Origin of the sequence: Streptomyces sp. NPDC058872 (genome assembly GCF_042743065.1) — a bacterium.
Lineage (GTDB): Bacteria > Actinomycetota > Actinomycetes > Streptomycetales > Streptomycetaceae > Streptomyces.
Genome location: NZ_JBHYMK010000006.1, coordinates 1 through 57,671, shown reverse-complemented (window position 1 = coordinate 57,671; position 57,671 = coordinate 1). Strand labels below are relative to the sequence as shown.

The following is a 57,671-nucleotide window of genomic DNA, read 5'->3' as shown; positions in this document are numbered from 1 at the left end:
GCCCGTGCCCCTCGGGCACCTGCAGCCGCCCGCGTCCCGGGAGCTCCTCGCCAGCGTGCTCGGCGCGGAGCGGGTCGCCGCCGAACCCGCCGCAGCCGGGCGTCTCGCCCGGCTCTGCGACGGGCTGCCGCTCGCCCTGCGGGTGACGGCGGCCCGCCTCGCCGAACGGCCGCAGTGGACGCTCGACGCGATGGTCAGCGAACTCGAGGACGAGCAGAACAGGTTGTTGCTGCTCGACGTGGAGGACCGCGGGGTGTCGGCCGCGCTGCACCTCACCGTGCAGCAACTCCCGGACTCCGCGGTCCGGCTGTTCCGCGCGCTCGGCCTGCACACCGGCTCCGACCTGGACCGCTTCGCGGCCAGTGCCCTCGCCGGCACGACGCCCGGGCAGACCTCCGTCGACCTGGACCGGCTCGTCGCCGCCCACCTGCTCACCGAAGCCGTACCCGGCCGCTGGACACCGCACGACCTGGTGCGCCTGTACGCCCGCCACCTCGCTCCACAGGCGGACCCCGAGGGCCTGCCCCGGCTCCTGGACCACTACCTCTACACGGGCCTGGCCGCCGACGCCGCGGCCGAACCGGGCTCGCAGCCCTGTTACGCGCTGCCGGCCGATGCCCGCCGGCCCGCTGCGACCAGGGAGTTCGAGGACCGCACGGCGGCCCTCGACTGGTATGCGGCCGAGCGCCCCGCCCTGGAGGGGGCCGTGGCCGTCGCAGCCGCCCTGGGCATGCACGACCGGGCCTGGCGCCTCGCGCTCGTGCAGTGGCCGCTGATGCTCATGCGCATCGGGGACGGCTGGACGCCGCTCCTGGAGGCCGGGCTGGCCTCCGCCGAGGCCGTCGGCGACCTCGACGCGCAGTCGCGCACGCGCGCCCTGCTCGGTTGGATCCTGCACGAGGAGGGCCGTGACGCCGAGGCGCTCGTCCACCTGGAGAAGGCGCCGGACCTGGCCGCCCGGGCCGGGGACGCCATCAGCGAGGCGATCGCGCACGTCAACCACGCGGCCGTGCTGGACGCGACCGGGGAGTCCGAGCGGGCCGGCCTGCTGATGCTGCACGCCGCCGCGCTGGCCGACCGCACCGGCCACCCCTCCACCCAGGTGCTCACCCTCCAGCACCTGGCCGACCACTGTCTGAAGACGGAGGAGTACGGGGCGGCGCTCGCGCACACCCTGCGCGCGGGGGAGTTGGCCCCTCCCGACGCGGTGGTCGTCCGGGCCCAGCTGCAGATCGTGCGGGGGGAGGCACTGGCCGGCACGGGGCGCCTGGAAGAGGCCGCCGACCAGCTGGAACGGGCGATGGCCGCGTCCGAAGCCGCCGGATACGCCGAGGGGACGGCCCGGGCGGCGGCACACCTCTCCCGGCTGTCAGCGGATCGTTAGCGGCGCGCAAGCAGGACGGCAGCGCGGGTCGTGAAGCTGTATGCAGCACCGAGTTCGGGTGCTGCGGCGCGCCGGACCGACGCGCGCCGACCGACCGCGTCAACGGGGGAGTACCACCATGCGCAACCACCGTAGGAACACCGTCCTGGCCGCCGCCGCCATCGCCGCCCTCTCGCTGGGCCTGACCGCTTGTGGGGGCGAGGACGGGGCCACGGGCGCGAAGGACGCCGGGAGCGCGAACGCCTCCTCGACCGTCGCCGCTCCGGGCGGCAGCAGCACGGCGGCGAGCAGCGGCACGGGCGACGGGGCCGCTGCCGAGGGCGGTTCGACCGCGTCCGGCGGCTCCACCGCCGGTGGCTCCGCGTCCACCGGCTCCACCGCAGGGGGAGTCACCGTCCCGACCGGCTCCAAGGGCGGGAAGTCCCCGGCTGCCGCCCCCGCCTGCGCCTACGGCGACATCAAGGTGACGGCGGCGAAGGAGGACGAGGTGCCGACCGAGCACATCGTCCTCACCGCCACCAACACCTCCGGCCGCTCGTGCACCCTCCTGGAGTACCCGCTGATCGCCTTCGGCCCGATCCAGACGGCCAAGGACGTCCCGGCCGTCGCCAAGAGCAAGCCGGCCGCCCCGATCGTCCTGAAGGCCGGCGAGCCCGCCTACGCCCACGTGCGGATCGCTCTCGGCGGGGTGCACGAGGACGCCCGGGTGGTCAAGGAGTTCAACGTGAACCTCTTCGCCCCCGACGGCCCGGCCGAGGGCAGCATCGTGGTCAAGGCTCCCGCCGGCGGCCTGGCGGTCGACGAAGCGGTCGCGAAGACGGGCTACTGGACGTACGAGCTGCGCAACGGCGCCGACGAGTTCTGATCCGTCACGGCACGAGCCCCGTCTTGGCCCCCGCCCCGCACAGCGGCACCACCGTGAGGCCGGGGCGGGGCGGGGTCGCGGACGTCGCCGCCCAGCAGGCCGCGCCGGTCGCCTCGACGAAGAGGCCACGGCGGGCCAGGTCCCGCTGGGCGGTGCGGATCTGCTCCTCGGTCACGGTCAGGAACGTGCCGCCGGTCGCGCGCACCGCCCGCAGGATCTGCCGGGCGCGGGGCGGCGCCGGGATGGCGATGCCCTCGGCGAGGGTGGGCCGCGCGACGGTCGTGCCGGTGAGGTCCTCCGCGCCCGCGCGGAAGGCCCGGGCCAACGGGGACACGGCTTCCGCCTGGACGGCGACGAGTGCGGGCCGGGTGTCGACGAGCCCGTGACGGTGGAGCTCCTCCACGGCGAGGAAGGCACCGAGGAGCAGGGTGCCGTTGCCGACGGGGACCACGACGGTGTCCGGGAGCCGCCCGCCCAGCTCCTCCCACAGCTCGTAGACGTAGGTCTTGGTGCCGTGCAGGAAGTACGGGTTGTAGACGTGCGAGGCGTAGAAGACACCGGGCTCTCCGGCGGCTTCGCGGGCCGCCCGTGCGGTCGCCTCGCGGTCCCCGGGCACTTCGACGACCCGGGCCCCGTGGGCCCGGATCTGCTCCAGTTTCTTGGGGGAGGTGCCCGCGGGCACGTAGACGACGCAATCGAGTCCGGCCCGCGCGCCGTAGGCGGCGATCGCGGTGCCCGCGTTGCCGCTGCTGTCGGCGAGGACCGTACGGGGCCGGAGGCCGCGGGCGAGCGCGGCGAGCATCACGGCGCCCCGGTCCTTGAAGGAGAGGCTCGGCATGAGGAAGTCGAGCTTGGCCGAAACCGCGTCGGTGAGGGGGACGAGCGGGGTGCGTCCCTCGCCGAGGGTGACCTCGGGGCCGCAGGGAAGCGGCGGCAGTGCCTCCGCATAACGCCACAAGGAATTCACACGTGACGCGAGTGACGCAAGGGGAACCGGTGTGCTCGCGAAGACGAGGTCCCAAGGGCCGCGGCACTTCGGGCAACACCAGGTGAGGGCGTCGACGGTGGACCTGATGTGGCAGCGGGGGCACGCGTAGGCATCCATGAGGAGGAGCATGTCAGCCTCCCGGCAAGGGTGTTGTGCGCCTGCCGGGGCCCTTGTGGGATTCCTATGGATCGGTCAATCTTTCGCTCGACAGCCGGACGTTCAAGACGGCGCGGACCCTCCGCGCTGTATTGACATGCCCTTGTCATATCCCTGTCGTGTTCCTGCCTTACCCCACGAGGAGGACCCCCCACATGTCAGTGATGCGCACACCGCGTCGCCGGATGGCCACCGCGGCGGCCGTCGCCGTCACCGCCCTCACCCTCGGCTCGCTCTCCGCCCTCCCGGCCGCCGCCGCGGCGCCCGCTCCCGAAGGCGTCATCGAGAACGCCGGGGCCGAGGGCACCGTCCCGGGCAGCTACATCGTCACCCTCGACGAGTCCGCCCAGGCGGAGACCGCCAAGGGCCGGGCCGTCGCCGCCAAGTTCGGCGCGAAGATCAAGCGGACCTACACCTCCGCGATCAACGGCTACTCCGTCGAGCTCTCCGAGGCGCAGGCGAAGAGGCTCGCGGCCGACCCGGCCGTGACGTCCGTCGTCCAGAACCGCGTCTTCCACGTCGACGGCACCCAGCCCTCCCCGCCCTCCTGGGGCCTGGACCGGATCGACCAGCGGGCGCTCCCGCTGGACCGGAGCTACACCTACCCGGACAGTGCGGGCCAGGGCGTCACCGCGTACATCATCGACACCGGAGTCCGGATCACCCACCAGGACTTCGGCGGTCGCGCCTCCTACGGCTACGACGCCATCGACAACGACAACACCGCCCAGGACGGCCACGGCCACGGCACCCACGTCGCCGGCACCGTCGCGGGCTCCTCCTACGGCGTCGCCAAGAAGGCGAAGATCGTCGGCGTCCGGGTCCTCAACAACTCGGGCTCCGGGACGACCGCGCAGGTCGTCGCGGGCATCGACTGGGTGACGCAGAACGCCGTCAAGCCGGCCGTGGCCAACATGAGCCTCGGCGGCGGCGTCGACAGCGTCCTCGACCAGGCCGTCCGCAACTCGATCGCCTCCGGCGTCACCTACGCGGTCGCGGCCGGCAACGAGAGCGACAACGCCGCCAACCACTCGCCCGCCCGCGTGGCCGAAGCCATCACCGTCGGCGCCACCACGTCGAGCGACTCCAGGGCCAGCTACTCCAACTACGGAAGCGGCCTGGACCTGTTCGCCCCCGGCTCTTCCATCACCTCCTCCTGGAACAGCAGCGACTCCGCCACCAACACCATCTCCGGCACTTCGATGGCGACCCCGCACGTCGCCGGCGCCGCCGCGCTCTACCTGGCGGACAACCCCACGGCGACCCCGTCCCAGGTCTCCACGGCCCTCGTGAACGCCGCGACCCCGAACGTGGTCGGAAGCCCGGGATCCGGCTCCCCCAACCGCCTGCTGTACGTGGGCGGCGGCACCACCCCGCCGCCCAGCGGCTCGAAGTTCGAGAACACCACGGACTACGCGATCAATGACAATGCGACCGTCGAGTCCCCGATCACCGTCAGCGGCGTCTCCGGCAACGCCCCCGCCACCCTCCAGGTGCCGGTGAACATCGTCCACACCTACATCGGTGACCTCCAGATCCAGCTGATCGCCCCCGACGGCTCGGCGTACACGCTGAAGTCCTTCGGTTCCGGCGGCAGCTCGGACGACATCAACACCACCTACACGGTCAACGCCTCCTCGGAGGTGGCGAACGGCACCTGGAAGCTCCGGGTCACCGACAACGCCTACTGGGACACGGGCAAGATCGACTCCTGGGCCCTGCAGTTCTGATCCGGTCCGGGTCGTCAGGGGCGGTCGCCTTCGGGCGTCCGCCCCTTCCGCGTCCGCACCCCGCCCCGGCTGCCCGCGGGCGCACCCGGGCCGCGTACGATGCGCGACCGATCGTTTGTTCGCGCCGCCCGTCCGCAACAGGAGCACGTACCCGTGGAGCCCACCCAGCCGCCCCAGCCGCCCCCGCCGCCGCCGGGCGGCCCCCAGCCGGGGGGATGGCCCGCGCCCGGCCCGTACACCTCCCCGGGCATGCCGCAGGCGGCCGGCCCCTACGGCAGCCCGTACGGGATGCCGCCCCGGCGCACCACCAACGGCCTCGCCATCGGTTCCCTCGTCTCCGGCGTCGTCTGCTGCCTGCCGCCCCTCGGGCTGGTCCTCGGCCTCGTCGCCCTCCCGCAGATCAAGAAGAAGGGCCAGGCGGGCAAGGGGCTCGCGATCGCGGGCATCGTGCTCTCCGCCCTCAGCTGCCTGCTGCTCGTGATCGGCCTCGTGACCGGCGGCATCGGCTCGGTCTGGGGGGACTTCAAGGCGGGTGTGGACGAGGCGTCCCGCTCCCGCTCGGCCTTCGACCTGCGCACCGGACAGTGCTTCAAGGCGAGCGGCAAGCTGGAGAAGGAGGCGACGCGCCTCACGGTCGTCGACTGCGCCCGTCCGCACGACGGCGAGGTCACCGGAGACTTCGAGGTCACCGGCTTCGGGGCGTGGCCGGGCGAGGACCCGATCGACGGGATGGCGCAGAGCCGCTGCGAGACGATCAACGAGGCGTACGCGATGGACACCTGGGCGGTTCCGCAGGGCGTCTGGCTGTACTACTACATGCCGTCCCAGCAGAGCTGGCGCCTCGGCGACCGGAAGGTGACCTGTGTGTTCGCCAGCGAGGAGAAGCCCCTCTCGGGCTCGCTGCGCGCCGACGGCACCACCCTGACCGCCGACCAGAAGTACTTCCTGCTCGCCATGAACCCGATCGAGACGGTCAGCTACCAGGAGCCGGAGGAGGACCCGGACGAGGACTTCGCCGCCAACAAGAAGTGGGCCGGGGAGCTCCTCGCGGCGATCGACGGGGCCCGCGGCGGTCTGGAGCACCACTCCTGGACCGGCGACGCCGCGGCCCCCGTCGCGGCGCTCCGCAAGGAGCTCGACACCGCCTCCAAGAGCTGGGGCGAGCTGGCCTCGGCGAGCAGCGCGGACGCCTACTGGGAGGCCTACGAATCGGCCTGGGACGATCTGCCCGAGGACCTGGGCGCGGCAGCGCGGACCGCGCTCGGCCTGACCGACACCTTGCCGGTGGCGGAGGGCTCGGCGGCCTGAACCCACGAGGGCGCGTGCGGTCGGGGCCGGACCTCCCGGGTGGGGAGGTCCGGCCCCGGCGCGTGCGGACCGGTGACGGCGCTCCGGGGACGGCGGCCCGTGACCGACCGCCGTTCCGGAGCGCCGTGAGCGGCGGGCACCGGTCCGCGGCTTTCGGGCCCGGCCGGTGAAGGCCGGGGCGGGGGTCAGCGGCGGGTCAGCCCCCGGTCGACGGCGGTGATCAGCTCGCCGTCCGGGGTGTCCCCGTCGAGGGACCAGACCATCGCTCCGCCGAGTCCGTGCTGTCGGACGTAGGACGCCTTGGTGCGCAGCACGGTCGGGTCGTCGTAGGTCCACAGGGTGGTGCCGTCGAAGAGCCAGGCGTGGCCGTTCCGGTGGCCCCGGTGGAGCGTGTACGTTCCCGAACCCGCCAGTTCCTTCAGAAACTTGTAGTCCTCGGTGCCGGCCGTCCAGGTCGCCGGGGCCGGCCCGGTGGCGGGCTGCCCGAGGCCGTTGCCGCCGCCGGTCACACCGGTCCAGCCCTGACCGTAGAAGGGCATGCCGACGACGAGCTTGCGGGCGGGCGCGCCGCGCCGCAGCCAGGCTCTGACGGTCTGGTCGACGCTGAAGTCGTCCTTGGCGTAGAGCGCGGACTGTTGGGCGGTGGTCTTCTCGCCGGAGACGTGGAAGTCGTAGCCCTGCAGGTTCACGAAGTCGAAGTCCCTCATGATCTTCGAGACTTCGAAGCCCGCGTCGATCTTGGCGGGAGCGGTGGGCACGTAGGCGCTGAGGTCGTAGTGCCGGCGTTGCGGGAGCGAGCGGCCGTAGGCGTCGAGCTGGGTGCGGAACTCCCTTACGAGCTTGGTGAAGTGGGGCTTGTCCTCGGGGCGGATCACGTTCCCGGGCGCGCCGTCCGAGCCCGGCCACTCCCAGTCCAGGTCGATGCCGTCGAAGATCCCCGCGGCTGCCCCGGCGCCGCCCCGGGAGCCGTCGACCGGCAGGTCGCCCTTGATGTACGTGTCGATGCAGGAGGCGACGAGGGCCTTGCGCCCGGCGTCGGTGCGCACCGCGTCGGAGAAGTGTGCGGACCCGCTCCAACCGCCCAGCGAAATCATGACCTTGAGGCCGGGGTGCTTCGCCTTCAGTTCGCGCAGTTCGTTGAAGTTGCCGGCCAGGCGCTGGTCGGGGGCGTCGCCGATGCCGTCCACGGAGTTCGCGGCGTCGACGGGGCGGACGTAGTCGGCCCAGGGGTCCGAGCCGGGGAGGTTGCCGATGCGACAGGTGCCCTCGGGGCCGACCACGCCGAAGGCGTAGTTGATGTGGGTGAGCTTGGCGGCCGTGCCGCTCGTGTCCAGGTTCTTGACCTGGAAGTTCCTTCCGTAGATGCCCCATTGGGTGAAGTAGCCGACGCGCTTGAGCGCGGTGGCGTGCCCGGGTGCGGGCCGCTGGTGGGCGTCGGCGGCGGGGGCCAGGGTGGCGAGGAGGCCGAGGGCGGCGGTCGCCGCGCCGAACGTCAGCTTGGTCATGGCTCTGGGACGCATGGGCTCGTTCCTGTGCGAGGCGGGAGGGACCGTGCGGAGTGAGCGTGCGGGCCGAACTTATTGGTCTGGACCAATAGGGTCAAGGGGGTCGGTGACATCCCCCGGGGGTGACCGCTGGTGGCGAGGACTTTCATCACTTCGGGTGAAACTCTGGCCCACACTTGCGGATCGCGACCCTCGGTTGTCAGTCTGTAGCTGTCAGTCAACCTGAGGGGAGTGTCCAGTGACATTCGGTGAGCAGCCCGCCTATCTGCGCGTGGCGAGCGATCTGCGGGAGAAGATCGCCAACGGCTCGCTCCCCCCGCACACCCGCCTCCCCTCGCAGGCGCGCATCCGCGAGGAGTACGGGGTGTCGGACACCGTCGCGCTGGAGGCTCGCAAGGTGCTCATGGCCGAGGGGCTGGTGGAGGGGCGCTCGGGTTCGGGGACCTATGTGCGCGAGCGCCCGGTGCCCCGCATGATCCACCGCACCGGCTACCGGCCCGCATCCGGTGCCAGCCCCTTCCGGCAGGAACAGGCCGCCGACGGGGCCCGCGGCACCTGGGAGGCGCGCAGCGAGCAGGAGCCGGCGAGCGTCGAGGTCGCCGGGCGGCTCGACATCGAGCCGGGGGAGCGGGTGATGCGCACCCGCTACGTGTACCGGGACGGGGGCGAGCCCATGATGGTCTCCACCTCCTGGGAGCCCCTCGTGGTCACCGGCCGGACGCCGGTCATGTTGCCCGAGGAGGGCCCCCTGGGGGGTTGCGGCGTGGTCGAGCGGATGGCCGCCATCGACGTGGTCGTGGACAACGTGGTGGAGGAGGTGGGGGCCCGCCCCGGTCTCGCCGAGGAGCTCCTGGCGCTGGGCGGGGTCCCCGGACACGTCGTCATGGTGGTGGAGCGCACCTACTACGCATCGGGTCGTGCCGTCGAAACCGCGGACCTCGTCGTCCCGGCCGACCGCTACCGCATTTCCTACCACCTGCCGGTTCGCTGACCGGGGACGGCCGTCCGGGGGGCGTGACGACGAGTTAACGGACCGTCAGCCCGTGTAACCGCCCCGCAATCGTGCGCCGTCGGCGGTCGTCATGCACGGCTCCTACCTTCCTCGTCCGTACCCGCGAGCCGGTCGGACGACAGGAATTCCCATGACGGACACGGTCACCACGCCCACCCCGGAGCCGGGGGCCGCCGCACCCCCGCCCAGCGGGCCCCGCCGCAGCTACGCCAAACTGGCCGCGGACGAGAGCCGCGAGGACTACTCCCTCCGCTACGCGCCGCATTCCTTCCGCCGCTGGTCGCCCGCGACCGTCGCCGGCACCGCACTCGGCGGGATCGCCTATCTCGCCGACTTCGCGATCGGTGCCTCGATCGTCTTCACCTACGGCTTCACCAGCGGCCTCGCCTCGATCCTCACCGCCGCCGCCGTCATCTTCCTCACCGGCATCCCCATTGCCCGGGCCTGCGCGAAGTACGGGCTGGACATGGACCTCGTCACGCGCGGTGCCGGCTTCGGTTACTTCGGATCCACCCTCACCTCGCTGATCTACGCCTCCTTCACCTTCATCTTCTTCGCCCTCGAAGGCTCGATCATGGCCCAGGCCATGCACCAGGCCGTCGGTCTGCCGGTCGAGATCGGCTACCTCGTGACGACCCTGATCGTCATTCCGATCGTCTTCCGCGGCATGGGGGCCCTCGCCAAGGTCCAGGCCTGGACCCAGCCGATCTGGCTCGTCGGTCTGGTGCTGCCCTTCCTCGTCCTCGCCTTCGAAGCGCCGGACGCCTGGGGGGCCTTCGCGTCCTTCGGCGGTACGGAGGGCGCCGGTGCGGGCTTCTCCTGGATCGGCTTCGGGCTCGGTACGGGCGTCGCGCTCTCCCTCATCGCCCAGATCGGCGAACAGGCCGACTACCTCCGCTTCATGCCGGCGAAGACCGAGCAGAACAAGCGCCGGTGGAACCTCGCCGTGCTCGCCGCGGGCCCCGGCTGGGTCGTCATCGGCGCGGCCAAGCAGATCGGCGGTGCCTTCCTCGCCTTCGTCGCCCTGGAGGCCGTGGGGAAGACCCATGCACTGGAGCCGATCGCTCCGCAGATCGAGGCGCTGCGACCCTGGCTCGGTTCGGTCGCGCTGCCGGTCGCCGCGGTCTTCGTGATCGTCTCCCAGGTCAAGATCAACGTCACCAACGCCTACAGCGGTTCGCTGTCCTGGTCGAACTTCTTCTCCCGCGTCACCCACCGGCACCCCGGGCGGGTCTGGTACATCTTCCTCAACCTCGCCATCGCGCTGACGCTGATGGAGATGAACATGTTCGCGGCCCTCAACAAGCTGCTGGGGTTCTACTCCAACGTCGGCATCGCCTGGATCGTGTCCGTCGCCGCCGACCTCGTCATCAACAAGCGGGCCGGCTGGAGCCCCCCGTACATCGAGTTCAAGCGGGCCTATCTGCACGCGGTGAACCCGGCCGGCTTCGGTGCCATGGCCCTCGCCTCCGTCGTCTCGATCCTGGCCTTCTTCGGGCTCTTCGGCGCCCGTGCCCAGGCCTTCTCCACCTTCATCGCCGCCGGTCTCGCCCTCCTCCTCTGCCCGCTCATCGCCTGGGCGACGAAGGGCCGCTACTACCTGGCCCGCCCCAACGGGGTGAACGGCCCGGGGGTCGAGGTCGCCGACGAGCGGGCCACCCATGCCTGCGCCGAGTGCGAGACGGCCTACGAGTTGCCGGACATCGCCGACTGTCCGGTGCGCTCGGGGCCGGTCTGTTCCCTCTGCTGCTCGCTCGACGCCACCTGCGGGGACGTCTGCCGCAAGGACCCCGAGGGTGCGGGCGGTCCCGTGCTCATGCCGGTGCCGACCGTCCCCGTGGCGCCGCCCGGGGCGTGACCTTCGGCCTCCCTCCGTCACTTCCCGGCCGATCCGTGCCTCTTTGTGAAAACACATATCCGCTGTGTGAAGGTCAGGCGTAAGCTCCGGCATATGCGGATTGCGGTTTCCCGGAGATCCTTATCGGCACCCGTGCCCGGACCGGCGGAGGGAGAAGCCTGATGACCGACAGCGGCCCCGTCCTTCCCTGGCTTGTCATACGGCAGGACGACAACGGCAACCGCTATCGGGTGGGACGGTACGCCACCAGGGACGAAGCCCAGAAGATCGCGGACAGTCTCGACGACCGCGGTCACAAGCAGCTCTACTGGGTCGAGCGCATCGGCAGCTCGACCCTCTGAGCACGGCGGGCACCGTCCGGCCCGGGCTACGCTCGCGCCCATGACGGAACGCACCACCGACCCTGCCGCGCCCCGTGCCCGCCCCCACGACGTCGACCCCGACCAGGGGGTCGGCGTCGTGGTCGTTGCGGGCGCCCTCCACGACCGGGGGAGGCTGCTCGCCGCGCGCCGCAGCGCCCCCGCCGAACTCGCCGGCCGTTGGGAGTTGCCGGGCGGCAAACTCGAACCGGGCGAGAGCCCCGAAGCCGCCCTGGTGCGCGAGCTGCGGGAAGAGCTCGGCGTGGAGGTCGAGCTCGATGAGCGCGTTCCCGGCGAGTGGCCCTTGAAGCCCGGATACGTGCTGCGCGTGTGGACCGCCCGACTGCTCTCCGGCGAACCGCGCCCCCTGGAGGACCACGACGAGCTCCGCTGGCTCTCCCTCCACGAGCTGGATGCGGTCGACTGGCTCGACCAGGACCGCCCTGCCGTCGCCGCGGTGGCCCTGAGGCTGTCGGCGGACCGGTCGGCACCTCCGTCGTTCCGGGAGGAGTGAGCAGGAGCACGGGGGGTGAGTCCCCTACGCCGTTCGTGCCACCGTGCGCCCGTGGACGCGCCCTGCGGGATATCACGCCCGCAATAGCGGGTATGTGAAAAATGTCTCTCTTGGGGGATGTGGGCCTTCCTGCTGACGCACGGCTGGGGAAGTGATCGGGTGTGATCGACACCGACGGCGACCGCGCGGAGTGGAACTTCCCGGCGGAGGCGAACGCCGTGCGCACGGCTCGGCACGCGGTGCGCGAGACCCTGCGCGCCTGGGAACTCGACGCGACCCTCGGCGACGTGACCGTGTTGCTGGTCAGCGAGTTGGTGACCAACTCGCTGCGGTACGCCTCGGGCCCGATCGGGGTCCGTCTCGTCCGACCCGCCGTGAACGGCGGTGACCCGGCCCACCCGCCGGCGCTCCTGGTGGAGGTTTCCGATCCGCTTCCGGATCCGCCGACCGAGAAGGTCCCCGGACCCGAGGACGAGGGGGGTCGGGGCCTCGGGCTGGTGGCCTGCACCGCCCGTCGCTGGGGGACCCGTAGAGGGAGGGCGGGCAAAACCGTATGGTTCGAGCTGGCCCTCCCTGGTGAGTAAACAGAGAGGGACGACGATCACCGGTACTCGGCACGACATGACCGAGACCACCCTGTGATCGTGAACGTCGTGCCGTCGGGGCCTGCCGTATTGAATACTGCGGGCATGGCCGGTCCGGTGCGGTGAGCTGGAGGGGACGGTCGCGTGAGCGAGATACCTGAGACGGCGAGCGGCGGCGTCGTGTGGCAGAGCAGCCCGCCCGGCTCCATCTACGACTACATCCGGGTGGCCTCCTTCTCGATCGGGCCCGACGGCCTCGTCGAGCAGTGGAGCCGGCGGGCCGTCGATCTCTTCGGGGTCCCCGTGGAGGAAGCCGTGGGCAAGGACCCCGTCGAGGTCTTCATGCCCGCCGACCTGCGCGAGCGCGGTCACCGGAGGGTCAAGGAGATCCTCGACGGCAAGGAGTGGACGGGCCTCGTCCCGTTCCGCCTCCCCGGGGAGGAGCGCTCCCACGGCATTGCCGAGATGTACGTCATGCCGAGCGAGACTCCGACCGGGGAACGGGCCGCACTGTGCATCGTCGTCGATGTGCGCGCCCTCCGACGCATAGAGACCGACCTCGCTGCTTCCCAGGCGATATTCGGTCAATCTCCCTTCGGGTTCCTCCTCTTCGGCACCGACCTCACCGTGAAGCGCGCCAACCGGCGCTTCGCCACCGTCTTCGGCGGCCATGCCGAGGACCACCGGGGCCGCACCGTCCACGACTACCTCAACCGGGCCGAAGCCGACCGGATGACCGCTGCCCTCCAGCGGGTCCTGGAGACCGGCGAGTCCGTCACCGACTTCCAGATCGTCGGCTCCGCCCCCGGCGCCAGGGACCGGCGGCACTGGTCCGTCAACCTCTACCGCGTGCACAGCGGCTCCGGCCGCCCGGTCGGCGTCGCCGGCCTCGGGATCGACGTCACCCGCCGCCACAACGCGGCCAGGGAGGCCGCCAGCGCCCGCCGCAACCTCGCCCTGCTCAACGAGGCGGGAGCCCGCATCGGCAACTCCCTCGACCTGGAGGCCACGGCGCGCGAACTCCTCGACGTGGCCGTCCCCGGCTTCTGCGACCTCGCCTCCGTCGACCTCTACCAGGGCCTGCTGACCGGTGACGAGGCGCCGCCCGGCCGCTGGGGCAGCTCCCACGACGTCGGATACGGGGCGGGCAGTGCGGAACTCCGCAGGGTCGCCTTCGCCAGCGCCGTTTCCGACGCCCCGCTCCGGACCGACGGGGGCCACGGCTCCGACGGCGGCTGCAGTCCGGTGCCCATCGAGGTCGGTGCCGTCCACCGCTACCCCTTCAACTCGCCCTGTGCCGGAGCCCTGCGCACCGGACGCGTCCATGCGGTCGCGGGCTCCGACGGGGACCTCGTCCAGTCCACCCTGGTCGTGCCGATGGTCGCCCACGACACCGTCGTCGGCCTCGTCCGGTTCTCCCGTGCGAAGGCCAGCGAACCCTTCGGGGAACGCGACCGGGCCCTCGCCGTCGAGCTCGCCGCCCGCGCCGCCGTCTGCATCGACAACGCCCGCCTCTACCGCCGCGAGCACGAGCGGGCCCTCATACTCCAGCGCAGCCTGCTCCCGCCCGGCGACCCCGAGGCGGCCGGACTCGACATCGCCTGCCGCTACCTCCCCGGCACCGACGCCACCGAGGTCGGCGGCGACTGGTTCGACGTCATCGAGCTCCCCGGCCACCGCACCGCCCTGGTCGTCGGTGACGTCATGGGCCGGGGGCTGCGCGCGGCCGTCGCCATGGGCGAACTGCGCACCGCCGTCCGCACCCTCGCCCAGCTAGACCTGGAGCCCGCCGAGGTCCTCTCCCACCTCGACGAGATCGCCCGCGGCCTGGGCGCGCCGATCGGCACGCAACAGTCCCGGGCCCACAAGAACCGGGGCCCCGAACTCTCCGAGGTCTACCTCGCCACCTGCGTCTACGCCGTCTACGACCCGGTCACCCGGCGCTGCACCTTCGCCAACGCCGGACACCTGCCCCCGGTCCTCGTCGAACCCGGCGAAGAGGCCCTGCTGCTCGACGTACCCCCCGGGATGCCGCTCGGCGTCGGCGGGGAGCCCTTCGAGGAGGTCGAGGTCGAACTGCCCGAGGGCGCTCTGCTCGCCCTCTACACCGACGGACTCGTCGAGTCCCGTGACCACCCCCTGGACGAGGGCCTCCAGGCCTTCCGGCGCGCCCTCACGGACCCGGCCCGGCCCTTGGAGGACGTCTGCGACCGGGTCCTGAACAGCCTGAACACCGGACACGGAGAGGACGACATCGCCCTTCTGATGGCCCGTATCCAAGGGCTGCCCGCCGAAGCGGTCGGCGACTGGCTGCTGCCCAGGGAGCCCCGCTCGGTCGGCCGGGCCCGTGAACTCGCCCGCACCCAGCTCGCGGCCTGGGGCCTCGAACCGCTGGTCGACACCGTCGAGCTCCTCGTCAGCGAGCTCGTCACCAACGCCCTGCGCTACGGCGAGGGGGAGATACGGCTGCGCCTGCTCCTCGACCGCACGCTGGTCTGCGAAGTCTGGGACGCCGGCCTGGTCCAGCCGCGGCGCCGCAGGGCCCGGGACACCGACGAGGGCGGGCGGGGGCTCCAACTGGTCGGACTGCTCTCCGCCTCCTGGGGCTCGCGCCGCACCCCGCGCGGCAAGACCGTCTGGTTCGAACTGGAGCTGCCGGACGGCGAGGACGCGGCGGAGCCCACCGTGGAACAGCTCCTCAGCATGTTCTGAGCCACCGCTCCGGCGGGCGGTCACGCCTTGAGGGCCGCCCACCTGGCCTCGATCTCCGCGCTGTCGCCGAGCGCGTCCAACTGCTCGAACTGGGCGTCGAGGGAGGAGGCGGCGAGCTCCTGCCCGCCCAGTGCCTTGGCCTCCTCCCGGCGCACCTTGTCCTCGAAGCGGCTCAGTTCGCTGGTCGGGTCGAGCACGTCGACGCTCTTCACGGCGTCCATCATGCGGTTCTGCGCCTCGGCCGACTTCGAGCGGGCGACCAGCTCGTCGCGCTTGGCCTTCAACTCGCCGAGCTTGGCCCTCATCCGGTCCAGGCCGGCCCTGAGCTTGTCGACCACCTCGGTCTGCGCGGCGATCGTCGGCTCCGCCGTCCGGGCCTCCTTCTCCGCCTGGAGCTGGCGACCCAACGCCACCTTCGCCAGGTTGTCGAAGCGGTCCGCCTCCGCGCCCTGTCCGCCGGCCCGCAGCTGGTCCGCCTTCCGACTGGCGGCGAGCGCCTTGTCACCCCACTCCTTCGCCGCCGCCACGTCCTCCTGGTGGTCCTGCTCCATCAGCCGGAGGTTGCCGATGGTCGCGGCCACCGCCTCCTCTGCCTCCGCGATGTTGTTCGAGTAGTCCCGGATCAGCTGGTCCAGCATCTTCTGGGGGTCCTCCGCCTGGTCGAGGAGGGCATGGATGTTGGCCTTGGCGAGTTGGGTGACCCGGCCGAGGACCGTCTGCTTGCTGCTCATGCTCGTTCTCCTTGGATGCGAGGGGGAAAGGGATCCTGCGGGGGGATCGGGAGCGCGGGGCGCGGAGCGGCACCTCCCGGGGGGCGGACGCCCGGGACCGGCCGTCCCGGGGAGGCGCCCTTCCCGGACACGGGCCGTCTCGGGAAGGGCGGTGGGGCAACGGACGCGGGGCATCGGGAGCCGGCGTCCTCAGAAACGTCCGCCGCCGCCCCGCCGGCCGCGTGTGCCGCTGCCGCCGAAGCTGCCGGGACCGCCCCCGAAGCCGCCGCCCCCTCCGAAGCCGCCGCCCCCGCCCCTTCCGCCGGCCCCTCCGAAGCCGCCGCTCCCCCCGCCGAACAGGCCGCCGAGGAGGATGCCGCCGAGCACCGCGCCGCCCAGACCGCCACCACCACCACTGCTGCCGGCCGCGCCGCCGAGCCCGTTCGGATTCCCGTACGTGCGGACGTCCTGCTCGGCGAGGTCCTGCGCCCGCCGGGCCAGCGCCTCCGCCTGCTGTGCCTCCGCCAGGGCCGCCTGTGGGTCCTGGCCGTCCGCCAGGGCCTGTGCCTTCTCCCCACGCCGCCGTGCCTCGGCGAGCCGGGTGCGGGCCTCGCTGCCCACCGCGCCCCGATGGGTGGTGACGTAGTCGGAGGCCGCGCCGATCGCCGAACGGGCCGTCAGCATCACCTGGTCCAGGAGCGCCCGGGCCCGCCGCGCACCCGATTCGCGCTCCCGCGCACCGGCCAGCGCCTCGTCGAGCACCGCATCGACCTCCTCCACCCGGCGCAGCGCGTCGATCGGGTCGTACCGTCCGGCGTCCATCCCGCGCCGCACCTCGGTGATCACCGACTCCGCGCGGGCGATCCGGCCCTGGAGGTCGGCCGTGGACACGTCCCCGGCGGTTCCCCGCAACAGGCCGTGCGCCTCCGCGAGGTCCGCGTCCGTCTCCGCGAGTGCGCCGGGCAGCCGCCCGACGGCCTCGGCCAGCTCCTGCGCGCGCCGGTCCACCGCCTCGATCAGTCGGGTCGCCTGGTCCACGGCCCCCTCGGCGGCCCGGACGTGCACGGCGGCAGCGCCGTTGTCCCCCGCGTCGATCCGCCGGCGGGCCTGCTCGACGTGGGTCGTCGCGAACGCGAGCCGGTCCTTCGCCTGCTCGACGTCGCCGGCGACGGGCGAGGACGCCGACTCGGCGTACCGCGCGCGCATGGCGGCCAGTGCGGCCTCCGCCGTGTCCATCCGCGCGGTCTGCTCGCGGAAGGCGGCCTCCACCGCGTCCAGTGCCTCCGGGGCGGTGCGCTCCAGGGCCCGGAGCCGGTCGAAGTCCTCGCTCTCGGCGTCGAGGCGCGCGTTCGCCCCGGCGCAACGGCGAAGGATCTCGTCCAGCATGTTCCGCCGGGTCGGTTCGTCCTCGGGAAAGGCGTCGTCCAGCTTCTGCCGCAGCCGGAACGAGGCCGTCAGCTGCTCCTCGGCGAAGTCGACGGCCTCGGTGAAGGGACGTACCGCCTCCTCGCCGAACTGGGCGGAGGCGAAGCCGAGTTCCTCCCGGCTGGTGCGGACGGCGTCATCGGTGGCGACCAGCGTCCGACGGACCTCCGCGTCGAGCTCCTCCGGGGTCGGCGGCGCGGGTTCCTCCGGCGGCCCCCAGCCCTGACCGCCCCGCGGCGTGGTGCGGGTCTCCGTCCTGCGCCGCCGCTTGGCGTAGGCGTACGCCGCCACGGCGCCCGCGCCGCCGACCAGGACCACCGGCAGGACCAGGTCGGTCGTCGAGGTGCCCGTGTCGGCCGGGCCGCCGGGGTCGGCCGGCCCGGGGGTGACGGCCGGGGCGGGGACGGGCCGCCCGGCCAGGACGGCGTCGTAGCCGTTCGCCGCCCCGATGGCGGCGCCGGCCCAGTCGTTCTGCCGCAGGGCCGGCTCGATCGCGGTCCGGGCGACCTCGTCGAGCTGGTCCTGGGTGAGTCGTGAGTCGGGGGCCGCGGAGTAGCCGTACTGCCGGTCATGGGTGGCGACGGCGAGCAGGAGGTCGTCGAGGCCGAGCCGGTTGCGCTCCGCGGTGGCGTCGGCCCAGCTCTGGCCCGAGCTCCCCGAGAAGTCCCGTACGTAGACGACGAAGAGTTGGACGCGCTGGTCGTCGTAGAGGCCGTCGAGGGCCTGCTCCACGGAGGCGCGGCGGTCGCCGAGCGCGCCGACCCGGTCGGTGATCTGCCCGTCGCGGGACAACACGACGGGGTCGTCGGCACGGGCACCGTGTGCGGCGGGCACGAAGAGCCACCACGCCGCCACCAGCACCGCGAGGAGGGCCCGGGTGGCTGTTCGCGTCACAAGAGGGAGGTTATGTCCGCACATGTTCACCCGCGACCGGACCGGGGGCGGGACCGAGGACACCGGGGTCGCGGTCCCGGCGGACGCCGTCACTAAGGTGGCGCCCCGGCAGTGCGACGACTCCGGGAGGCTCGAATGGACGGACGGTGGGGGCGGGCGTGGAGGCGGGGGCGCTGGTGGGTCCTCGGACTGGTGCTGGTGATCGCCGTCCCTCCGCTCTTCGGAGCCCTGGCCCTCCGCGTCAGCTACACCGGAGACCTCCGGGACGACGCCCGGACGCGCGGCAGGGACGCCTTCTGGATCGGACACGCCTGGGTCGACGGGCGGAAGCAGGACGCCGACCTCGCGGAGCTCTCCGCCCGGCTCAAGGGCACCGGGATACGGGACCTGTACGTGCACGCCGGGCCGCTCTCGCACGACGGGACCCTGCCCGCGGCGAAGTACCCCCGGGCGAAGTGGCTGGTCGACGGGGTGCACCGCACCATGCCGGGAATCAGGGTCCAGGCCTGGCTCGGGGACGTCCTCGCCACCGAGGGCCCCGTCGGACTGCGCCTGGAGGACGCCGGGTCCCGCCGTGCCGTGGTGGGCTCGGCCCGGCAGGTCCTCGACGCCGGCTTCGAAGGGGTCCACTTCGACCTGGAGCCGCTCCACTCGGACGACCGGAACTACCTCTCCCTCCTCGGCGACCTCGGCGAACTGACGCGGGCCCGCAAGGTCCCGCTCTCGGTCGCCGCCCACCAGATCGATCCGTTGCCGGGCGCGCACACGGCCCTGGGCGCGGTCAGCGGGAGCGAGAAGTGGTGGTCGCAGGAGTTCTTCGGCGAGGTCGCCCGGCGCGTCGACCAGATCGCCGTCATGTCCTATGACACCTGGATGCCGCTGGAGAGCCTGTACGGCGGCTACGTCGCCCAGCAGACCAGCCTCGCCCTCGACGTGACTCCGGAGACCACGGACCTGCTCGTGGGCCTGCCCTTCTTCCACGAGGACGACCTCGGCCACCACGAGGGTGCGGAGACGGTCGAGGCGGCAGTGAAGGGCGCGCGGCTCGGTCTCGGCCGCACGGACCCCGACCGGAAGGGGTTCGGCCTCGCGCTGTACGTCGACTTCGCGGCGGAGGAGGGCGACTGGGCGGCCTACCGCGCGGGCTGGCTCTGAGCCGGGCGCACGGGGCCCGGGCGACCGGGGCCGGGCCCGGACGGAGGAAGAGGGCGGCGGGGCGGCCCGGGCGGGCCGCCGACGAGGGGGAGGGCACGACATGACCAGCCGTCTACTGATGCCGGTGCGCGTCCGTGCCACGGGGACGCCCGGGGAAGGGGTCGCCGGGTCCCGTCGTCCCACCGCGATCCTCGACCACGGGCACCCGCGGGTGGCGGCGCTGGTGTCCCGGGTGCGGCACGAGTCGGAGGCGCGCGGAGCGGTCACGGACCGCGCCCGGCTCCAGGTGGCGCACGGCGTCCTCGTCACCGCGGTGCGGCCGGTGTACTCGGTCGAGGACCTCCGCCGGGTGTCGCGCACGCTGCGGCTCGGCCGCGGCTCGTGCAGCCAACGGATGGCGGCCCTGGAAGCCGTGGCCCGCTCGCTCGGCGTGCCGACCCGGGTGCGCGGTCTGGTCGTCGACGGCGCCTTCTGGTACCCGAGGTTCCCGAGGCTGCGGGCGCTCGTCCCGGAAGAGGTCCTGCTGGCCTGGCCGGAGTTCGGGCTCGACGGTGCCTGGGTGCCGATCGCGGAGCTGTTCGCCGACCCCGGCCCGGCCGGGCACGGCGGCGGGTTCGCCAACTCCGGTGCCGAGACCCTCTTCGAGGCCGTCGCGCGGACCACGGTGGACTGGGACGCGCCGGCCGCGTGCGCCGGCCCGACCCCGTGCGACCCGTCCGCCCACCTCCGGGTCGACCTCGGCCGCTTCGCCTCCCGCGACGAACTGTTCGCCCTCCACGGCCAGACCCTGTGCCGCCCCGCCCGGATCCTCGCCGAGCCGGTCCTCGGACGCTGGAGCGCGGGGGCGGGCGCGACGGGCCGGACCCCCTCCGCCGCCTGACCGTCTTCCCGGGCCGGCGGACCGTCCGTCCGGTCCACGCCCCGCTCCTCCGGCGGGAGCGGCGGTCGACGCGCAGACGGCGGACCGGCAAGGGCGGTGCGGCCGGGGAGCGCAGCTTCGTCGCGCACCCGGAGGCCTCCCGTCCGCGCTCAGCAGGGCCTCCGCGGCACCACGGCCGCGGAACCTCCGGGCCGAGGCTTGCGGGGCCGCGGCCCGTGGCTTCCGGGGCGGCCCTCAGGGAGCGTGCCGGTCGCGTGCTCCCAGTCCCTCGTCGTCGGTGTCCGTCCAGAGCCCGGAGTCGTACGGGGCGTCGGAGATGGTCACCAGGCTCTCGGCACGTCCGGCGGTGGGCGCGGGAGGCGCGCCCCGCTCCGCCTCGACGCGGCGTTCCAGCTCTTCCACGGTGTGTTCCAGGTCCTGGAGGCGGCGTTTGACGGCGGCCAGGTCGTCCTGAACGGACATGGGGACCTCACTTCTGCGCGCGGCTTCGGCGGGAGCGTCGCGTGCCGCGCCCGCGCGGGATTCCGGTCGTCCGGAGCGTCCGGCCTCCGACGGGTTGGGCCGCACGAGTGGGGTTTTCCGGGCGTGCCGCCGTGTCGCCGTGGCCGAATTCCCCTCGTCCTTTTCAGTGTATGAGCAATAGGTCTGATCATCTCCAAATGGAATAAATCTGGACGAAGGGGTACACGTCATGTCCCAGATCGGCGCCCCTCGCGGGGGGACATGCTCCGGGAGCCCCCGCTCCCGGACCCCCGGCTCCGTCGCCGCCTTCACCAGTGCCGTGCTCGCCCTCGCCGTCCTCACCGGATGCAGTTCGAGCGACGGGGCCGACGACACCCCGGCCGCCGCACAGGACAACGCACCCACCGCACGGGACCGGGTCGCCGACGGGGGGACCCTCCGTTGGGCCGTCGATGCGATGCCCACCACCTTCAACGTCTTCCAGGCCGACACCAACGGCGCCACCTCGCGCATCGCCGGCGCCGTGCTCCCGACCCTCTACACGCTCGACGAGCGAGGCCGGCCGCGGCTGAACCCCGACTACCTGGAGTCCGCCCGGGTCATCGAGACCGAGCCCAAGCAGGTGGTCCTCTACAAGCTCAACCAGCAGGCGGTGTGGAGCGACGGCCGGGAGATCGGCGCACCGGACTTCGTGGCCCAGTGGCGCGCCCTGAGCGGTCGTGACACCGCGTACTGGACGGCCCGCAACGCCGGCTACGAGCGGATCGAGAAGATCGAGCGCGGCAAGAACGACCTGGAGGTGCGGGTCACCTTCGCCAAGCCCTACGCCGACTGGCAATCCCTGTTCTCCCCGCTCTACCCCAAGCAGGTGATGGGCTCCCCGAACTCCTTCAACGACGGTGCGCGGACCACCCTCAAGGCCACTGCAGGACCGTTCCTGCTGAAGGCGGTCGACCAGAAGGGCGGCCAGGTCACGCTGGCCCGCAACCCCCGCTGGTGGGGTCAGCAGGCCAAGCTCGACGGCCTCGTCCTCAAAGCCGTGCCCCGGGCCGACCGGGTGGCCGCCCTCGCCGCCGGCAACCTCGATCTGGCCGAGATTGATCGGTCTGCGGTCGAGCGGATCGCCCTGGCCCTCCGGGACGCCGGCGCCGGTCGGAGCGGTGCCCAGGCCGCCCTCCTGCACGGCCCCGGCTCTTCGATCACCCCGTCCAAGGCCCTGAAGTCCTGGGCCCTGGCCCACGGCTCCGACGAGGAGAAGGCGGACGAGGTCACGGCCGCCCGCAAGAAGAACCAGGAAGCCGTCGACCGCTACGCGAGCACCCAGGACGGCCTGGCCAAGTACGTGGTCCGCAAGTCCCTGGAACCCGCCTACACCCAGCTCTCGCTGAACGGCGAGTCCGGTCCGCTCGCCGACGAGCGGGTGCGGCGTGCGGTGGCACGGGCCATCAACCGCCAGGAGCTGGCCGAGACCGTACTGAAGCCGCTGGGCCTGCCGGCCAAGCCCCCCGGCAGCCACCTCGCCCTCGCCGGCCAGGCGGCGTACGCGGACAGCAGCGACGCGCTCGGCAGTCAGGACACCCAAGAGGCGCGGGCGCTCCTCGCCGATGCGGGCTGGGTCCCCGGAGGCGCGGCCCGGAAGCCCGAGGGCACCGAGGCGGGCAGCGAGTCGGAGAAGAAGGAGGGCGAGAAGAAGGAAGGCGAAGAGAAGAAGGAGAAGAAGGAGGGCGAAGAGAAGAAGGAGGCGGAGAAGAAGGACGAGGGGGCCACCGACGCCAAGAAGAAGGCCGCCGACACCGCCTCGGACGAGGGGCTCTACATCGTCGGCGACGACAAGCCCGGTGCCCGCCGGGCCCTGCCCGCCCCCGTCATCGGCGCGAGCGGCCCGGAGAACGGCACCCACGTCCTCGCTCCCGCCGCTGCCGCCGCCCGGCAGAGCGCGGCCCTCCTCGCCCGGGCCGAGGCCCTCGACACCGGCTCCGGCTCCCGTGCCGCCCAGTCGGCCGCCAAGCCGGACCAGGGGGTGGCGGGCGCCTATGCACCGCGCGGCAGCGCCGCCCCCGTGACGGTTCCCGAGGCGGCGCAGGCCCTGGGCAAGGACGGAAAGGCGCTCAGCCTCCGCTTCGTCCTGCCGTCCGGGCCCGGCTCCGAGTCCCTGCGGACGGTCGGCGACCGCATCGTCCGGATGCTCGACGCGGTCGGCATCCGGACCGAGGTCACCAAGGTCTCCGACGAGAGCTTCTTCAAGGACCACATCGCCTCCGGCGACTACGACCTCGCCCTCTACTCCTGGCCCGCCTCCGCCTTCCCCGCCACCGACGCCCGGCCGATCTTCGCCAAGCCCGAGCCGGCCGCGGACGGCTCGCTCCTGGTGGAGCAGAACTACTCCCGGGTCGGCACCGACCGGATCGACCAACTGTTCGACCAGGCGGTGGGGACGCTCGACGAGGAGGAGGCCCGCGACCTCGTGCGCCAGGCCGATGCCCGGATCTGGGCCGTGGCCGGATCCATTCCCCTCTACCAGCGCCCGCAGCTCGTCGCCGCCAGGGCCGACCTGGTGAACGCCGGGGCCTGGGGGCTCGCCGCCCCCCGCTACCAGGACATCGGGTTCAAGAAGCCCGAAACGACCAAGGGTACCGACCGCAAGAGCTGAAAGCACGGGCCGCAAGCTCAGAAGCAGCTCAAGTTCCTTGCCCGCCGGGGGCTCCGGCGGGCAGGATCGCGGCGGCCCCTTGACCCGGACCGCATGACGTTCCCCACACCCTGAAACCTTCCAGTAGACCCTCTCGGATCCAGCCGGGGAAGCCCCTTGCACGGCAGCCCCGTACCATGGGACGTAGCCGTGGCGCGTCCGCCCGGCGGGCGTAAGAGGAACTGACGCCGCATCCCACGATCCGAGAGAAGCGCAAGCCACCCATGCCCACGCGCCACGACATCCGCAACGTCGCCATCGTCGCCCACGTCGACCACGGCAAGACGACCATCGTCGACGCCATGCTCAAGCAGGCCGGTGCCTTCGCCGCCCACCAGCAGGTCGACGACCGAGTCATGGACTCGAACGACCTGGAGCGTGAGAAGGGCATCACGATCCTCGCCAAGAACACGGCGGTGAAGTACCACCCCAAGGACGGTGGGGCCCCGATCACGATCAACATCATCGACACCCCCGGCCACGCCGACTTCGGTGGCGAGGTCGAGCGCGGTCTGTCGATGGTCGACGCCGTCGTCCTGCTGGTGGACGCCTCCGAGGGTCCGCTGCCGCAGACCCGCTTCGTGCTGCGCAAGGCCCTCCAGCAGCGCAAGCCCGTCATCCTCTGCATCAACAAGACGGACCGCCCGGACTCCCGGATCGACGAGGTCGTCAACGAGACCTACGACCTCTTCCTGGACCTGGACGCGGACGAGGACCAGATCGAGTTCCCGATCGTCTACGCCTGCGGCCGTGACGGCATCGCCTCGCTGACCAAGCCGGAGGACGGCACCGTCCCGCAGGACTCCACCAGCCTGGAGCCCTTCTTCTCCACGATCCTGGAGCACGTCCCCGCGCCGACGTACGAGGAGGACGCGCCGCTCCAGGCCCACGTCACCAACCTCGACGCCGACAACTTCCTCGGCCGCATCGCGCTCCTCCGCGTCGAGCAGGGCGAGCTGCGCAAGGGTCAGACGGTCGCGTGGATCAAGCGTGACGGCACGATCTCCAACGTCCGCATCACCGAGCTGATGATGACCGAGGCGCTCACCCGCAAGCCGGCCGAGGTCGCCGGCCCCGGTGACATCTGCGCCGTCGCCGGCATCCCGGACATCATGATCGGCGAGACGCTGGCCGACCCGGAGAACCCGGTCGCGCTGCCGCTGATCACGGTCGACCAGCCGGCCATCTCCATGACCATCGGCACCAACACCTCGCCGCTCGTCGGCCGTGGCGGCACCGGCAAGGGCGCGGACGCCAAGGCCGCGGTCAAGGACCGGAAGGTCACCGCCCGTCAGGTGAAGGACCGTCTGGACCGCGAGCTGATCGGCAACGTCTCGCTCCGCGTCCTCGACACCGAGCGTCCGGACGCCTGGGAGGTCCAGGGCCGTGGTGAGCTCGCGCTCGCCATCCTGGTCGAGCAGATGCGCCGCGAGGGCTTCGAGCTCACCATCGGCAAGCCGCAGGTCGTCACCAAGGAGGTCGACGGCAAGCTCCACGAGCCGGTCGAGCGCCTCACGGTCGACGTCCCCGAGGAGCACATGGGTGCGGTCACGCAGCTCATGGGCGTCCGCAAGGGCCGCATGGACAACATGTCGAACCACGGTTCCGGCTGGGTCCGCATGGAGTTCGTCGTCCCGTCGCGCGGACTCATCGGCTTCCGCACGGAGTTCCTCACCAACACCCGCGGCACGGGCATCGCCCACTCGATCCACGAGGGCCACGAGCCGTGGTTCGGCCAGCTGGTCACCCGCAACAACGGTTCGCTGGTCGCCGACCGCGCGGGTTCGGTCACCGGCTTCGCGATGACCAACCTCCAGGAGCGCGGCGTCCTCTTCGTGGACCCGGGCACCGAGGTGTACGAGGGCATGATCGTCGGCGAGAACTCCCGCTCCGACGACATGGACGTGAACATCACCAAGGAGAAGAAGCTCACCAACATGCGCTCCGCCTCCGCCGACTCCTTCGAGGCGATCGTTCCGCCGCGCAAGCTCTCCCTGGAGCAGTCCCTGGAGTTCTGCCGCGACGACGAGTGCGTCGAGGTCACCCCGGAGGCCGTGCGCATCCGCAAGGTCGTCCTGGACCAGAAGGAGCGCGGTCGTTCCGCTTCCCGCGCCAAGAACGGCTGAGTAAGGTCGCATGCGGTCGAGGGATGCCGGGTAGATCGTGACCCTGTGATCTTCGCCGCTCACGACTGACATGCAGTCAGAAACGGAGCCCGGACCCCCACAGACGCTGTGGGGGTCCGGGCTTTTCGTCAAGTTCCGTCAACCACATTTCACGGCCAGGGTGTCCGCATATCGGTGATCGCTCTCCGGTACGCGTGTTAACAGTCCGTTTCGGGTGTGTCTGTCTGTGCTCATTTTGTCCGGATTTCGGTCTCCCGAACCCTGGCGATGTTGTCAAACCGAGACCACTTAAGTGTGGTTTACGGCCCGGACGTACTTAATAGTTGGCTGCATTGAGCTCGGGTCAATGGGTCACGCACTGTGGGGAGTGCCGACTCACGAGCACACTCGGGGCACTTGAGTCCAGGCCGTCAGGGGTGTCGGCAAAACTCGAAGTGCCTCTCTTGTAGTGACAAAGTGGACTCATGAGGAGGAACCCATGCGCGGTGCCAAGAGCGCCAAGTGGGTAACGGGCGCGATCATCGTCGCCCTTGCTGCGACCGCCTGTGGCGGGGGTAAGAGCGATGGCGGCTCCGACGCCAAGGGCACGGTGGACCCGAACGGGATCTACTCCGTCGAGCTCGGTGAGCCGGAGAAGCTCCTGCACACCGGTGACACCATGGAGTCCAACGGCTCCCTGGTCATGTCTGGCCTGTTCTCGACCCTGGTCGACTACAAGGCCGACGGCTCTCTCGAGATGATCAACGCCGAGTCGCTCACCACGAGCGACTCGAAGATGTGGACCGTCAAGCTCAAGCCGGGCTGGACCTTCCACGACGGCACCCCGGTCACCTCCAAGTCCTTCGTGGACGCCTGGAACTGGAACGCCAACATCAACAACGCCATGGGCCTCGCGTCCTGGTTCGCGGACATCAAGGGCTACGAGGCGCTCCACCCGGAGGCCGAGGGTGCCAAGCCGACGAGCGACAAGCTCGAGGGCCTGAAGATCGTCGACGACAACACCTTCACCATCGAGCTGAAGTCGTCCGTCCCGGCCTTCGGTCACAAGCTCGCGTACATCCCCTTCGCGCCGCTGCCCGCGTCCTTCTACGCGGACCCGAAGGCCGCCGGTGAGAAGCCGGTCGGCAACGGTCCGTACAAGTTCCAGTCGTGGGACCACAAGAAGCAGATCAAGATCGTCCGTTACGACGACTACAAGGGCCCGAACAAGGCGAAGAACGGCGGTGTGGTCTTCAAGAACTACACCGGCCTCGAGGCCGCGTACGAGGACCTGAAGTCCGGCAACCTGGACGTCCTGCGTCAGGTCGGCCCGAAGGACCTCCCGGTCTACCACCAGGACCTCGGCGACCGCGCCGTGGACGCCGACCACTCCGCGATCCAGTCGATCGCCGTCGCGTTCTACGCCGACCAGTGGACGAAGCCGAAGCCGGTCGACGTCAAGGTCCTCCAGGGCCTCTCGATGGCCATCGACCGCGACACCATCACCAAGACCGTGCTCCAGGGCACGCGTGAGCCGGCGACCGGCTGGGTGGCCAAGGGCGTCCTGGGCTACCAGGAGAACGCCGCGGGCGACGTCACCAAGTTCGACCCGGCCAAGGCCAAGGAGCTCATCAAGGCCGGTGGCGGTGTCCCCGGCAACAAGATCTCCATCCAGTACAACGCGGACGGCGGCCACAAGGAGTGGGTCGAGGCGGTCTGCAACAGCATCGCCCAGTCCACCGGCGTCCAGTGCACCGGTGACAGCAAGCCGGACTTCCAGGCCGACCTCGCGGCTCGCAAGAGCAAGCAGGTCAAGTCGATGTACCGTTCGGCCTGGTCGCTCGACTACCCGATCAACGGCAACTTCCTGAGCGACCTGTACCGCACGGGTGCCGCGGGTAACCAGGGTGGCTTCTCCAACAAGGAGCTGGACGCCAAGCTCGCCGCCGCCGAGAGCGCCAAGACGCTCGACGAGTCGGTGAAGCTGTTCCAGGAGGCCGAGAAGGACCTGGTCAACTACATGCCGGCGATCCCGCTCTGGTACTACAAGGTCAACGCGGGTTACTCCGAGAAGGTTTCGGGCGTCAAGTACGACCAGGCCGGCGACCCGATCCTGAACCTCATCGAGGTCAAGAAGTAATTACCCCAGCGTAGTCCGCACGCCGACGTGGGGACTGACGGATCGTCAGTCCCCGCCCGGCATCCTACGCAGTGGCCGGGGGGCCCTTCGGGAGAACAACCGTGCATCCATCGGGATCACGGTTCCCGAGGGTGCCCGCCCGGCTTCCGCTGTGACATTTCAACGGAGGCATGATGGGGCGCTATGTCGCACGACGACTGCTCCAGATGATCCCGGTTTTCCTCGGGACAACCTTTCTCATCTTCTTCATGGTCTACAGCCTGCCCGGCGACCCCGTTCTCGGGCTGTTCGGCGACAAGGGCGCAGACCCGGCGACGCTGGCCGCGAAGAGACATGAGCTGGGACTGGATCTGCCGATCTGGCAGCAGTACTGGAACTACATGACCGATATCGTCCTGCACTTCGACTTCGGCAGCCAGATCCGCAATGGTCGCCCGGTCACCGAAGTGTTGGGTGACGCGTTCCCCATCACGCTGCAACTCGCGGCTCTGGCCTTCGCGTTCGAGCTGACCTTCGGCATCGGTCTCGGCATCATCGGCGGTCTCAAGGCCGGCCGACTCGCGGACAACGCCATCCTGATCTTCACCCTCCTGATCATGTCGATCCCGGTCTTCGTGCTGGGCTTCATCATCAAGATGGTCTTCGCCTTCCAGCTCGACTGGATCGCCCCCAACGTCAGCACCGAACAGAAGTGGTCGGAGCTGATCGCGCCGGCGATCGTGCTCGGTGGACTCTCCCTGGCCTACGTCGCGCGACTGACCCGGACCTCGATGGCCGAGAACCTGCGCGCCGACTACATGCGCACGGCCATCGCCAAGGGCTTGCCGAAGCGCCGCGTCGTCGGCGTCCACCTGATGCGCAACTCGATGATCCCGGTCGTCACCTTCCTCGGCACCGACATCGGTGCGCTGATGGGCGGAGCTGTCGTCACCGAGGGCATCTTCAACATCAAGGGCGTCGGTGGCGTCATCTACGAGTCGATCACCCGCCGCGAAGGCACCACGATCGTTGGCCTCGTCACCATCCTGGTGATCATCTACCTCGTCACCAGCCTGCTCATCGACCTGCTGTACGCGGTCCTGGACCCGAGGATCCGTTATGCCTGACGTGACCAAGACCGCCGCTCCGGCAGACGGCTCCGTCGACACCCCCTCCGTCGCCGAGGACGCCGCCTCCGCACCGAAGCAGGAGAAGGCCCGTTCCCTCTGGGGAGACGCCTGGCGTGACCTGCGGCGCAACCCGTACTTCATCGTGTCGTCGGTGCTGATCTTCTTCCTGCTGCTGATCGCCGCCTTCCCGGGGTTGTTCACGAGCGCCTCGCCGACCGCGGGTGACCTCGTCCACCACTACGTGGGCAAGCCCGAGCTGAGCAAGATCGGCTCCGAGGGGTGGCTCGGCTACGACATCCAGGGCCGTTCCGTCTACTCCCGCCTGGTCCACGGCACCCGTGCCTCGATCATGGTCGGCATCGCCGTTACCGCGATCGTCACCATCATCGGCAGCATCATGGGCATGATCGCCGGTTACTTCGGTGGCGTCGTCGACGCGCTGCTCTCCCGCATCACCGACATCTTCTTCGGCATCCCCTTCCTGCTCGGCGCCATGGTCGTCCTGCAGTCCTTCACCGAGCGCACCATCTGGGTCGTCGTCTTCGCCCTGGCGTTCCTCGGTTGGACCCAGATCACCCGCGTCATGCGCGGTGCCGTGATCACGGTCAAGCAGGCCGACTACGTCCACGCCGCCAAGGCGCTGGGCGCCGGAACCACCCGGATCCTGTTCAAGCACATCCTGCCCAACGCCATGGCTCCGGTGATCGTCGTCGCCACCATCGCGCTCGGCGGTTACATCTCGGCCGAGGCCACCCTGTCGTACCTCGGTCTGGGCCTTGCCGCTCCCACGGTCTCGTGGGGCGTCGACATCTCCGCCGGTGTCCAGGCGATCCGCACGTCGCAGCACATCCTGCTGTACCCGTCGATCATGGTGAGCATCACCGTCCTGGCGTTCATCATGCTCGGCGAAGCGGTCCGCAACGCCCTCGACCCGAAGCTGCGCTGAGGAGGGCGTAAATGACCACCATCGACAAGACCGCGACGGTCCCCGCGCCGCGCGACGGCGACCACCACGACGGTCCGCTGCTCGAAGTCCGCGACCTGCACGTGGAGTTCCACACCCGTGACGGGGTGGCCAAGGCAGTCAACGGCGTCAACTACTCGGTCGACGCCGGCGAGACGCTGGCCGTGCTCGGCGAGTCCGGTTCCGGCAAGTCCGTGACCGCGCAGGCCATCATGGGCATCCTCGACATGCCGCCCGGCAAGATCCCGCAGGGCGAGATCTTCTTCCGCGGCCAGGACATGCTCAAGATGTCCTACGAGGAGCGCCGGAAGATCCGCGGTCGCAAGATCGCGATGATCTTCCAGGACGCGCTGTCCTCCCTGAACCCGGTGCTGTCCGTCGGCTACCAGCTCGGCGAGATGTTCCGCGTCCACCACGGCCTGTCCAAGAAGGACTCCAAGGCCAAGGCCATCGAGCTGATGGACAAGGTCAAGATCCCCGCCGCCAAGGCGCGGGTCTCCGACTACCCGCACCAGTTCTCCGGCGGCATGCGCCAGCGCATCATGATCGCCATGGCGCTCGCCCTGGAGCCGGACCTGATCATCGCCGACGAGCCCACCACGGCTCTCGACGTGACGGTCCAGGCCCAGGTCATGGACCTCCTCGCGGAGCTCCAGCAGGAATACAACATGGGCCTGATCCTGATCACCCACGACCTCGGCGTCGTCGCCGACGTCGCGGACAAGATCGCCGTGATGTACGCCGGCCGGATCGTCGAGCAGGCGCCGGTGCACGAGCTGTACAAGCGCCCGGCCCACCCGTACACCCGGGGGCTGCTGGACTCGATCCCGCGCCTGGACCAGAAGGGCCAGGAGCTCTTCGCGATCAAGGGCCTGCCCCCCAACCTGCTGAACGTGCCGACCGGTTGCGCCTTCAACCCGCGCTGCGTCATGGCCGACGACATCTGCCGCACGGAGATCCCGGCGCTGGTGCCCGTCACCGAGCAGGACGGTGCGGACCTCCCGGGCCGCAAGAGCGCCTGTCACTTCTGGAAGGAGACGATCCATGGCTGACCTCAGCACGAACGGCGAGGCCTCCGTGGGCCGCGGCGAGCCGATCCTCCAGGTGCGCAACCTGAAGAAGCACTTCCCGCTGACCCAGGGCATCCTCTTCAAGAAGCAGGTCGGCGCCGTCAAGGCCGTCGACGGGGTCTCCTTCGACCTCTACAAGGGCGAGACCCTCGGCATCGTCGGCGAGTCCGGCTGTGGCAAGTCCACGGTCGCCAAGCTCCTGATGAACCTGGAGCGGGCCACCGCCGGCGAGGTCTTCTACAAGGGCCAGGACATCACCAAGCTGTCCGGGCGCGCGCTGAAGGCCGTCCGGCGCAACATCCAGATGGTGTTCCAGGACCCGTACACCTCGCTGAACCCGCGGATGACGGTCGGCGACATCATCGGCGAGCCCTTCGACATCCACCCCGAGGTGGCCCCCAAGGGCGACCGGCGCCGCAAGGTGCAGGAGCTGCTGGACGTCGTCGGCCTCAACCCGGAGTACATCAACCGGTACCCGCACCAGTTCTCCGGCGGCCAGCGCCAGCGCATCGGCATCGCCCGCGGCCTCGCGCTCAACCCGGAGATCATCATCTGCGACGAGCCGGTCTCGGCGCTGGACGTCTCCGTCCAGGCGCAGGTCATCAACCTGATGGGGAAGCTGCAGGAGGAGTTCAACCTCTCCTACCTCTTCATCGCGCACGACCTGTCGATCGTCCGGCACATCTCCGACCGCGTCGGCGTCATGTACCTCGGCAAGATGGCCGAGATCGGTACGGACGAGGAGATCTACGACCACCCGACGCACCCGTACACCCAGGCGCTGCTCTCCGCGGTGCCGGTGCCGGACCCGGACGCCCGCGCGCACCGCGACCGGATCATCCTCACCGGTGACGTCCCCTCGCCGGCCAACCCGCCGTCGGGCTGCAGCTTCCGCACCCGTTGCTGGAAGGCGCAGGAGCGGTGCTCGCAGGAGGTGCCGGTGCTGGCGATCCCGAGCAGCTTCCAGGGCCTGGACACCCCGGTCGCGCACGCCTCGGCCTGCCACTTCGCCGAAGAGCGGCACGTCGTTCCCGCGTCCTGACGCGGGGTCGGACGACCAACGGCCGGTCCCGGTGCCCTTCGGCACCGGGACCGGCCGTTTTCCCGTGCGGGACCGCTCAGAACCGGTTCTGGTTCAAGGCGTTCTGCAGGGCCCGGACGGTGGCGGGACCCCATGCGCCGTCGACGGTCAGGCCGGCACCGGTCATCGTGTTGAGGTGGGTCTGCAGGGCCCGGTAGGTGGCCGGCCCGGTGTCGCCGTCCTCGACGAGGCCGGCACCGGACCACACGTTGAGGTGGTGCTGCAGCGCCTTCTTCGACGCCGGCCCCCACTCGCCGTCCACCGGGGTGCCGATCGCCGCCTGGGTGGCGCGGACGGTCGCGGGTCCGAAGTCCCCGTCCACCACGAGCCAGGCGCCGTCGTCGGCGTAGGCCTTGTACGCGGCTTCGGTGGCGGGGCCCCACAGCCCGTCGGCCGGGGTACCGACCTTCGTCTGGAGCCAGCGCACCCCCGCGTCCGTCAACGGGCCCCAGACCCCGTCCTGATCGAGGGCGGGGGAGTGGCCGAGCTCGTTGACGGCGTACTGCTGCATGAGCACCGAGCGGACCGAACTCATGCCTCCGGAGCCGCCCGAGTCGCCGCCCACACGGGCCCGGTACGCGGCTTCGGTGGCGGGGCCCCACAGCCCGTCGGCCGGGGTGCCGACCTTCGTCTGCAGCCAGCGCACCCCCGCGTCCGTCAGCGGACCGAAGACGCCGTCGACGCCGAGGGCGGGGCTGTAGCCGAGCCCGTTGACCGCCTGCTGCTGCGCCGAGACGGAACGGACCTGGGTCATGCCGCCGCCCGTGGCGCCGCTGGAGTCCCCGACGGGGCCGTCGTAGGCGTCCCCCGTCCCGTACTCGATGGTGACGTCCCAGGCCGGCATGCCCTTCTGCACCCAGGTGCGCAGCTGCGAGCCGGGGCAGCTGGTGGCGTTGCCGGGCAGGCCGCCGTGGTACGTCATCGTCAGGGTGCGGCCGGCCAGTCGGTTGGCCTGGTCGTAGAGGGCGCGTATGGAGGAGTAGGCGCGCTCGGTCGCGTCGCCGTCCTCGCCGATGAAGCAGACGCCGATGTGGCTGACGTTGTGGCCGTAGGCGTGTGCGCCCTGCACGTACCAGCCGCGGCCCTCGAAGATCCGGCCGTCGGCGTCGACCAGGAAGTTGTAGCCGATGTCGGACCAGCCGTGGGAGTCCATGTGGTAGTTCTGGATCTGACGGACGGTCTGGTTCGTGGGTCCGTCCGAGTAGTGCACGGTGAAGCCGGTGCGCGAACCCGTGCCCACCGGTGTGACCTCCCGGGGCGGGCGGGCCCCCCACTCGGCGCGGCGGTAGAGGAAGGTCATGGGGGGCGCGGCGGGCACGGACAGCGGATAGAGCTCGTGGAGCAGCGGGTAGAGGTTCCCGGGGCACTCGGTCTGGTAGACGTCCCGGTGGCCCTTGAGCCCCGGTCCCGCCCCGTACCCCTCCAGGTACGTGATGATCTGCCGGTACGCCGTGATCATCTCGGTGGTGACCTGGTCGTCCGTGCCGATCAGGCCCATCACGGCGTAGTAGTCCTTGTTGGCGCCCTTGACCCGCGCCTTGTCGCCGGAGCCGTTGGCGGCGGAACGCCGGGTCGCCCCGCGGCCCTCGTAGATGTAGCCGTGCTTGCAGATGACGAAGTTGTAGGCGATGTCGTCGATGGGCGGCTCCTTCCACCCGAGCTTGACCTCGATGGTGTCCGCGAGGGAGTGGTACATCTGGCTCCGCTGGACCTCCCGGATGGTGGCGGCGCACTTGTCGCCGTGCGGATCCGAGGCCACGTTGCCGTTGCCCTCGTGATGGACGACCACCCCGCCGAGCCAGGGCTCGAAGCTGTCCGGGTCGATCTTCTTCGGGGGCAGGGCGCCCCACTGGTCCCGCCTGATGATGGAAACCATGTCGTTCTTCCTCCTGGTCGTTCCGCGGCGGGCCGATCCGCCGCTTCGTGCTCTCCCCGGGCCCGCTCCGCCGCGGGCCGTGTCCGTGTGGTCCGCGGCCTCATGCCGCGCCGATCACGCCCCCGTCCCTGCGGCGGACGACGACGGTGGCCGAGCGGGGGCGTCCCGACGGGTCGTGGTCCGGCCAGGAGCCGACGGCGCACGGCTTCTCCGGCGTGGGGGTGCCCCAGGCGGCCGTCTGCCCACCGGGGTGCTGGACGTTGACGAACAGGGCGCGCCGGTCGGGGGTGGCGGTGACACCGGTGATCTCGGCACCGCGCGGGCCGGTCAGGAACCGGCGCAGCTCGCCGGTGGCCGGGTCGCCGACGAGCACCGCGTTGTTGCCGAGGTTCTCGTGCCCGGAGCCCGCGCGGTTCTGCTCCCACTGCGAGATGCCGGTCTGGACCCACAGCCGTCCGTCGCCGTCGAACCACAGCCCCTTGGGCGAGCCGAACATGCTCGTCCCGTCCAGGTCCACCCGCTCGTCGTGCGCGGGGTCCCCGGCGAGCACGAACACCTCCCAGCGGAACGCCTCCGCCGTCTCCTCGCGCCACCGCACGATGTGCCCGTACGGGTTGCCGTCGCGGGGACTGGCCGCACGGCTGCGCCCGGCCGCACCGCAGTGGTCCCCGCCCGGGCTGTTGGCCAGCGCGCAGTAGACCGTGCCGTCGGCCGGGTCGACCGTGGTCTGCTGCGGCCGGTCCAAGGGCGTGGCGCCGAGCGCGTCGGCCGCCTCACGGGCGCGCAGCAGGACGTCGGCCCCGTCGGACCAGCCGTTCTTCGGGGACAGCGGGCCCGTTCCGTGGACGAGCGGTAGCCAGCGGCCGGTGCCGTCCTCCGCGAAGCGGGCGACGTACAGGGTGCCGTGGTCGAGCGGGCTGAGCCCGCGGGCGCGCAGGGACCGCCAGTCGTCCGAGCCCACGAACTTGTAGAGGTAGCCGCCGTTCTCGTCGTCCCCGCTGTACACGACGGCCCGGCCGGCGGAGTCGGTGACGGTCGCGCCGACGTGCTGGAAGCGGCCGAGCGCGGTGCGCTTGACCGGAGCCCCGGAGGGTGCGGCGGGGTCGAGCTCCACGACCCATCCGAAGCGGTTGGCCTCGTTGCCGTTGGCCGCGAGGTCGAAGCGCGGGTCGGTGCGGTGCCAGCGGTGGCCGTGGCCGGCCGCGCTCAATCCGTACCGCCGCTGCGTGCGGGTGGGGCGCCAGCTCCGGTCGTCGGTGCCGAAGTAGCCGGCGGCGTTCTCCTCGCAGCTCAGGTACGTGCCCCAGGGGGTCACCCCGTGGAAGCTGTTGCCGAGGGTGCCGACGGGCGCGGAACCGGTGCGCAGCGCCGGGTGGTCCGTGCCCACGGGCCCGGAGAAGACCAGGGGGGTGGTGCCCGTGACCCTCCGGTTGCGGGGCGAGTCGACGATCCGCCAGGTGTCACCGAGCTCCCGCACCTCCACCACGCTGACCCCCTGCGCGGCGAGGGCCTTGGCGACCCGTTCGTCCTGCGGCGCGGGGTCGACGGGGTCCATGGCCTCGTGGTTGATCACGAGGGTGCCGCGGCGGTTGCCCTCGGGGCCGCTGCCGGACGGGAAGTAGTGCAGGCCGCTGTGGTGCGAACCGATCTGCTGCGCCTGCTCGGCGGCGCTGCCGCTGCCGTCGGGGCGCCAGGCCGGCCCCGCGGCCCGCAGCGGCGCTCCCCAGGGGGCGAGGGTCTGGACGAGGTACCCGTCGGGCACGACCACCGTGTCCGCGTCCGAGGGGGAGACCGCCGAGAAGCCGAGCAGTTCCCGCTCGGCTTCCCCGTCCGGCCGGTGCGGGACGGCGGCTGCGGCGGGTGTGCCCGTGGCGGTGGAGAGGCCGAGGAACGCGGCGAACGCGGCAGTGCCGCCGGCCACCACCTGACGCCGTGACACGGCGGCGGCCACGACCTCCCGGAACGGCCGCTGGAGCTCTTGATCAGACATGTGCGCCCACCAGAGAGAAGGGTCGGACAGAAGAAGGCGAGCCCTGTCTCCGCCTCGGCGGAACGGGCTCGCCCTCCCGAACCTAAGTGCCCCGGAGCCGCGTTCACGCCCATGGGCGTCCCGGGATGGTCCCGACCGTCCCGTGGGACGGTGCACGGGACGACCGGCGTCCCGCGGGGCGGTCCCGCAGCCGTCCCGCGTCTCGTGACCGTCCCGGGGACGCCGTGCGTCCCCGGCGCCGCTCCACCGCCCCCGGCCTTCGCCGCAGCGGTCCGCGGGGGAGGCCCCGCCACGGGCCGGGACGGGTCCCGTGCGGCGGGACGACCGGGACGGGGCCACGGGACTGGCAGCGTGTGCGGCGGCACGGCACCACGGGATGCCCGCCTCCCACCGCACCGACGAACCGATACGTAGGGGTCCTCAGTTGAAGACGTACGCCCGCAAGCTCGCCACGGCCGGCTCGACGCTGGTCCTGGCCGCGTCCAGCCTGTTGCTCGCCTCCTCGCCGGCCTCGGCGGCGACCTCGTGCTACGCGAAGTCCTGCGAGGGCCTGGATCCGAGCAGGACCGTCTGCCAGAACGACGCCCGCACCGTGGGCACCACCGGCGCCGGGGTGGAGCTGCGCTACAGCCCCACCTGTCGGGCCGCGTGGGCCCGCAAGAAGAACGGCACCGACAACGCCTTCGAGACCAGGATCCAGGTGACGAACTCCAACGGATCCGGCTACTCCCTGCCGTACGTGAGCGGAACCCTGTTCACGCGGATGGTGAACGACGCGGGCATCGTGTCCTGGGCGTGCGAGACCCGCTACTACTTCGAGGGCGGCCACTACAACAGCTGGGAGGAGTGCACCGGCAAGTACTGACGAGAGCCCGACTCCGAACCGCCGGTTCCCGAGGACTGACACATGACGACACCGCTCAACGGATCGAATCCCGACCGCCGTTCCCTGCTCGTGGGCGCGCTCGCACTCGGCGCGTCCAGCGTGCTGCCCCTCTGGGCGGCCGGTACGGCCAGGGCGGCCGGAGGGCCCGTGATCGCGGACTGCGCGACCTGGGGCGCCCGTCCCCCGAGCAGCCCGGTCAGGGTCCTTCCGGCCCCACCGCACAAGATCATCGTGCACCACACGGCGACGCCCAACACCACCGACTACGCGCAGGCCCAGGCGTTCCGGCTCGCCCGCTCCATGCAGAACTGGGCGATGGACGACCGCCATTGGATCGACACGGGCCAGCACTTCACCATCAGCCGCGGCGCCTTCGTCACGGAGGGGCGCCACAACAGCCTGACCGCGCTCCAGGGCGGCACCCAAACCGTCGAGGCGGCGCACTGCACCGGCCAGAACACCGTGGCCATCGGCATCGAGAACGAGGGCACCTACACCTCCCTCGACCCGCGTGGCGAGCAGTACGCCCGGCTGGTCGAGCTGTGCGCGCACATCTGCCGCCAGTACGGGCTACGGGCCTACCAGATCTACGGGCACCGGGACTTCAACGCCACCCTCTGCCCCGGCGACCGCCTGTACGCACTGCTGCCGAAGCTGCGCAAGGACGTCGCCGCCCGCATCGGCGGCGACCCGACGGCACCGGTGTGGCCGCTGCTGCACAACGGCGACGCGGGCGACCGGGTCCGGGCGCTCCAGCACCTGCTCGTCACGCGGGGCGCCGCGATCACCGTCGACGGGGCGTTCGGCCCGGCCACCGAACAGGCCGTGCGGAACTTCCAGAGCCTCGTGCACGCGACCTCCGACGGCTATGCCGGCAACCAGACCTGGCACCAGCTGGTGGCGCCCGTACGCCGCGGCGACACCGGGGAGGCCGTGAAGGCGGTCCAACTCCTGCTCACCGCACGCGCCCTGCCCACCACGGTCGACGGCGCCTTCGGCCCCGGCATGCAGAACTCGGTCACCACCTTCCAGACGGGCGCGGGACTGCCCGCCGACGGCGTCGTCGACGCCCGCACCTTCGCCCGCCTGCTCGGCTGACCTCCCCCGACCACTCCGACGTGAGGACTTCCCCTCCATGCACTCGACCACCCTGCCCCTCACGCGCTGGGCGATGTTGTTCGCCGTCGTCGCCGCGCTGATCGTCGGCCTCGGCACGCCCGCGCGGGCGCTGTCCGGCGCCTTCGTCCCGACCCAGAGCAAGGGCAACCGCGGCTCGGACGTCGTCGCCCTGCAGTACCTGCTCAACGCCCAGGGCTCCAACCTCACCGCCGACGGGGCCTTCGGCGGCGGCACCGACTCGGCGGTCCGCTCCTTCCAGTCGGCCAAGGGACTGGACAGCGACGGCATCGTCGGCCCCAACACCTGGAAGGCGCTCACCGTCACCGTCCGCGAGGGCAGCCGGGGCGAGGCGGTGAAGGCCGTGCAGTACCTGCTCAACGCCAAGCGCGGGGCGGGCCTGGCCGTCGACGGCGCCTTCGGCTCCGGCACCGCCTCGGCCGTCCGCAGCTTCCAGAGCCACGCGGGCCTGGACGCCGACGGGGTCGTCGGCCCCAACACCTGGACCAACCTGCTCTGGCACTACGAGTACGCCGACTACAACGCCGGCACCCTGTGCAACCAGAACCCGGACGGCAACTCCTCCGCCGACTGGGGAACGGCCGCCGCCATCGGTCAGCTCGAGGCCGCCGCACGCACCTTCGCCGCCAACGGGCGGGGCCGGGTGCCGGTCGGTGACATCGCCTTCGAGCACGGTGGTTCCATCTCGGGCCACGCCAGCCACCAGGTCGGGCTCGACGCCGACATCTGGCCCGTCCGCACGGACGCGGCCCAGTGCAGCGGCTCCCGGATCACCTGGAGTTCCTCCTCCTACGACCGCAACGCGACCCGCGCACTGGTGAAGGCCCTGCGCGCGGCGGCCCCCGGGCACGTGAAGTTCGTCTACTTCAACGACCCCCAGCTGATCGCCGAGGGGCTGACCGTCTCCTACCCCAACCACGACAACCACCTGCACATCCGCTACTGCGAGGCGGTCCACCCGAACGCCTCCTACCGCTGCTGATCCGCCCACCCATCGGAGGGAAGAGATGATGAGAAGGATTCCCGGCCTGGCCGCCGCCCTGTTCGCCACCCTGGTGGCCGCGTTGACGGCCGGACTGCTCTCCGCGGCCCCCGCACTGGCCGCTGACTGGCCGCTGGTCAGGAACGGCAACACCGGCGTCCAGGTGACCACCGTCCAGCACCTGTTGACCGCCCGCGGCTACGCCACCAGCGCCGACGGCGTGTTCGGCTCCGGCACCGAGTCCAAGGTGCGCGGCTTCCAGAGCGCCAGCGGCCTGGACGCGGACGGCGTCGTCGGCGCCGACACCTGGTCCAGGCTGATCGTCACGGTCCGCAAGGGCAACAGCGGTTCTGCGGTCAAGGCCGCCCAGGTCCAGCTCAACCGCTACGGGGCGGGCCTGGCCGTCGACGGCGCCTTCGGCGACGGCACCGACGCCAAGGTGCGCGGCTTCCAGTCCTCGCACGGCCTGGACGCGGACGGCGTCGTCGGTCCGGACACCTGGCGCGCCCTGGTCACCGGTTCCTCCGGCGGCACCGGTGGCGGCGGCGGGCTGCTGACCCACACCCAGGCGAGCAGCATCTTCAGGTCGGCGAGCATCACCTGGTCCTCCTCCGGCAACTGCTCCAACCGCTACAGCAGCAGCTGCACCTCCTTCGACGGCCTGCGCCAGGCCTCCGCCGACGGGGCCGTCGGGCTGCGCCGGTCGAGCGGTTGCGCCCTGAACATCACCGGCGGTACGGAGACGGGCCACGCCAGCGGAACGTACAGCCACTGGAACGGCTACAAGCTGGACTTCGGCCTGAGCAGCTGCCTGAGCAACTACATCACCGGCACGTTTCCGCGCACCGGCACCAGGGGCGACGGCGCCGCGCTCTACACCGCTCCCTCGGGCAACGTCTACGCCCGCGAGAGCAGCCACTGGGACGTCACCTTCCTCAACTGACCCGTGACCAGGTGACCCGGGTGCCCGGCACGGCGGAGCCACGCCGTGCCGGGCACCTGCGAATCTGTCATGTCCCCGCGGTACCCTCCCCGTTCTGTACAGTTATTCGATTGTCAGAACGGGGAGAGTCGTGGTGTTCGACGAGGGGGGATACGGCTCCGAGCCGCCCGCAAGAGCGCAGGACCGGCTTGCGGCACGGATGCGCGCCGTGAAGGAGGAGTCCGGACTCAGCTACGGCAAGCTGGCCGGCAAGACCAACTACAGCCGTTCCTCCTGGGAGCGGTTCCTGAACGGCAAGCAGCTGCCCAGCAGGATCGCGGTCGAGGAGTTCGCCGCGGTCACGAGGGGGGACGTCGAGGCCCTGCTGGTGCTGCTCGCCGAAGCGGTGGAGGAGGGCGCGTCCGGCTCCGCGGGACGACCGGGCGCCTCCGCCTCCGCGTCCGAGGGGCCGGTGGTTCCGGCGCCGGCCGTTTCCGTGTCCGAGGGTCCGACCGCTCCGGGCGCGCCCGTTTCCGTGTCCGAGGGTCCGACCGCTCCGGGCGCGCCCGTCTCCGATCCGGCCGTGCGGGCCGCCGACCGCCCCGCACGTGACTGGCGGCGCGGTGCCCGGACGCTCGGTCTGGTCGTCGCCGGTGCCCTGCTCGGCAGCGTCGGCACCGCGGTGTACGGGGCCGTCGACACCGCCGCCGGCGAGGACGCGACGACCACCGGCCTGCACGCCCGCGATGCCACGGCGGGTTCCGCGATGCTCACCGCGACCCCGGCGGCCCTGCCCCAGCCCCGCTGTCTGGCCGACACCTGTCTGCGGCGCGAACCGCAGGCCATGGACTGTCATTGGGACGCGACCACCGTGCGGGAAACCTATTTGCGCGGCATGAAGATCCAGCTGCGGTACAGCGCCGCCTGTTCCGCGGTGTGGGGTCGCATCGAGAACGGCACGATCGGCGACTCGGTGATCATCAAGGACAAGGGGGCGTCGGAGGAGTCGGCCACGATCCGCGTCGACCACGACACCTACACCCGGATGCTCGCCGTCACCCCCCAGGCGCCGCACGGTTCGGTGATCATCTGCGGCAAGATCCCGAGGTTCCATCAGATCGAGTGTTCGCCGGTGGGTGCCATCCAGCCCTGACGCGTCCGGGCGGGCCCTATTGGGTGCAGTTGAAATGCGGCATATCCGGCATGGAGTGATATTGGGTTCCTAAGTCGAACTTGACATCGGGAGGCACTCCATGCGCGGAGCCACACACGCCAAGTGGGCCGCACTGGCCACCGCCGTCGCCCTCGCGGCGACGGCCTGCGGCGGTGGTGACGACAGCGGTGGCGGAGGCGCCGACGGCATCGTGAGTTCCTCGTGGGGCGACCCGCAGAACCCGCTGGAGCCCGCCAACACCAACGAGGTCCAGGGCGGCAAGGTGCTGTCCATGATCTTCCGAGGGCTCAAGCAGTACGACCCGAAGACCGGCGAGGCCAAGGACATGCTCGCCGAGAAGATCGACACCACCGACTCGACCAACTTCACCGTCACGGTCAAGGACGGCTGGACCTTCTCCAACGGCGAGAAGGTCACCGCCAAGTCCTTCGTCGACGCCTGGAACTACGGCGCCCAGCTGAAGAACAACCAGAAGAACGCCTACTTCTTCGGCTACATCGAGGGCTACGACCAGGTCCACCCCGACGAGGGCGAACCCACGGCCGAGACCATGTCCGGCCTCCAGGTCACCGGTGACCTCACCTTCACGGTCAAGCTCACCCAGAAGTTCTCGACCTTCCCCGACACCCTCGGCTACGTCGCCTACGCGCCGCTGCCCCAGGCCTTCTTCGACGACCACGCGGCCTGGCTCTCGAAGCCGGTCGGCAACGGCCCCTACACCGTCGACTCCTACTCCAAGGGCTCGCAGATGGCCCTGAAGCGGTGGGACGAGTACCCCGGTGACGACAAGGCCCAGAACGGCGGCATCACCCTCAAGGTCTACACCGACAACAACACCGCCTACACGGACCTGACGGCCGGCAACCTCGACCTCGTCGACGACATCCCCGCCTCCCAGCTCAAGAACGTCTCCGCCGACCTGGGGGACCGTTACATCAACACCCCGGCCGGCATCATCCAGACCCTCTCCTTCCCCTTCTACGACCCCAACTGGAACAAGCCCGGCCAGGAGAAGCTGCGCACCGGCCTGTCGATGGCCATCGACCGGCAGCAGATCACCGACACGATCTTCCAGAAGACCCGCACCCCCGCCGTCGACTGGACCTCCCCGGTCCTCGGCGAGGCCGGCGGCTTCAAGGACATCTGCGGCGACGCCTGCACGTACAACCCGACCGAGGCCAAGAAGCTGGTCGAGGAGGGCGGCGGCATCCCCGGCGGCACGATGACGATCTCGTACAACGCCGACACCGGCTCGCACAAGGAGTGGGTGGACGCCGTCTGCAACTCCATCAACCGCGCCCTCGGCAACAACAGGGCCTGCGTCGGCAACCCGATCGGCACCTTCGCCGACTACCGCAACCAGGTCACCCAGTCGAAGCTCACCGGCCCGTTCCGGGCCGGCTGGCAGATGGACTACCCGCTCATCCAGAACTTCCTCCAGCCCCTGTACTACACGGGCGCCTCCTCCAACGACGGCAAGTACTCCAACCCGGAGTTCGACAAGCTGGTCAACGAGGCCAACGCCGAGACCGAGACGACCAAGGCCATCGGGCTCTTCCAGCAGGCCGAGGAAGTCCTCAAGGGCGACATGGGCGCCATCCCGCTCTGGTACCAGAACGGCAGCGCCGGCTACTCGGACCGGATCGAGAACGTGTCCCTGAACCCCTTCAGCGTCCCGGTCTACGACCAGATCAAGGTGAAGTGACGCCGTAGCGGGCCGTACAGGTCGGCGACGTGCGGCCCGGTCCGCGGACCTCCGCGCCGGGCCGCACGCGTTCCGTCCGTTCCGCCCTCCCAGCCCCCTACCCGGAGCCAACCCCCGGAGCCCCCCATGGGTCGATACGTGATCCGGCGGCTGCTGCAGATGATCCCGGTCTTCTTCGGCGCCACGCTGTTGATCTTCCTGATGGTGAACGTGATGGGCGATCCCATCGCCGGTCTGTGCGGCGACCGCGCCTGCGACCCGGCCACCGCCGCCCAGCTGAAGAAGGAGTTCGGTCTCGACAAGCCGGTCTGGCAGCAATACCTGACCTACATGGGCAACGTCTTCACCGGAGACTTCGGCACGGCGTTCAACGGGCAGCCCGTCACCGAGCTGATGGCCAATGCCTTCCCCGTCACCATCCGGCTCACCATCGTCGCGATCCTCTTCGAGATCGTCATCGGCATCAGCCTGGGCGTCGTCACCGGCCTCAAGCGCGGTCGCCCCGTCGACACCACCGTCCTGCTGCTGACCCTGGTCGTCCTCTCCGTCCCGACCTTCGTCACCGGTCTGCTCGTCCAGCTCCTCCTGGGCGTCAAATGGGGCTGGATCAAGCCGGCCGTCTCGCCCGAGGCGACCTTCAGCGAGCTCATCGTGCCCGGACTGGTCCTCGCCTCCGTCTCCCTGGCGTACGTCACCCGGCTCACCCGGACCTCGATCGCCGAGAACAAGCAGGCCGACTACGTCCGCACCGCCGTGGCCAAGGGCCTGCCCCGCCGCCGCGTCATCAGCCGGCACCTGCTGCGGAACAGCCTCATCCCCGTGGTGACGTTCATCGGCGCCGACGTCGGCGCGCTCATGGGCGGAGCCATCGTCACCGAACGGATCTTCAACATCCACGGCGTCGGCTACCAGCTCTACCAGGGGATCGTCCGCCAGAACACCCAGACCGTCGTCGGCTTCGTGACCATCCTCGTCCTGGTGTTCCTGCTGGCCAACCTGCTGGTCGACCTCCTGTACGCCGTACTCGACCCGAGGATTCGCTATGCCTGAGCCCTTTGAGCCGCTTGAGTCGTACGACGAAGGGCGGGCCATCGCCTCGACCGGCGCCGGGGGCGCGGCCGACCTCGGCACCGCCGAGGCGGAGACGCTGGAGAAGAACCCGGCCGGGCCCGAGGGCACCGGCCCCGACAAGAAGCCCCGCTCGCTCTGGTCCGACGCCTGGCGCGACCTGCGCCGCAACCCGGTCTTCATCATCTCCGGGCTCGTCATCATCTTCCTGGTCGTCATCTCCATCTGGCCCTCGCTGATCGCCTCCGGAGACCCCCTCGACTGCGACCTGGCCAAGGCCCAGGAAGGCTCCCAGCCGGGCCACCCCTTCGGCTTCAACGGCCAGGGCTGCGACGTCTACACCCGTGTGGTCTACGGTGCCCGCGCCTCCGTCACCGTCGGCGTCTGCGCCACCCTCGGGGTGGCCCTCCTCGGCTCCCTCCTCGGTGGCCTCGCGGGCTTCTTCGGCGGGACCTGGGACGGCATCCTCTCCCGGCTCACCGACGTCTTCTTCTCCATTCCGGTCGTCCTCGGCGGCCTCGTGCTCCTCTCCGTGGTGACCAGTACCACCGTCTGGCCCGTCGTCGGCTTCATGGTGCTGCTCGGCTGGCCACAGCTCTCCCGCATCGCCCGCGGCTCCGTCATCACCGCCAAGCAGAACGACTACGTCCACGCCGCCCGCGCGCTCGGGGCCTCCAACGCGCGGATGCTGTTCCGGCACATCGCGCCGAACGCCGTCGCCCCGGTGATCGTCGTCGCCACCATCGCCCTCGGCACGTACATCGCCCTCGAAGCGACCCTGTCCTACCTCGGCGTCGGACTGAAGCCGCCCACCGTCTCCTGGGGCATCGACATCTCCTCCGCCTCGCCGTACATCCGCAATGCCCCGCACATGCTGCTCTGGCCGGCCGGTGCGCTCGCCGTCACGGTGCTCGCGTTCATCATGCTCGGCGACGCGGTGCGCGACGCCCTCGACCCGAAGCTGAGGTAGCGCCATGCTGCTCGAAGTGCGTGACCTGCACGTGGAGTTCCACACCAGGGACGGAGTGGCCAAGGCGGTCAACGGCGTCAACTACTCCGTGGACGCGGGGGAGACCCTCGCCGTCCTCGGCGAGTCCGGCTCCGGCAAGTCCGTGACCGCCCAGGCGGTCATGGGCATCCTCGACATCCCTCCGGGCAAGATCAGCGGGGGCGAGATCCTCTTCCAGGGCCAGGACCTCCTCAAGCTCAAGGAGGAGGAACGGCGCAAGGTCCGCGGCGCGAAGATGGCGATGATCTTCCAGGACGCCCTGTCCTCGCTCAACCCCGTCCTCAGCGTCGGCGACCAGCTCGGCGAGATGTTCCAGGTCCACAAGGGCATGTCCCGCAAGGACTCGCGGGCCAAGGCCGTCGAGCTGATGGACCGGGTCCGCATCCCCGCCGCCAAGGAGCGCGTCGGCCAGTACCCGCACCAGTTCTCCGGCGGCATGCGCCAGCGCATCATGATCGCCATGGCGCTCGCCCTCGAACCCGAACTGATCATCGCCGACGAGCCCACCACCGCCCTCGACGTCACCGTCCAGGCCCAGGTCATGGACCTCCTCGCCGAGCTCCAGCGCGAACTCAACATGGGGCTCATCCTCATCACCCACGACCTGGGCGTCGTCGCCGACGTCGCCGACAAGATCGCCGTGATGTACGCCGGCCGGATCGTCGAGCAGGCCCCCGTCCACGAGATCTACAAGAGGCCCGCCCACCCGTACACCCGGGGGCTGCTGGACTCGATCCCGCGCCTGGACCAGAAGGGCCAGGAGCTCTACGCGATCAAGGGACTGCCCCCCAACCTGCTCGCCATCCCGCCCGGTTGCGCCTTCAACCCCCGCTGCCCGATGGCCCAGGACGTCTGCCGGACCGACGAGCCCCCGCTGTACGACGTGACCGGGTCCCCGGTGCCGCGCGCCAGCGCCTGCCACTTCTGGAAGGAGTGCCTCCATGGCTGAGGCGATTCTCGAAGTCCGGGACCTCCACAAGCACTACCCGCTGACCCAGGGCATCCTCTTCAAGAAGCAGGTCGGCGCCGTCAAGGCCGTCGACGGCGTCGACTTCGAACTCGCCGCCGGCGAAACCCTCGGCATCGTCGGGGAATCCGGCTGCGGCAAGTCCACCGTCGCGAAGATGTTGGTCAACCTGGAGACCCCGACCTCCGGGAGCATCCGCTACAAGGGGGAGGACATCACCAAGCTCTCCCCGCGCGCGCTGAAGGCCGTCCGGCGCAACATCCAGATGGTGTTCCAGGACCCGTACACCTCGCTGAACCCGCGGATGACGGTCGGCGACATCATCGGCGAGCCGTACGAGATCCACCCCGAGGTGGCCCCCAAGGGCGACCGGCGCCGCAAGGTGCAGGAGCTGCTGGACGTCGTCGGCCTCAACCCGGAGTACATCAACCGGTACCCGCACCAGTTCTCCGGCGGCCAGCGCCAGCGCATCGGCATCGCCCGCGGCCTCGCCCTCCAGCCCGAGATCATCGTCGCCGACGAGCCGGTCTCCGCCCTCGACGTCTCCGTCCAGGCCCAGGTCGTCAACCTCCTGGAGAGCCTCCAGTCCGAGTTCTCGCTGTCGTACGTCTTCATCGCGCACGACCTGTCCATCGTCCGGCACATCTCCGACCGCGTCGGCGTCATGTACCTCGGCCGGGTCGTCGAGATCGGTACGGACGAGCAGATCTACGACCACCCCACCCACCCCTACACCCAGGCGCTGCTCTCCGCCGTGCCCGTTCCGGACCCCGAGGCGCGCGCCCCGCGCGGGGGAGCCCCCGGTGAGGGCAGGGGGAGGATCATCCTCACCGGCGACGTCCCCTCCCCGGCCAACATCCCCTCCGGCTGCCGCTTCCGCACCCGCTGTTGGAAGGCCCAGGACCGCTGCGCCCAAGAGGTCCCGCTCCTCGCCGTCCCGGCGGTCTTCCGCTTCCAGGACACCCCTGCCAAGCACGACTCGGCCTGTCACTTCGCCGAGGAACGGCAGCCGGTCCCGCCGGAGAGCGGGGGCACGCAGGGGCCGTCGGTCCCGTCCGAGGCCGACGGCGGTACGGAAGGGTCGTCGGTCCTGCCGGAACGCGGCGCCGCAGAGGAGCCGGGAACCCCGCCGGAGAACGGCGACGAAGGCCACCGGGAGCCGTAACGCGCGGGCAACTTCGTGGAATCGGATCCGATATACGGACACGGCAGGCTCAACGGAGTACGGCCGTGCGGGTGCCGTAAGCCGGCCGGGGCGCGCCATGTCGCCCCGGCCGGCTGCCGCTTCCCCGGCCGGCTGCCGGTTCCCCCGCCGGCTGCCGCTTCCCCCCGCCGGCCCCTCCGGGACGCCGGAGCGGGGCTCCGGACCACCGGACGCCCCCGTCCCGCTCCTCACCCCCACGGGGCCCCGTTTTCGCACGGGCATCCACCCGCTCGCCGTCGTTGTCCCGACGTTTCCCCACGGATCACCCAGGGGACCCCGTAGCCCCACAGATGTGCGGAACCGCTTGTCCCGCCCGGGCGCGACCGTGAGGATCGAGGCCGTGACTGCGACACGAACGGCACGCCTCACCGGCGCCGCGCTCTGCGCCGCGCTCGCCCTCATCACCGCCGGGTGGATCCTCGAGGACCTCGCCGTGCTCGGCTCGCCGGCCGACCTCGTCTGGTACTGGGCCGGGGACCGCCACTTCCTGGTCCGAGGACGGTCCGCCACTTCCCTGATCGACGCCGTGCTCCTCGTCGGGTCGGCCGCGACCGCCGTCGCCGCCCTCCGCTCGCGACACGCGGCCTCCGCCCTCGCCGCCACCGGAACGGTCACCCTCGCACTGCGCCTCCCGGGACTCTGGGCCCCCGGGAGCGGGGCCCTCGTCACCGCCCTGCTCGAACTGGCCCTCGCCGGCGGACTCGTCCTCACCGCCGCCGTCGGCCGCCGCCCGGCCGGCCCCCACGAGCAACCGCCCACCAGCCCCCGCACCGGCCCCGCGGTCGCCGCCGGGGTCCTCCTCCTGGTCGCCGCGCTCGTCGTGACCGGATGGGAGCTGTACTGGGCGGGCAAACTGCCCCTGGAGACCACCGCCGACCGGTTCACCGGCGGTCGCTCCGTCGTCAGGCCCGCCCTCGCGCCGCCCCCCGGCTGGCTCTCGACGGTCCTCGCCGCCCTCTACGGCACGGCCGGGGCCCTCGGCCTCGCCCGGGCCCGGCACAGTCGTGCCTTCGGGCTCCTGGCCGCCGCGTTCCTGACGGCGGGCGGCCTCGGCGGGGTCGCCCGCTCGGTCCGGTACGAGACGTTCACGCACCTGGGCGACCCCACCTCCCTGTACGCGATGGGCGCCCTCACCTCCGCCCTCGAACTGCTCGCCGGCATCGCGGTGTTCGTGCTGCTCGCCGGGCGCGGCGCCCCCGCCGCCGCGCCCGCCCCGCACCCGGTGGCCGGGACGCCGGCCCCGACGCCGGCCCGTCCGCGCCCACCGGGTCGGTGACTCACCGCTCCAGGCCGAGGGCCCGCTTCAGGAAGTCCACCTGGAGCAGGAGCAGGTTCTCCGCCACCTGCTCCTGCGGCGTCATGTGCGTCACCCCGGACAGCGGCAGCACCTCGTGCGGCCGGCCCGCCGCGAGCAGCGCGGACGAGAGCCGCAGCGCGTGCGCCACCACCACGTTGTCGTCCGCGAGGCCGTGCACCAGCATCATCGGCCGGACCGGCCCCTCCGGTGCGGACAGGCCGTCATCGGTCACCAGCGACTGCGCCGCGTACACCTCGGGATCGTCCTGCGGGGTGCCGAGGTACCGCTCGGTGTAGTGCGTGTCGTACAGCCGCCAGTCCGTCACCGGGGCCCCGACCACGGCCGCGTGGAAGACGTCGGGCCGCCGGAGCACCGCCCGGGCCGCCAGATAGCCGCCGTACGACCACCCGCGGATCGCCACCCGCCCGAGGTCCAGGGGGAAGCTCCCGGCGAGCGCCCGCACCGCCTCCACCTGGTCCTCCAGGGTCGGGGACAGATCGCGCAGGACGGACTTCTCCCAGGCGGGGGAGCGCCCCGGCGTGCCCCGTCCGTCCGCCACGACCACCGCGAAACCCTGGTCGGCGAACCACTGTGAGGTCAGGTGGGCCTGGTGCGAGGCGAGCACCCGCTGCCCGTGCGGACCGCCGTAGGGGTCCATCAGGACCGGCAGCGGCCCGTCCCCCTCCGCGTACCCCGAGGGCAGCAGCACCGCGCACGGAATCCGCCGGGCGCCGGCCTCCACGAGCCGCACCCGCGCGGAGATCACCGGCCGCTGTGCGTACGAGGCCACCACCGCGACCTGCTCGCCGTCCCGCAGCACCCGCGCCACGCTCCCGGCCTCCTCCGGCCGTGCCGACACGAGGACGGTCACCGTCCCCGAGCGCACCGCCCCGTGCACGCCGACGCCCTCGGACAGCCGTTCCGCCCCCCGTGCGGTCACCCGGTACACATGGATCTCGCCCGTCCCGGGTTCCGCCGCCGCCTCACCGGCCGAGGCCGACACGAGGACGTCGTCGGTCCCGGTGTCGAGCACCGACCGGACGTGCAGTTCCGCACCGGTCCACGACTCCTCGCCGACGGCGAGGACCCGCGGGCCGCCCTCGTCCGTGAGCCGCACCAGTCCGCCGCCGGGGCCCCACGAGGGCACGCCCCGGTGCAGCTCCAGCCATGCCGGGTCCGTCTCCGTCCGTACGACCGCGGTCTTCCCCGAATCCGGCTCCACCGTCAGGAAGAGCTGCTCCCGTTGGTCCCGCGCCTGCACGAGCAGCAGCGGCGCCCCGCCCGCCGACCAGTGCACCCGCGCCAGGTACGGGTACCGGTCCCGGTCCCACCGCACCTCCGTGCGGGATCCGTCCAGGCCCATCACGAAGAGCTCCACCCCGGCATTGGCCGTTCCCGTCGCCGGGTACCCCACGGCCTGCGGCTCCCGCTCGGGGTGCGCCGGATCCGCGATCCACCAGCGCCGCACCGCCCGGTCGTCCGCCCGTGCCACGAGCAGCCGGTCCGAGGCGGGCGACCACCAGTGGCCGCGCTCCCGTCCCATCTCCTCCGAGGCGATGAATTCGGCCAATCCGTAGGAGACGTGTTCGTCCTCCGGGACGGCCAGCGCGCGGTCCTCCGCGCCGTCCGCGCCCACCACCCGCAGCGCGCCCTCCGCCACGTACGCGACGAACCGCCCGTCCGGCGAGGGGCGCGGGTCGATCACCGGCCCCGGCACCGCGAGTTCCCGTGCCGTCCCGGCCCGCAGCTCCGCCGTGAACAGCCGCCCCGACAACGCGAACGCCGCCCATTCCACCGCCGCGTCCACCGCGTACGCCACGATCCCGGCGGACCCCTCCCGGCTCCGCTCCCGGCGCGCCCGCTCCTGCGGAGACAGCTCCTCCTCCGCACCCGCGAGCAGGACGGAGGGGTCGGCGACCGAACGTTCCCCGGGCTCCCCGTCGCGGGGCAGGTCGAGCACCCAGAGCCGGTGCGTCCGGTCCGTCCCGGAAGCGGACCGGACGAACACCACGCGCTCCCCGTCCGGGGAGACCGAGAACCCACGCGGGACCCCCAGGGTGAACCGCTGGGTCCGGGCGTGCTGGCGGGGGAAGGAAAGCTCGGCCGAGGGTGTGGCCGACTGCTGTGAAGACAAGGTCATGGGGCTGAAACTAGCGCTGTGCGCCCCCCTTGTGCCCCTGTCCGCCGACCGATGCGGCGGCACGGATAGTTATGATCCGTAGCGCTAGGTGGGTATGCATCTGACGGGCATGCCTCCTGGCACATGCTGCCCGACCAAGCCGCTCGAATATCCGACCGAAGGTGGAGGTGAACCGCCGTGGCACTCTCGATTTCCGTGGTGGTGCTGCTGGCGATCGTCGTCTTCCTGCTGATCCGGAAATCCGGGCTGAAGGCTGGACATGCGGCGGTCTGCGCGCTCCTGGGGTTCTACCTGGCGAGCTCCTCCATCGCCCCGTCCATCAGCACCCTCACCACCAACGTGGCGGGCATGATCGGCGGCCTCAAGTTCTGACCGGAGTCCCCCGCGCCACCTCGTAGGGTGGGGGCATGTCCGATCTCCCCGCCCGCCGTCTGCTGCTCGTGCACGCGCACCCGGACGACGAGTCGATCAACAACGGCGTCACCATGGCCAGGTACGCGGCCGAGGGCGCCCTCGTCACCCTCGTCACCTGCACGCTGGGCGAGGAGGGCGAGGTCATCCCGCCCGACCTCGCCCATCTGGCCCCCGACCGGGAGGACCGGCTCGGCCCGCACCGCATCGGCGAACTCGCCGCCGCGATGGCCGAGCTCGGCGTCACCGACCACCGCTTCCTCGGCGGCCCCGGACGCTTCCGCGACTCCGGAATGATGGGCGTCGAACAGAACGGGCGCACCAATGCCTTCTGGAACACCGACGTCGACACGGCGGCCCCCCACCTCGTCGAGGTGATCCGCGAAGTGCAGCCGCAGGTCCTGATCACCTACGACCCCGACGGCGGCTACGGCCACCCGGACCACATCCAGGCCCACCGCGTCGCGACCCGCGCCGCGGAGCTCGCCGCCGACCCGGCCTACCGTCCCGACCTCGGTCCCGCCCACGCGATCGCCAAGACCTACTGGAACCGCGTCCCGCGCCCCGTCGCCGAGGCCGGCTTCGCCCGGCTGCGCACCGAGGGTTCCGTCTTCCCGGGGGTCGCCGCGCTCGACGACGTCCCCGGCGTCGTCGACGAGGACCTGATCACCGCCGAGATCACCGCCGACCCCGCGTGCACGGCCCGCAAGGTCGCCGCGATGGCCGCGCACGCCACCCAAGTCGCGGTCGACGGGCCCTTCTTCGCCCTCTCCAACGACCTCGCCCAGCCGATCTTCACCACCGAGTACTACGAGCTCGTCCGGGGCGTCCCGGGCGCCCCCGCCGGCACGCGCGAGACGGACCTCTTCGCGGGGGTGGGCGCGTGAGCACCACCGCTTCCCCCGCCTCCCAGGGGGCCCGGTTCACCTGGTACGCCGTCCTGGTCGTCCTCGGCGCCCTGGTCGGCGCCGCGGGGTCCCTCGTCCAAGCGGCCTGGTTCCCCGGCGGCTTGCTCCTCGCGCTCCTCGGGGCCGCGGGCCTCTTCTACGGGGGGCTCCGGGCCACCGGCACCCAGGCCGGCGTCTTCACCGCCGGCGTGGGCTGGCTCCTCGCCGTGATCCTCCTCAGCAACACCCGCCCCGAAGGGGACAGGGTGTTCACCGGTGACGGCAGCGAGCTGCTCTACCTCTTCGGCGGCATGGCGATCGCTGTGATGTGCGCCACGCTGTTCCGGTTGCCGCGCACACCCTTGTGAGCAGGACGACTTGAGGCCACAGTCGTCCTGACTTCGGCCGGATTGCCCGTCGTCCGTGACCCGGGGTCGGGTATATGCCGGCGGCGGCCAGTATGGTGGTGCGCGCCGCCGAACCGCCCGGGTCATACGAGCATCAGCAAGAGCGGGCGGTGGAGCCAACCGGGAGATCCTGCTTTGAGTCGTGAAACTGGTCGAGAGACTGACAGTTCGTCCTCCGGCGCCCAGGGGCGCGGTGGAGCTGCGTACCCGTCGGGTACCCCGCCGTACGGATCCCGCCAGTATCCGTCGCTCCACCCCTCGCAGGACGCGCCGGAGGAGACTCCGGCCGCGTCCGCACCGCCGGAGGAGCCCAAGACCGAGACGACGCTGACGACGCGCATCCGCATCAACATCCCGGGTTCGCGTCCGATCCCGCCGGTCGTGGTCCGCAAGACCGTCAACGAGGCGTCCGCCCGGGAGCCGGAGCCCGAGGCGCCGGAGCCGGAGCCCGAGGCGCCGGTCGCGACCCCGGAGCCGCCGCGGGCGGCCGAGGAGGCGGCACCGGCCGCGAAGGCGACGAGCGACTGGTTCGCCCCGCGCAAGCCGGCGGCCCCCGCTCCGCCCACCACGCCCTCCCCCGCCCCGGCGGCCAAGCCCGCCCCGGCTTCCGGTGCACCGGAAGCCCAGGGCACCGGCTTCGCCGGCTCGGCGACCTCCGGCGTCCCGACGGTCGGCACGACCCCGTCGAGCCGACCGGTCACCGCACCCGCCCAGACGCCGCCGGGCAATCCGCTGTACGACAGCGGGACGCCGGTGGGCGGCACCCCGGTGTACGGGGACCCGCAGGGCGCGGGCACCCCCGCGTACGACGGCACCCCCGCGGGCGGCACTCCCGCGTACGACGGGATCCCCGCGGGCGGCACCCCCGCGTACGACGGCACCCCCGTCTACGGGGCGGCCCCGGCCACCGGCACCCCCGCGTACGACGGCACCCCCGCGGGCGGGACCCCCGCGTACCCCGGTCCGGGGGCCCCGGGGGCTCCGAGCGGCCCCACCACGGGCCCGGTCACCGGGACCGCCGCGCTCGGCGGCGGCCCCGCCGCCTCCCGACCCTTCGCGGGCGGCGGGCACCAGGGCGAGGGCACTCCGTTCGCGGGCGGCGGTGCGCCCCGGTTGTCCGACGACACCGCGATCCTGACGCCGCAGCAGCCCGCCCCGGTGCCCCCGCCCGGCCAGGGGGCGCCGGCCGAGAACGGCGGCCACGTTTCCGGCGACACGGTCACCAGCGGCATCCCCGTGGTCCCGCCCACGGCGGCCCGCCCGAACCAGACCCCCCGCTCGAACCAGGGCCCCGGCCCGAGTCCGGCCCACCGCGCCGAGCAGCGTCCGGCCCCCGCCCCGCGCCCGGCGCCCGCCGCCGACCGAGCTCCGGCCAAGAAGGGACGCTCCAAGCTGGTCCTGGTGGCCGCCGGAGTCGTCGGCCTGGCCGGCGTCGCCTACGGCGCGGGACTCCTCCTCAACCACTCCGACGTCCCCAAGGGCACCACGGTGCTCGGCGTGGACATCGGCGGCGGGACGAAGGAGGAGGCCGTCAACAAGCTGGACAAGGCCCTGGGGCAGCGCGCCCGCACCCCGCTCCAGCTCGGCGTCGGCGGCAAGAAGGTCCAGCTTCCGCCGGACAAGGCGGGGCTGGCCCTGGACAGCCAGGAGACCGTTCGCGCCGCAGCGGGCAGCGATTACAACCCGATGTCCGTGATCGGCTCCCTCTTCGGCGGCGAGCGGGTCGCCCAGCCGGTCTTCCCCGTCGACAAGGAGAAGCTGGCCGTCACCCTGACCGACCTCGCGGGCACCTCCGCCTCGGCGACCGAGGGCACGATCCTGTTCGCCCCGAACAAGGTGACCCCGGTCGAGGGCAAGCCCGGCAAGGGCCTGGACGTCCAGCGCTCCATGATCTCGGTGCAGGACGCCTTCCGCGCCCAGGTCGAGACGGGTCGGAGCGTGCTGGTCGAGCTGCCGGTCACCACCCGTCAGCCGACGATCACCAAGGCCGAGCTGGACCGGGCGATGCGGGAGTTCGCGACCCCGGCCATGTCGGGCCTGATCAGGATCCAGGCGGGCGACAAGTACATCGACTTCGGCCCGGCGCGGTCCCTGCCGCAGATCCTCTCCATGAAGGCCGTCGACGGCCGACTGGTCGAGGTCTACGACAAGAAGGCGATCGACCGCCTCCTGGACGGAGCCTTCGACGGCGTCATGATCACCAAGGGGGACGGCAGCAAGCACCAGGTCTCCGCCGACGACGTGGCCTTCGTGATGCGCGACGCGCTGCTGGGCAAGACGTCCGAGGAGCGCACGAAGACCATCGACCTCAGCGGCGAGGGCTGAGACCTCCGTTCCGGCCGTGCGCCCCCGTCCCGTCCCGGGACGGGGGCGTCCGTGCATCGGGGGCCGTGCGGACCGGGGCGCTCCCACCAGCCGGTCGCCCGGCCCGTCCGCTCCACCGTCAGTTGAGCAGGGCCCGGGCCGCCCGTGCCCGTCGGCGGATCGTCGTCGCCGACTCCGGGTCCACCGCGTCCATGACCTGTGCGTACGCCTCCATCTCCGTGGCCCCCGTGAGGAACTGCCCGCGCTGGACGAGCAGCTCGGCGCGCTCGTAGCGGAGCCTCGCCGGATGGGAGGGGAGCAGCAGGGCGAGCTCCACCGCCCACAGGGCCACGTCGGAGCGCTCGGGACGGGGGGCCGCCCAGGCACGGATGTTGTTGAGGACGCGCAGCACGATCGCGCCGGGCTCCGCCGGCCGGAGCATCGAGCGGTCGAGCGCCTCGCCCGTCGCGCTCGCCACCAGGAGCTCGGCGTCCGCGCCCGTCATGGCCCGTCCGCCCGCGAACGGGTCGGCGAGGTCCAGATCGGCCGGGTCGCCGAAGCCCACGACGAAGTGGCCGGGCAGGCCGAGCCCGTACACGGCGGCCCCGGCCCGACGGGCGACCTCCATCCAGACGACGGAGAGCAGGATCGGCAGCCCCCGCCGGCGCCGGAGCACTTCGTGCAGCAGCGAGGACTCCAGACGTTGGTAGTCGGCGGACACGCCCTCGAAGCCCTCGCGGCGGCCGAGGAGCTCGGCGAGTTCGGCCGCCCAGGCGCCGGTGGTCCGGGTCGCGTACGGCACGAGCCCGGCGAGCCGGTCGAGTTCGATCTCGGCTTCGTCGAGGTCGTGCCGGGTGACCGTGGGGTCGGCCACGGCACCGATCAGCAGACAGAGCCTGGCCAGGTCGGGCCGTTCCGACCGGGCCTCCTCGGCGAACTCCCGCCGCCAGTCGTCCCGGTCCGGGACCCCGGACGCGCCCCGCGGCGCGTCGGGTGGGGGTACGTCCTGCGTCACGCCTCCGCCCATCGGTAGTGGTGGTAGTGGTGGTGGAGTGCGAACCCCATCCGGTCGTACAGCGCCCGTGCACCGTCGTTGTCCGTCTCCACCTGGAGCCAGGCCGCCGATGCGCCCTCGTCGAGCGCCTGCCGTGCGAGTGCCGTCATCACGGCGGTCGCCAGGCCCCGGCGCCGCTCGTCGGGGGCCACCTCGACCGCCATGAAGCCGGCCCAGCGGCCGTCGACCACACAGCGTCCGATCGCCGCCGGTACCCCTCCCGTGCCCGCGACGGACGCGAACCACACGCTCGGGCCGGACGCCAGGACGGACCGGACCGCCGGGTCCTCCTCCGCGGAGCCTCGGTAGCGGCGCAGCCACGGCCCGTTGACCGTCCGCGAGAGGCGCACGACGGACGCGTCCGCATCCAGGTCACCGATCGGGGCGAGCGCAGCGATCCGGACCTCGGCGGACACCTCGCGACGCCAGCCGTGCCGGTCGAGCGCGGCGCACAGCAGCTCCTGGGTGCCCTCGGCGCCGGTTGCGGCCTGGACGTAGGCGGGCAGCTTCCGGTCCGCGTACCAGGCGCGCACCCAGGCCAGGGCCTCGTCCACGGGCCGTCCCGGATCTCCGAACGCGAGTGCGGAGTTGGCCCGGCGGGTGAATCCCCCGGCGGCCCGCAGGGTCCATCCGCCGAGGGGCTCGCTCTCGACCGGCTGCCAGGCGCGTGCGGTGGCGCGGGCCAGCTCGGGGAAGGTGGCTGCGGGGCCCCGACGGCGTGCCGGGGCGGCCGGCACGACCTTGCCCGCGACCAGCTTCGGTTCCGCGATCCGGACGCTCTCGCCGCTCTTTCGTGTGATCAGCAGCACACCGGCGTCCCATGATGCGAGCACTCCGACCGCATCGGTGAACCTTTCGCCCGCTTCCGTCGACTCCGTCACGTACCGAACGGAGACACGTTTTCCCACGTCAGCGCTGGTAATGCGCACTTCAAGGCGCCCTGCGCCGATGATTTCCACAGCTTCTCCGCCCCTCCTGTTCGGATCGCCCCCAAGAACGGAGATACTAGGTGCGGGCATCGACGACGCCGCGCTCCCGCGCAGACCAGCCCTATCGAGGAGGAACGACAGCGTGACCTACGTCATCGCGCAGCCTTGTGTCGACGTCAAGGACAAGGCGTGCATCGAGGAGTGCCCCGTCGACTGCATCTACGAGGGCAAGCGGTCCTTGTACATCCACCCGGACGAATGCGTCGACTGTGGGGCCTGTGAGCCGGTCTGCCCGGTTGAGGCGATCTTCTACGAGGACGACACCCCGGAGGAGTGGAAGGACTACTACAAGGCGAACGTCGAGTTCTTCGACGAGCTCGGCTCGCCCGGTGGTGCCTCCAAGCTCGGCGAGATCGAGCGCGACCACCCCTTCATCGCCGCCCTGCCGCCGCAGAACGGCTGATCATCCGCTCTCGGTCCCGTACGGCTCGTTCGCCGTGCGGGGCCGAAGCGTTTTTCCGTACGCACCAGGAAGTGAGCCAATCCGTGAGCGCAGTCTCTTCGCGCCTGCCCGTCTTCCCCTGGGACAAGCTGGAGCCGTACAAGAAGACGGCCCTGGCGCACCCGGACGGAATCGTGGACCTCTCCGTCGGCACGCCCGTCGACCCGGTTCCCGCCCTGATCCAGGAGGCCCTGGTGGCGGCGGCGGACTCGCCGGGCTATCCCACGGTGTGGGGGACGAAGGAGCTGAGGGACGCGCTCACGGGATGGTGCGGGCGGCGTCTGGGGGCGGTGGGCCTCGTCCACGAGAACGTGCTGCCGGTGGTCGGTTCCAAGGAGTTGGTGGCCTGGCTGCCGACGCAGCTGGGACTCGGTCCCGGTGACGCGGTCGCCTACCCGCGGCTGGCGTACCCCACGTACGAGGTCGGGGCGCGGCTCTGCGGCGCGACGCCCGTCGTCTACGAGGACCCGGTGGCCGACCTCGACCCGGCCGCGGTCAAGCTGCTCTGGCTCAACTCCCCGTCCAACCCGACCGGCAAGGTCCTCGCGAAGGACGAGCTGATCCGGATCGTGGCCTGGGCGCGCCGGCACGGGATCCTCGTCTTCGCCGACGAGTGCTACCTGGAGCTGGGGTGGGAGGCCGATCCGGTCTCGGTCCTGCACCCGGACGTCTGCGGCGGTTCGTACGAGGGGATCGTCGCGGTCCACTCGCTGTCCAAGCGGTCCAACCTGGCCGGCTACCGGGCCGCTTTCGTCGCGGGCGATGCGGCGGTCCTCGGCGAGCTCCTCCAGATCCGCAAGCACGGCGGCATGATGACGGCCGCGCCGGTGCAGGCGGCGACGGTGGCGGCGCTCGGTGACGACGCGCACGTGGCCGAGCAGCGCACGCGGTACGCGGCCCGCCGGGCGGCCCTCCGGGCTGCCCTGGAGGCGCACGGGTTCCGGATCGAGCACAGCGAGGCGAGCCTCTACCTGTGGGCGACCCGGGACGAGCCGTGCTGGGACACCGTGGCCCACCTGGCGGAGCGGGGCGTCCTGGTGGCACCGGGCGACTTCTACGGCGAGGCCGGGGAGCGCTTCGTGCGGGTGGCGTTCACGGCGACGGACGAGCGGGTCGAGGCCGCGGTCAAGCGCTTGGGGTGAACGGGAACGGGTGAGGGCC

46 protein-coding genes and 1 pseudogene (1 of these 47 running past the window's edge) are annotated in these 57,671 nt (G+C 71.5%); 37 read left to right on the top strand and 10 right to left on the bottom strand.

Annotation, left to right across the window (positions count from 1 at the left end; genetic code table 11):
• Positions 1–1,384, top strand: partial view of a BTAD domain-containing putative transcriptional regulator gene (locus ACFW22_RS05380; RefSeq protein WP_386399175.1) — the 3' portion only. Its footprint begins 1,262 nt before the window's first position; the window shows 1,384 of its 2,646 coding nt (coding positions 1,263–2,646); the start codon falls outside the window, past its left edge; its stop codon occupies positions 1,382–1,384.
• A gap of 118 nt (positions 1,385–1,502) precedes the next feature.
• Complete coding sequence (locus tag ACFW22_RS05375) at positions 1,503–2,249, top strand: DUF4232 domain-containing protein (protein ID WP_386399173.1); 747 nt, start codon at positions 1,503–1,505, stop codon at positions 2,247–2,249.
• A 4-nt stretch (positions 2,250–2,253) separates the two neighbouring features.
• On the opposite strand, the gene ACFW22_RS05370 is transcribed toward ACFW22_RS05375, so the two are convergent.
• Positions 2,254–3,366 carry a threonine synthase gene (locus tag ACFW22_RS05370; protein WP_386399170.1) on the bottom strand — a complete coding sequence of 371 codons (1,113 nt, stop codon included), beginning with the start codon at positions 3,364–3,366 and terminating at the stop codon, positions 2,254–2,256.
• Positions 3,367–3,548: 182 nt separating this feature from the next.
• Here ACFW22_RS05370 and ACFW22_RS05365 point away from each other — a divergent pair, with 182 nt between their 5' ends.
• Together ACFW22_RS05365 and ACFW22_RS05360 are read left to right on the top strand one after the other, a co-directional pair.
• On the top strand, positions 3,549–5,123 hold the full coding sequence (locus tag ACFW22_RS05365) for a S8 family peptidase (RefSeq protein WP_386399168.1): 1,575 nt from the start codon (positions 3,549–3,551) through the stop codon (positions 5,121–5,123).
• A 153-nt stretch (positions 5,124–5,276) separates the two neighbouring features.
• On the top strand, positions 5,277–6,431 hold the full coding sequence (locus ACFW22_RS05360) for a DUF4190 domain-containing protein (protein WP_386399165.1): 1,155 nt from the start codon (positions 5,277–5,279) through the stop codon (positions 6,429–6,431).
• Between the two features lie 185 nt (positions 6,432–6,616).
• Here the strand turns inward: ACFW22_RS05360 and ACFW22_RS05355 are convergent, their stop codons facing one another.
• Complete coding sequence (locus ACFW22_RS05355; protein WP_386399163.1) at positions 6,617–7,951, bottom strand: glycoside hydrolase family 18 protein; 1,335 nt, start codon at positions 7,949–7,951, stop codon at positions 6,617–6,619.
• A 223-nt stretch (positions 7,952–8,174) separates the two neighbouring features.
• Here ACFW22_RS05355 and ACFW22_RS05350 point away from each other — a divergent pair, with 223 nt between their 5' ends.
• The 6 genes from ACFW22_RS05350 to ACFW22_RS05325 all read left to right on the top strand — a co-directional run bounded on the left by ACFW22_RS05350 (position 8,175) and on the right by ACFW22_RS05325 (position 14,975).
• Positions 8,175–8,927, top strand: coding sequence for a GntR family transcriptional regulator (locus ACFW22_RS05350; protein WP_386399160.1), 753 nt, complete (start codon positions 8,175–8,177; stop codon positions 8,925–8,927).
• A 151-nt stretch (positions 8,928–9,078) separates the two neighbouring features.
• Positions 9,079–10,806 (top strand): purine-cytosine permease family protein, encoded by a 1,728-nt coding sequence (locus ACFW22_RS05345; protein WP_386399157.1) that lies wholly within the window; start codon positions 9,079–9,081, stop codon positions 10,804–10,806.
• 161 nt (positions 10,807–10,967) lie between these two features.
• Positions 10,968–11,147 (top strand): SPOR domain-containing protein, encoded by a 180-nt coding sequence (locus ACFW22_RS05340; RefSeq protein ID WP_384872976.1) that lies wholly within the window; start codon positions 10,968–10,970, stop codon positions 11,145–11,147.
• A 40-nt stretch (positions 11,148–11,187) separates the two neighbouring features.
• Positions 11,188–11,679, top strand: a complete 492-nt coding sequence (locus tag ACFW22_RS05335; protein WP_386399154.1) for a (deoxy)nucleoside triphosphate pyrophosphohydrolase — start codon at positions 11,188–11,190, stop codon at positions 11,677–11,679.
• 161 nt (positions 11,680–11,840) lie between these two features.
• Positions 11,841–12,263, top strand: a complete 423-nt coding sequence (locus ACFW22_RS05330) for an ATP-binding protein (RefSeq protein WP_386399151.1) — start codon at positions 11,841–11,843, stop codon at positions 12,261–12,263.
• A 144-nt stretch (positions 12,264–12,407) separates the two neighbouring features.
• Entirely contained in the window at positions 12,408–14,975 is a 2,568-nt protein-coding gene (locus ACFW22_RS05325) for a SpoIIE family protein phosphatase (protein ID WP_386399148.1), read from the top strand.
• Positions 14,976–14,995: 20 nt separating this feature from the next.
• On the opposite strand, the gene ACFW22_RS05320 is transcribed toward ACFW22_RS05325, so the two are convergent.
• Together ACFW22_RS05320 and ACFW22_RS05315 are read right to left on the bottom strand one after the other, a co-directional pair.
• Positions 14,996–15,706: a PspA/IM30 family protein gene (locus tag ACFW22_RS05320; protein ID WP_386399145.1), complete on the bottom strand. Its 711-nt coding sequence runs from the start codon at positions 15,704–15,706 to the stop codon at positions 14,996–14,998.
• 189 nt (positions 15,707–15,895) lie between these two features.
• Complete coding sequence (locus tag ACFW22_RS05315) at positions 15,896–18,028, bottom strand: TPM domain-containing protein (protein ID WP_386399142.1); 2,133 nt, start codon at positions 18,026–18,028, stop codon at positions 15,896–15,898.
• 111 nt (positions 18,029–18,139) lie between these two features.
• Between ACFW22_RS05315 and ACFW22_RS05310 the strand changes: the two genes are divergently transcribed.
• Both ACFW22_RS05310 and ACFW22_RS05305 read left to right on the top strand, forming a co-directional pair.
• Positions 18,140–19,159, top strand: a complete 1,020-nt coding sequence (locus ACFW22_RS05310; RefSeq protein WP_386399139.1) for a hypothetical protein — start codon at positions 18,140–18,142, stop codon at positions 19,157–19,159.
• 100 nt (positions 19,160–19,259) lie between these two features.
• A complete protein-coding gene (locus ACFW22_RS05305; RefSeq protein ID WP_386399137.1) occupies positions 19,260–20,039 on the top strand; it encodes a transglutaminase domain-containing protein in 780 nt (259 codons plus the stop codon).
• A 234-nt stretch (positions 20,040–20,273) separates the two neighbouring features.
• On the opposite strand, the gene ACFW22_RS05300 is transcribed toward ACFW22_RS05305, so the two are convergent.
• On the bottom strand, positions 20,274–20,501 hold the full coding sequence (locus ACFW22_RS05300; RefSeq protein ID WP_386399133.1) for a hypothetical protein: 228 nt from the start codon (positions 20,499–20,501) through the stop codon (positions 20,274–20,276).
• Positions 20,502–20,730: 229 nt separating this feature from the next.
• On the opposite strand from ACFW22_RS05300, the gene ACFW22_RS05295 reads away from it, so the two are divergent.
• The 7 genes from ACFW22_RS05295 to ACFW22_RS05265 all read left to right on the top strand — a co-directional run bounded on the left by ACFW22_RS05295 (position 20,731) and on the right by ACFW22_RS05265 (position 31,620).
• Complete coding sequence (locus ACFW22_RS05295; protein ID WP_386399131.1) at positions 20,731–23,151, top strand: ABC transporter family substrate-binding protein; 2,421 nt, start codon at positions 20,731–20,733, stop codon at positions 23,149–23,151.
• 263 nt (positions 23,152–23,414) lie between these two features.
• The gene (gene typA, locus ACFW22_RS05290; protein WP_386399128.1) at positions 23,415–25,316 is read left to right on the top strand and encodes a translational GTPase TypA; all 1,902 of its coding nucleotides are present in this window, start codon (positions 23,415–23,417) and stop codon (positions 25,314–25,316) included.
• 478 nt (positions 25,317–25,794) lie between these two features.
• Positions 25,795–27,435: an ABC transporter substrate-binding protein gene (locus ACFW22_RS05285; protein ID WP_386399126.1), complete on the top strand. Its 1,641-nt coding sequence runs from the start codon at positions 25,795–25,797 to the stop codon at positions 27,433–27,435.
• Between the two features lie 173 nt (positions 27,436–27,608).
• Entirely contained in the window at positions 27,609–28,541 is a 933-nt protein-coding gene (locus tag ACFW22_RS05280; protein ID WP_386399506.1) for an ABC transporter permease, read from the top strand.
• On the top strand, positions 28,534–29,490 hold the full coding sequence (locus ACFW22_RS05275; RefSeq protein ID WP_386399124.1) for an ABC transporter permease: 957 nt from the start codon (positions 28,534–28,536) through the stop codon (positions 29,488–29,490). Before ACFW22_RS05280 ends, ACFW22_RS05275 begins: the two co-directional genes overlap by 8 nt.
• An 11-nt stretch (positions 29,491–29,501) precedes the next feature.
• A complete protein-coding gene (locus ACFW22_RS05270; RefSeq protein WP_386399122.1) occupies positions 29,502–30,560 on the top strand; it encodes an ABC transporter ATP-binding protein in 1,059 nt (352 codons plus the stop codon).
• Complete coding sequence (locus ACFW22_RS05265; RefSeq protein WP_386399120.1) at positions 30,553–31,620, top strand: ABC transporter ATP-binding protein; 1,068 nt, start codon at positions 30,553–30,555, stop codon at positions 31,618–31,620. The genes ACFW22_RS05270 and ACFW22_RS05265 overlap by 8 nt, the downstream gene beginning before the upstream one ends.
• Before the next feature lie 76 nt (positions 31,621–31,696).
• On the opposite strand, the gene ACFW22_RS05260 is transcribed toward ACFW22_RS05265, so the two are convergent.
• Positions 31,697–33,535: a peptidoglycan-binding protein gene (locus ACFW22_RS05260; protein ID WP_386399117.1), complete on the bottom strand. Its 1,839-nt coding sequence runs from the start codon at positions 33,533–33,535 to the stop codon at positions 31,697–31,699.
• Between the two features lie 100 nt (positions 33,536–33,635).
• Positions 33,636–35,525, bottom strand: coding sequence for a PhoX family protein (locus ACFW22_RS05255; protein WP_386399114.1), 1,890 nt, complete (start codon positions 35,523–35,525; stop codon positions 33,636–33,638).
• 424 nt (positions 35,526–35,949) lie between these two features.
• On the opposite strand from ACFW22_RS05255, the gene ACFW22_RS05250 reads away from it, so the two are divergent.
• The 12 genes and pseudogenes from ACFW22_RS05250 (at position 35,950) to ACFW22_RS05195 (ending at position 47,855) form a co-directional block, all read left to right on the top strand.
• Positions 35,950–36,390: a DUF2690 domain-containing protein gene (locus tag ACFW22_RS05250; RefSeq protein ID WP_386399112.1), complete on the top strand. Its 441-nt coding sequence runs from the start codon at positions 35,950–35,952 to the stop codon at positions 36,388–36,390.
• A gap of 42 nt (positions 36,391–36,432) precedes the next feature.
• The gene (locus tag ACFW22_RS05245; protein WP_386399109.1) at positions 36,433–37,509 is read left to right on the top strand and encodes an N-acetylmuramoyl-L-alanine amidase; all 1,077 of its coding nucleotides are present in this window, start codon (positions 36,433–36,435) and stop codon (positions 37,507–37,509) included.
• Between the two features lie 37 nt (positions 37,510–37,546).
• Positions 37,547–38,530 (top strand): penicillin-insensitive murein endopeptidase, encoded by a 984-nt coding sequence (locus tag ACFW22_RS05240; protein ID WP_386399106.1) that lies wholly within the window; start codon positions 37,547–37,549, stop codon positions 38,528–38,530.
• Positions 38,531–38,555: 25 nt separating this feature from the next.
• Positions 38,556–38,837: pseudogene (locus ACFW22_RS05235) on the top strand (peptidoglycan-binding protein); the annotation flags it as partial.
• A gap of 9 nt (positions 38,838–38,846) precedes the next feature.
• Positions 38,847–39,473 (top strand): peptidoglycan-binding protein, encoded by a 627-nt coding sequence (locus ACFW22_RS05230; RefSeq protein WP_386399501.1) that lies wholly within the window; start codon positions 38,847–38,849, stop codon positions 39,471–39,473.
• A 130-nt stretch (positions 39,474–39,603) separates the two neighbouring features.
• Positions 39,604–40,605 carry a helix-turn-helix domain-containing protein gene (locus ACFW22_RS05225; RefSeq protein ID WP_386399103.1) on the top strand — a complete coding sequence of 334 codons (1,002 nt, stop codon included), beginning with the start codon at positions 39,604–39,606 and terminating at the stop codon, positions 40,603–40,605.
• A gap of 100 nt (positions 40,606–40,705) precedes the next feature.
• Positions 40,706–42,331: an ABC transporter substrate-binding protein gene (locus ACFW22_RS05220; RefSeq protein ID WP_386399100.1), complete on the top strand. Its 1,626-nt coding sequence runs from the start codon at positions 40,706–40,708 to the stop codon at positions 42,329–42,331.
• Between the two features lie 126 nt (positions 42,332–42,457).
• Positions 42,458–43,381: an ABC transporter permease gene (locus ACFW22_RS05215; RefSeq protein ID WP_386399097.1), complete on the top strand. Its 924-nt coding sequence runs from the start codon at positions 42,458–42,460 to the stop codon at positions 43,379–43,381.
• A complete protein-coding gene (locus ACFW22_RS05210) occupies positions 43,374–44,369 on the top strand; it encodes an ABC transporter permease (RefSeq protein WP_386399094.1) in 996 nt (331 codons plus the stop codon). Before ACFW22_RS05215 ends, ACFW22_RS05210 begins: the two co-directional genes overlap by 8 nt.
• Positions 44,370–44,373: 4 nt before the next feature.
• Positions 44,374–45,357, top strand: a complete 984-nt coding sequence (locus ACFW22_RS05205) for an ABC transporter ATP-binding protein (protein ID WP_386399090.1) — start codon at positions 44,374–44,376, stop codon at positions 45,355–45,357.
• Positions 45,350–46,540: an ABC transporter ATP-binding protein gene (locus ACFW22_RS05200; protein WP_386399088.1), complete on the top strand. Its 1,191-nt coding sequence runs from the start codon at positions 45,350–45,352 to the stop codon at positions 46,538–46,540. Before ACFW22_RS05205 ends, ACFW22_RS05200 begins: the two co-directional genes overlap by 8 nt.
• A 379-nt stretch (positions 46,541–46,919) precedes the next feature.
• Positions 46,920–47,855, top strand: a complete 936-nt coding sequence (locus tag ACFW22_RS05195) for a hypothetical protein (protein WP_386399085.1) — start codon at positions 46,920–46,922, stop codon at positions 47,853–47,855.
• Position 47,856: 1 nt separating this feature from the next.
• Here ACFW22_RS05195 and ACFW22_RS05190 read toward each other — a convergent pair whose 3' ends face one another.
• On the bottom strand, positions 47,857–50,016 hold the full coding sequence (locus ACFW22_RS05190; protein WP_386399083.1) for a prolyl oligopeptidase family serine peptidase: 2,160 nt from the start codon (positions 50,014–50,016) through the stop codon (positions 47,857–47,859).
• 177 nt (positions 50,017–50,193) lie between these two features.
• On the opposite strand from ACFW22_RS05190, the gene ACFW22_RS05185 reads away from it, so the two are divergent.
• The 4 genes from ACFW22_RS05185 to ACFW22_RS05170 all read left to right on the top strand — a co-directional run bounded on the left by ACFW22_RS05185 (position 50,194) and on the right by ACFW22_RS05170 (position 54,046).
• Positions 50,194–50,388: a hypothetical protein gene (locus ACFW22_RS05185; RefSeq protein ID WP_015035959.1), complete on the top strand. Its 195-nt coding sequence runs from the start codon at positions 50,194–50,196 to the stop codon at positions 50,386–50,388.
• 35 nt (positions 50,389–50,423) lie between these two features.
• Positions 50,424–51,314, top strand: coding sequence for an N-acetyl-1-D-myo-inositol-2-amino-2-deoxy-alpha-D-glucopyranoside deacetylase (gene mshB, locus ACFW22_RS05180; RefSeq protein WP_386399080.1), 891 nt, complete (start codon positions 50,424–50,426; stop codon positions 51,312–51,314).
• Complete coding sequence (locus tag ACFW22_RS05175) at positions 51,311–51,682, top strand: DUF6113 family protein (protein WP_386399077.1); 372 nt, start codon at positions 51,311–51,313, stop codon at positions 51,680–51,682. Before mshB ends, ACFW22_RS05175 begins: the two co-directional genes overlap by 4 nt.
• Before the next feature lie 132 nt (positions 51,683–51,814).
• Positions 51,815–54,046, top strand: coding sequence for a hypothetical protein (locus ACFW22_RS05170; protein WP_386399498.1), 2,232 nt, complete (start codon positions 51,815–51,817; stop codon positions 54,044–54,046).
• A gap of 118 nt (positions 54,047–54,164) precedes the next feature.
• Here ACFW22_RS05170 and ACFW22_RS05165 read toward each other — a convergent pair whose 3' ends face one another.
• Positions 54,165–55,040, bottom strand: coding sequence for a tetratricopeptide repeat protein (locus tag ACFW22_RS05165; RefSeq protein WP_386399073.1), 876 nt, complete (start codon positions 55,038–55,040; stop codon positions 54,165–54,167).
• Positions 55,037–56,038 carry a GNAT family N-acetyltransferase gene (locus tag ACFW22_RS05160; RefSeq protein ID WP_386399071.1) on the bottom strand — a complete coding sequence of 334 codons (1,002 nt, stop codon included), beginning with the start codon at positions 56,036–56,038 and terminating at the stop codon, positions 55,037–55,039. Before ACFW22_RS05160 ends, ACFW22_RS05165 begins: the two co-directional genes overlap by 4 nt.
• A gap of 112 nt (positions 56,039–56,150) precedes the next feature.
• Here ACFW22_RS05160 and fdxA point away from each other — a divergent pair, with 112 nt between their 5' ends.
• Together fdxA and dapC are read left to right on the top strand one after the other, a co-directional pair.
• The gene (gene fdxA, locus ACFW22_RS05155; RefSeq protein WP_015035968.1) at positions 56,151–56,471 is read left to right on the top strand and encodes a ferredoxin; all 321 of its coding nucleotides are present in this window, start codon (positions 56,151–56,153) and stop codon (positions 56,469–56,471) included.
• A gap of 83 nt (positions 56,472–56,554) precedes the next feature.
• On the top strand, positions 56,555–57,652 hold the full coding sequence (dapC, locus tag ACFW22_RS05150; RefSeq protein ID WP_386399069.1) for a succinyldiaminopimelate transaminase: 1,098 nt from the start codon (positions 56,555–56,557) through the stop codon (positions 57,650–57,652).
• Positions 57,653–57,671: the final 19 nt, after the last annotated feature.

What these genes read in the sequence shown, in the direction of transcription:
- ACFW22_RS05200 (WP_386399088.1), top strand. Translation starts at nt 45,350, where the DNA reads ATGGCTGAGGCGATTCTCGAAGTCCGGGACCTCCACAAGCACTACCCG.
- ACFW22_RS05270 (WP_386399122.1), top strand. Translation starts at nt 29,502, where the DNA reads ATGACCACCATCGACAAGACCGCGACGGTCCCCGCGCCGCGCGACGGC.
- ACFW22_RS05375 (WP_386399173.1), top strand. Translation starts at nt 1,503, where the DNA reads ATGCGCAACCACCGTAGGAACACCGTCCTGGCCGCCGCCGCCATCGCC.
- ACFW22_RS05265 (WP_386399120.1), top strand. Translation starts at nt 30,553, where the DNA reads ATGGCTGACCTCAGCACGAACGGCGAGGCCTCCGTGGGCCGCGGCGAG.
- mshB (WP_386399080.1), top strand. Translation starts at nt 50,424, where the DNA reads ATGTCCGATCTCCCCGCCCGCCGTCTGCTGCTCGTGCACGCGCACCCG.
- ACFW22_RS05255 (WP_386399114.1), bottom strand. Translation starts at nt 35,525, where the DNA reads ATGTCTGATCAAGAGCTCCAGCGGCCGTTCCGGGAGGTCGTGGCCGCC.
- ACFW22_RS05220 (WP_386399100.1), top strand. Translation starts at nt 40,706, where the DNA reads ATGCGCGGAGCCACACACGCCAAGTGGGCCGCACTGGCCACCGCCGTC.
- ACFW22_RS05335 (WP_386399154.1), top strand. Translation starts at nt 11,188, where the DNA reads ATGACGGAACGCACCACCGACCCTGCCGCGCCCCGTGCCCGCCCCCAC.
- ACFW22_RS05340 (WP_384872976.1), top strand. Translation starts at nt 10,968, where the DNA reads ATGACCGACAGCGGCCCCGTCCTTCCCTGGCTTGTCATACGGCAGGAC.
- ACFW22_RS05210 (WP_386399094.1), top strand. Translation starts at nt 43,374, where the DNA reads ATGCCTGAGCCCTTTGAGCCGCTTGAGTCGTACGACGAAGGGCGGGCC.
- ACFW22_RS05370 (WP_386399170.1), bottom strand. Translation starts at nt 3,366, where the DNA reads ATGCTCCTCCTCATGGATGCCTACGCGTGCCCCCGCTGCCACATCAGG.
- ACFW22_RS05305 (WP_386399137.1), top strand. Translation starts at nt 19,260, where the DNA reads ATGACCAGCCGTCTACTGATGCCGGTGCGCGTCCGTGCCACGGGGACG.
- ACFW22_RS05345 (WP_386399157.1), top strand. Translation starts at nt 9,079, where the DNA reads ATGACGGACACGGTCACCACGCCCACCCCGGAGCCGGGGGCCGCCGCA.
- ACFW22_RS05355 (WP_386399163.1), bottom strand. Translation starts at nt 7,951, where the DNA reads ATGCGTCCCAGAGCCATGACCAAGCTGACGTTCGGCGCGGCGACCGCC.
- ACFW22_RS05295 (WP_386399131.1), top strand. Translation starts at nt 20,731, where the DNA reads ATGTCCCAGATCGGCGCCCCTCGCGGGGGGACATGCTCCGGGAGCCCC.
- ACFW22_RS05260 (WP_386399117.1), bottom strand. Translation starts at nt 33,535, where the DNA reads ATGGTTTCCATCATCAGGCGGGACCAGTGGGGCGCCCTGCCCCCGAAG.
- ACFW22_RS05315 (WP_386399142.1), bottom strand. Translation starts at nt 18,028, where the DNA reads ATGTGCGGACATAACCTCCCTCTTGTGACGCGAACAGCCACCCGGGCC.
- ACFW22_RS05190 (WP_386399083.1), bottom strand. Translation starts at nt 50,016, where the DNA reads ATGACCTTGTCTTCACAGCAGTCGGCCACACCCTCGGCCGAGCTTTCC.
- typA (WP_386399128.1), top strand. Translation starts at nt 23,415, where the DNA reads ATGCCCACGCGCCACGACATCCGCAACGTCGCCATCGTCGCCCACGTC.
- ACFW22_RS05215 (WP_386399097.1), top strand. Translation starts at nt 42,458, where the DNA reads ATGGGTCGATACGTGATCCGGCGGCTGCTGCAGATGATCCCGGTCTTC.
- ACFW22_RS05310 (WP_386399139.1), top strand. Translation starts at nt 18,140, where the DNA reads ATGGACGGACGGTGGGGGCGGGCGTGGAGGCGGGGGCGCTGGTGGGTC.
- ACFW22_RS05320 (WP_386399145.1), bottom strand. Translation starts at nt 15,706, where the DNA reads ATGAGCAGCAAGCAGACGGTCCTCGGCCGGGTCACCCAACTCGCCAAG.
- ACFW22_RS05300 (WP_386399133.1), bottom strand. Translation starts at nt 20,501, where the DNA reads ATGTCCGTTCAGGACGACCTGGCCGCCGTCAAACGCCGCCTCCAGGAC.
- ACFW22_RS05365 (WP_386399168.1), top strand. Translation starts at nt 3,549, where the DNA reads ATGTCAGTGATGCGCACACCGCGTCGCCGGATGGCCACCGCGGCGGCC.
- ACFW22_RS05275 (WP_386399124.1), top strand. Translation starts at nt 28,534, where the DNA reads ATGCCTGACGTGACCAAGACCGCCGCTCCGGCAGACGGCTCCGTCGAC.
- ACFW22_RS05280 (WP_386399506.1), top strand. Translation starts at nt 27,609, where the DNA reads ATGGGGCGCTATGTCGCACGACGACTGCTCCAGATGATCCCGGTTTTC.
- ACFW22_RS05285 (WP_386399126.1), top strand. Translation starts at nt 25,795, where the DNA reads ATGCGCGGTGCCAAGAGCGCCAAGTGGGTAACGGGCGCGATCATCGTC.
- ACFW22_RS05205 (WP_386399090.1), top strand. Translation starts at nt 44,374, where the DNA reads ATGCTGCTCGAAGTGCGTGACCTGCACGTGGAGTTCCACACCAGGGAC.
- ACFW22_RS05240 (WP_386399106.1), top strand. Translation starts at nt 37,547, where the DNA reads ATGCACTCGACCACCCTGCCCCTCACGCGCTGGGCGATGTTGTTCGCC.
- ACFW22_RS05245 (WP_386399109.1), top strand. Translation starts at nt 36,433, where the DNA reads ATGACGACACCGCTCAACGGATCGAATCCCGACCGCCGTTCCCTGCTC.